Annotated in this window: 60 protein-coding genes (2 of these 60 running past the window's edge); 29 read left to right on the forward strand and 31 right to left on the reverse strand. The window is 63.2% G+C overall.

What is annotated here, in order from left to right:
* The 4 genes from AC0L15_RS09835 to AC0L15_RS09850 all read left to right on the forward strand — a co-directional run.
* A protein-coding gene (locus AC0L15_RS09835) for a type I secretion system permease/ATPase (RefSeq protein ID WP_473496287.1) crosses the window boundary here: on the forward strand, positions 1-135 show its end. 1626 nt of this gene lie to the left of the window's left edge; 135 of the gene's 1761 nt are visible here — the last part of the coding sequence; its start codon lies beyond the left edge, outside the window; its stop codon occupies positions 133-135.
* Between the two features lie 9 nt (positions 136-144).
* On the forward strand, positions 145-1581 hold the full coding sequence (locus AC0L15_RS09840; protein WP_287245971.1) for an HlyD family type I secretion periplasmic adaptor subunit: 1437 nt from the start codon (positions 145-147) through the stop codon (positions 1579-1581).
* A gap of 321 nt (positions 1582-1902) precedes the next feature.
* On the forward strand, positions 1903-2199 hold the full coding sequence (locus AC0L15_RS09845; RefSeq protein WP_287245970.1) for a hypothetical protein: 297 nt from the start codon (positions 1903-1905) through the stop codon (positions 2197-2199).
* Between the two features lie 128 nt (positions 2200-2327).
* Entirely contained in the window at positions 2328-2837 is a 510-nt protein-coding gene (locus AC0L15_RS09850; RefSeq protein WP_128173503.1) for an NUDIX hydrolase, read from the forward strand.
* On the opposite strand, the gene AC0L15_RS09855 is transcribed toward AC0L15_RS09850, so the two are convergent.
* From AC0L15_RS09855 to AC0L15_RS09875, 5 genes are all read right to left on the reverse strand, one after another.
* Positions 2813-3664, reverse strand: coding sequence for a citryl-CoA lyase (locus AC0L15_RS09855; protein ID WP_023797466.1), 852 nt, complete (start codon positions 3662-3664; stop codon positions 2813-2815). The two genes, AC0L15_RS09850 and AC0L15_RS09855, sit on opposite strands and share 25 nt — an antisense overlap.
* Positions 3665-3677: 13 nt before the next feature.
* The gene (locus AC0L15_RS09860; protein ID WP_128169899.1) at positions 3678-4862 is read right to left on the reverse strand and encodes a CaiB/BaiF CoA transferase family protein; all 1185 of its coding nucleotides are present in this window, start codon (positions 4860-4862) and stop codon (positions 3678-3680) included.
* A 15-nt stretch (positions 4863-4877) separates the two neighbouring features.
* Positions 4878-6401: a tripartite tricarboxylate transporter permease gene (locus AC0L15_RS09865; protein WP_128247366.1), complete on the reverse strand. Its 1524-nt coding sequence runs from the start codon at positions 6399-6401 to the stop codon at positions 4878-4880.
* A 4-nt stretch (positions 6402-6405) separates the two neighbouring features.
* Entirely contained in the window at positions 6406-6942 is a 537-nt protein-coding gene (locus AC0L15_RS09870) for a tripartite tricarboxylate transporter TctB family protein (RefSeq protein WP_077379464.1), read from the reverse strand.
* 129 nt (positions 6943-7071) lie between these two features.
* Positions 7072-8049, reverse strand: coding sequence for a Bug family tripartite tricarboxylate transporter substrate binding protein (locus AC0L15_RS09875; RefSeq protein WP_091595596.1), 978 nt, complete (start codon positions 8047-8049; stop codon positions 7072-7074).
* Between the two features lie 192 nt (positions 8050-8241).
* Between AC0L15_RS09875 and AC0L15_RS09880 the strand changes: the two genes are divergently transcribed.
* Positions 8242-9027 (forward strand): IclR family transcriptional regulator, encoded by a 786-nt coding sequence (locus AC0L15_RS09880; protein WP_128169896.1) that lies wholly within the window; start codon positions 8242-8244, stop codon positions 9025-9027.
* Between the two features lie 51 nt (positions 9028-9078).
* Here AC0L15_RS09880 and AC0L15_RS09885 read toward each other — a convergent pair whose 3' ends face one another.
* Both AC0L15_RS09885 and AC0L15_RS09890 read right to left on the reverse strand, forming a co-directional pair.
* A complete protein-coding gene (locus AC0L15_RS09885) occupies positions 9079-9618 on the reverse strand; it encodes a GNAT family N-acetyltransferase (protein WP_128169895.1) in 540 nt (179 codons plus the stop codon).
* Between the two features lie 201 nt (positions 9619-9819).
* Positions 9820-10050: a YdeI/OmpD-associated family protein gene (locus tag AC0L15_RS09890; protein ID WP_287319468.1), complete on the reverse strand. Its 231-nt coding sequence runs from the start codon at positions 10048-10050 to the stop codon at positions 9820-9822.
* 140 nt (positions 10051-10190) lie between these two features.
* Here AC0L15_RS09890 and AC0L15_RS09895 point away from each other — a divergent pair, with 140 nt between their 5' ends.
* Positions 10191-10736, forward strand: coding sequence for a DUF2214 family protein (locus AC0L15_RS09895; protein WP_287245969.1), 546 nt, complete (start codon positions 10191-10193; stop codon positions 10734-10736).
* Here AC0L15_RS09895 and nth read toward each other — a convergent pair.
* Positions 10639-11442, reverse strand: coding sequence for an endonuclease III (gene nth, locus AC0L15_RS09900; RefSeq protein ID WP_287245967.1), 804 nt, complete (start codon positions 11440-11442; stop codon positions 10639-10641). The two genes, AC0L15_RS09895 and nth, sit on opposite strands and share 98 nt — an antisense overlap.
* A gap of 22 nt (positions 11443-11464) precedes the next feature.
* Here nth and AC0L15_RS09905 point away from each other — a divergent pair, with 22 nt between their 5' ends.
* The 5 genes from AC0L15_RS09905 to AC0L15_RS09925 all read left to right on the forward strand — a co-directional run bounded on the left by AC0L15_RS09905 (position 11465) and on the right by AC0L15_RS09925 (position 16310).
* Positions 11465-11959 (forward strand): DUF2244 domain-containing protein, encoded by a 495-nt coding sequence (locus AC0L15_RS09905; protein WP_091595586.1) that lies wholly within the window; start codon positions 11465-11467, stop codon positions 11957-11959.
* Positions 11960-12194: 235 nt separating this feature from the next.
* On the forward strand, positions 12195-13073 hold the full coding sequence (locus AC0L15_RS09910) for a methylated-DNA--[protein]-cysteine S-methyltransferase (RefSeq protein WP_287064728.1): 879 nt from the start codon (positions 12195-12197) through the stop codon (positions 13071-13073).
* Between the two features lie 143 nt (positions 13074-13216).
* Positions 13217-14128 (forward strand): ribokinase, encoded by a 912-nt coding sequence (locus AC0L15_RS09915; protein ID WP_287245962.1) that lies wholly within the window; start codon positions 13217-13219, stop codon positions 14126-14128.
* Between the two features lie 5 nt (positions 14129-14133).
* On the forward strand, positions 14134-15582 hold the full coding sequence (locus AC0L15_RS09920; RefSeq protein ID WP_287245960.1) for an amidase: 1449 nt from the start codon (positions 14134-14136) through the stop codon (positions 15580-15582).
* 113 nt (positions 15583-15695) lie between these two features.
* Complete coding sequence (locus tag AC0L15_RS09925; RefSeq protein ID WP_023797453.1) at positions 15696-16310, forward strand: LysE family translocator; 615 nt, start codon at positions 15696-15698, stop codon at positions 16308-16310.
* 223 nt (positions 16311-16533) lie between these two features.
* Here the strand turns inward: AC0L15_RS09925 and AC0L15_RS09930 are convergent, their stop codons facing one another.
* Complete coding sequence (locus tag AC0L15_RS09930) at positions 16534-17475, reverse strand: nucleoside hydrolase (protein ID WP_027153059.1); 942 nt, start codon at positions 17473-17475, stop codon at positions 16534-16536.
* 143 nt (positions 17476-17618) lie between these two features.
* Here AC0L15_RS09930 and AC0L15_RS09935 point away from each other — a divergent pair, with 143 nt between their 5' ends.
* On the forward strand, positions 17619-18044 hold the full coding sequence (locus AC0L15_RS09935; protein ID WP_023797450.1) for an Hsp20 family protein: 426 nt from the start codon (positions 17619-17621) through the stop codon (positions 18042-18044).
* A gap of 63 nt (positions 18045-18107) precedes the next feature.
* On the forward strand, positions 18108-18365 hold the full coding sequence (locus tag AC0L15_RS09940) for a BQ00720 family protein (RefSeq protein ID WP_023797449.1): 258 nt from the start codon (positions 18108-18110) through the stop codon (positions 18363-18365).
* An 89-nt stretch (positions 18366-18454) separates the two neighbouring features.
* Here the strand turns inward: AC0L15_RS09940 and ptsN are convergent, their stop codons facing one another.
* The 6 genes from ptsN to lptC form a co-directional block, all read right to left on the reverse strand.
* Positions 18455-18919: a PTS IIA-like nitrogen regulatory protein PtsN gene (ptsN, locus tag AC0L15_RS09945; protein ID WP_023797448.1), complete on the reverse strand. Its 465-nt coding sequence runs from the start codon at positions 18917-18919 to the stop codon at positions 18455-18457.
* A gap of 106 nt (positions 18920-19025) precedes the next feature.
* Positions 19026-19610: a ribosome hibernation-promoting factor, HPF/YfiA family gene (gene hpf / locus AC0L15_RS09950; RefSeq protein WP_023797447.1), complete on the reverse strand. Its 585-nt coding sequence runs from the start codon at positions 19608-19610 to the stop codon at positions 19026-19028.
* A 268-nt stretch (positions 19611-19878) separates the two neighbouring features.
* Complete coding sequence (rpoN, locus tag AC0L15_RS09955; RefSeq protein WP_287245958.1) at positions 19879-21405, reverse strand: RNA polymerase factor sigma-54; 1527 nt, start codon at positions 21403-21405, stop codon at positions 19879-19881.
* Between the two features lie 189 nt (positions 21406-21594).
* Positions 21595-22413 (reverse strand): LPS export ABC transporter ATP-binding protein, encoded by an 819-nt coding sequence (gene lptB, locus AC0L15_RS09960; RefSeq protein ID WP_027153062.1) that lies wholly within the window; start codon positions 22411-22413, stop codon positions 21595-21597.
* Positions 22413-23027 carry an LptA/OstA family protein gene (locus AC0L15_RS09965; protein ID WP_128247355.1) on the reverse strand — a complete coding sequence of 205 codons (615 nt, stop codon included), beginning with the start codon at positions 23025-23027 and terminating at the stop codon, positions 22413-22415. The genes lptB and AC0L15_RS09965 overlap by 1 nt, the downstream gene beginning before the upstream one ends.
* A complete protein-coding gene (gene lptC / locus AC0L15_RS09970) occupies positions 23014-23727 on the reverse strand; it encodes an LPS export ABC transporter periplasmic protein LptC (protein WP_287245956.1) in 714 nt (237 codons plus the stop codon). The genes AC0L15_RS09965 and lptC overlap by 14 nt, the downstream gene beginning before the upstream one ends.
* A gap of 320 nt (positions 23728-24047) precedes the next feature.
* Here lptC and sppA point away from each other — a divergent pair, with 320 nt between their 5' ends.
* The 11 genes from sppA to olsB all read left to right on the forward strand — a co-directional run bounded on the left by sppA (position 24048) and on the right by olsB (position 34655).
* A complete protein-coding gene (gene sppA / locus AC0L15_RS09975; protein ID WP_287245954.1) occupies positions 24048-25001 on the forward strand; it encodes a signal peptide peptidase SppA in 954 nt (317 codons plus the stop codon).
* A 68-nt stretch (positions 25002-25069) separates the two neighbouring features.
* The gene (locus AC0L15_RS09980) at positions 25070-25354 is read left to right on the forward strand and encodes an integration host factor subunit beta (protein ID WP_023797441.1); all 285 of its coding nucleotides are present in this window, start codon (positions 25070-25072) and stop codon (positions 25352-25354) included.
* Positions 25355-25435: 81 nt separating this feature from the next.
* Entirely contained in the window at positions 25436-25768 is a 333-nt protein-coding gene (locus AC0L15_RS09985) for a LapA family protein (protein ID WP_027153064.1), read from the forward strand.
* 136 nt (positions 25769-25904) lie between these two features.
* Positions 25905-26879: a bifunctional Delta(1)-pyrroline-2-carboxylate/Delta(1)-piperideine-2-carboxylate reductase gene (lhpI, locus tag AC0L15_RS09990; RefSeq protein ID WP_287245952.1), complete on the forward strand. Its 975-nt coding sequence runs from the start codon at positions 25905-25907 to the stop codon at positions 26877-26879.
* 206 nt (positions 26880-27085) lie between these two features.
* Positions 27086-27571, forward strand: coding sequence for a DUF1772 domain-containing protein (locus AC0L15_RS09995; RefSeq protein ID WP_287245950.1), 486 nt, complete (start codon positions 27086-27088; stop codon positions 27569-27571).
* A gap of 89 nt (positions 27572-27660) precedes the next feature.
* Positions 27661-28698: an RsmD family RNA methyltransferase gene (locus AC0L15_RS10000; RefSeq protein WP_128171078.1), complete on the forward strand. Its 1038-nt coding sequence runs from the start codon at positions 27661-27663 to the stop codon at positions 28696-28698.
* Entirely contained in the window at positions 28699-29550 is an 852-nt protein-coding gene (locus AC0L15_RS10005; RefSeq protein ID WP_287245949.1) for a TrmH family RNA methyltransferase, read from the forward strand. It abuts the gene before it with no gap.
* Between the two features lie 2 nt (positions 29551-29552).
* Positions 29553-30065 (forward strand): signal peptidase II, encoded by a 513-nt coding sequence (gene lspA, locus AC0L15_RS10010; RefSeq protein ID WP_287245947.1) that lies wholly within the window; start codon positions 29553-29555, stop codon positions 30063-30065.
* Between the two features lie 53 nt (positions 30066-30118).
* Positions 30119-31108: an acrylyl-CoA reductase (NADPH) gene (gene acuI / locus AC0L15_RS10015; protein ID WP_027153069.1), complete on the forward strand. Its 990-nt coding sequence runs from the start codon at positions 30119-30121 to the stop codon at positions 31106-31108.
* Positions 31109-31313: 205 nt separating this feature from the next.
* A complete protein-coding gene (locus tag AC0L15_RS10020; RefSeq protein ID WP_287245946.1) occupies positions 31314-33602 on the forward strand; it encodes an ATP-binding protein in 2289 nt (762 codons plus the stop codon).
* A gap of 177 nt (positions 33603-33779) precedes the next feature.
* Positions 33780-34655 (forward strand): l-ornithine N(alpha)-acyltransferase, encoded by an 876-nt coding sequence (gene olsB, locus AC0L15_RS10025; RefSeq protein WP_167366477.1) that lies wholly within the window; start codon positions 33780-33782, stop codon positions 34653-34655.
* Positions 34656-34767: 112 nt separating this feature from the next.
* On the opposite strand, the gene AC0L15_RS10030 is transcribed toward olsB, so the two are convergent.
* Both AC0L15_RS10030 and grpE read right to left on the reverse strand, forming a co-directional pair.
* The gene (locus AC0L15_RS10030; RefSeq protein WP_287245945.1) at positions 34768-35400 is read right to left on the reverse strand and encodes a trimeric intracellular cation channel family protein; all 633 of its coding nucleotides are present in this window, start codon (positions 35398-35400) and stop codon (positions 34768-34770) included.
* A gap of 153 nt (positions 35401-35553) precedes the next feature.
* Positions 35554-36189: a nucleotide exchange factor GrpE gene (grpE, locus tag AC0L15_RS10035; RefSeq protein ID WP_287064740.1), complete on the reverse strand. Its 636-nt coding sequence runs from the start codon at positions 36187-36189 to the stop codon at positions 35554-35556.
* Positions 36190-36428: 239 nt separating this feature from the next.
* Between grpE and AC0L15_RS10040 the strand changes: the two genes are divergently transcribed.
* Together AC0L15_RS10040 and AC0L15_RS10045 are read left to right on the forward strand one after the other, a co-directional pair.
* Positions 36429-36662 (forward strand): hypothetical protein, encoded by a 234-nt coding sequence (locus tag AC0L15_RS10040; RefSeq protein WP_287064741.1) that lies wholly within the window; start codon positions 36429-36431, stop codon positions 36660-36662.
* Between the two features lie 134 nt (positions 36663-36796).
* A complete protein-coding gene (locus tag AC0L15_RS10045) occupies positions 36797-37819 on the forward strand; it encodes a fatty acid desaturase (RefSeq protein WP_077381075.1) in 1023 nt (340 codons plus the stop codon).
* Positions 37820-37895: 76 nt separating this feature from the next.
* Here AC0L15_RS10045 and AC0L15_RS10050 read toward each other — a convergent pair whose 3' ends face one another.
* The 6 genes from AC0L15_RS10050 to cysG all read right to left on the reverse strand — a co-directional run bounded on the left by AC0L15_RS10050 (position 37896) and on the right by cysG (position 43568).
* Positions 37896-38516: a DJ-1/PfpI family protein gene (locus AC0L15_RS10050; protein ID WP_027153074.1), complete on the reverse strand. Its 621-nt coding sequence runs from the start codon at positions 38514-38516 to the stop codon at positions 37896-37898.
* Between the two features lie 136 nt (positions 38517-38652).
* Positions 38653-39189, reverse strand: a complete 537-nt coding sequence (locus AC0L15_RS10055) for a DUF934 domain-containing protein (protein ID WP_287245943.1) — start codon at positions 39187-39189, stop codon at positions 38653-38655.
* Between the two features lie 168 nt (positions 39190-39357).
* Positions 39358-40122, reverse strand: coding sequence for a phosphoadenylyl-sulfate reductase (locus AC0L15_RS10060; RefSeq protein WP_287245941.1), 765 nt, complete (start codon positions 40120-40122; stop codon positions 39358-39360).
* On the reverse strand, positions 40097-41767 hold the full coding sequence (locus tag AC0L15_RS10065) for a nitrite/sulfite reductase (protein ID WP_287245939.1): 1671 nt from the start codon (positions 41765-41767) through the stop codon (positions 40097-40099). The genes AC0L15_RS10060 and AC0L15_RS10065 overlap by 26 nt, the downstream gene beginning before the upstream one ends.
* A 47-nt stretch (positions 41768-41814) precedes the next feature.
* Positions 41815-42120: a DUF2849 domain-containing protein gene (locus AC0L15_RS10070; protein ID WP_023797424.1), complete on the reverse strand. Its 306-nt coding sequence runs from the start codon at positions 42118-42120 to the stop codon at positions 41815-41817.
* Positions 42117-43568 carry a siroheme synthase CysG gene (gene cysG / locus AC0L15_RS10075; RefSeq protein ID WP_473496288.1) on the reverse strand — a complete coding sequence of 484 codons (1452 nt, stop codon included), beginning with the start codon at positions 43566-43568 and terminating at the stop codon, positions 42117-42119. Before cysG ends, AC0L15_RS10070 begins: the two co-directional genes overlap by 4 nt.
* A 439-nt stretch (positions 43569-44007) precedes the next feature.
* Here cysG and AC0L15_RS10080 point away from each other — a divergent pair, with 439 nt between their 5' ends.
* Both AC0L15_RS10080 and ybaL read left to right on the forward strand, forming a co-directional pair.
* Positions 44008-44457 carry a host attachment family protein gene (locus tag AC0L15_RS10080; protein WP_287064746.1) on the forward strand — a complete coding sequence of 150 codons (450 nt, stop codon included), beginning with the start codon at positions 44008-44010 and terminating at the stop codon, positions 44455-44457.
* 200 nt (positions 44458-44657) lie between these two features.
* Positions 44658-46430 (forward strand): YbaL family putative K(+) efflux transporter, encoded by a 1773-nt coding sequence (gene ybaL / locus AC0L15_RS10085; protein WP_473496289.1) that lies wholly within the window; start codon positions 44658-44660, stop codon positions 46428-46430.
* 66 nt (positions 46431-46496) lie between these two features.
* On the opposite strand, the gene AC0L15_RS10090 is transcribed toward ybaL, so the two are convergent.
* From AC0L15_RS10090 to AC0L15_RS10125, 8 genes are all read right to left on the reverse strand, one after another.
* Complete coding sequence (locus AC0L15_RS10090) at positions 46497-47249, reverse strand: SDR family NAD(P)-dependent oxidoreductase (protein WP_065010150.1); 753 nt, start codon at positions 47247-47249, stop codon at positions 46497-46499.
* Positions 47250-47353: 104 nt separating this feature from the next.
* Positions 47354-49606: a transglycosylase domain-containing protein gene (locus tag AC0L15_RS10095; RefSeq protein ID WP_287245936.1), complete on the reverse strand. Its 2253-nt coding sequence runs from the start codon at positions 49604-49606 to the stop codon at positions 47354-47356.
* Between the two features lie 452 nt (positions 49607-50058).
* A complete protein-coding gene (locus AC0L15_RS10100) occupies positions 50059-50448 on the reverse strand; it encodes a hypothetical protein (RefSeq protein ID WP_027153082.1) in 390 nt (129 codons plus the stop codon).
* Between the two features lie 203 nt (positions 50449-50651).
* Positions 50652-50798, reverse strand: coding sequence for a hypothetical protein (locus AC0L15_RS10105; RefSeq protein ID WP_027153083.1), 147 nt, complete (start codon positions 50796-50798; stop codon positions 50652-50654).
* Between the two features lie 27 nt (positions 50799-50825).
* A complete protein-coding gene (locus AC0L15_RS10110; RefSeq protein ID WP_128184716.1) occupies positions 50826-51080 on the reverse strand; it encodes a GlsB/YeaQ/YmgE family stress response membrane protein in 255 nt (84 codons plus the stop codon).
* A 105-nt stretch (positions 51081-51185) separates the two neighbouring features.
* Positions 51186-51434 carry a hypothetical protein gene (locus AC0L15_RS10115; protein WP_287285549.1) on the reverse strand — a complete coding sequence of 83 codons (249 nt, stop codon included), beginning with the start codon at positions 51432-51434 and terminating at the stop codon, positions 51186-51188.
* Between the two features lie 51 nt (positions 51435-51485).
* Complete coding sequence (locus AC0L15_RS10120; RefSeq protein ID WP_128184720.1) at positions 51486-52106, reverse strand: ribonuclease D; 621 nt, start codon at positions 52104-52106, stop codon at positions 51486-51488.
* Between the two features lie 110 nt (positions 52107-52216).
* Entirely contained in the window at positions 52217-53602 is a 1386-nt protein-coding gene (locus tag AC0L15_RS10125) for a M20/M25/M40 family metallo-hydrolase (protein WP_473496291.1), read from the reverse strand.
* A gap of 404 nt (positions 53603-54006) precedes the next feature.
* Between AC0L15_RS10125 and polA the strand changes: the two genes are divergently transcribed.
* A protein-coding gene (polA, locus tag AC0L15_RS10130; RefSeq protein WP_287245931.1) for a DNA polymerase I crosses the window boundary here: on the forward strand, positions 54007-55316 show its 5' end (the start). The gene runs 1657 nt beyond the window's last position; the window shows 1310 of its 2967 coding nt (coding positions 1-1310); the start codon lies at positions 54007-54009; its stop codon lies off the right edge, out of view.

The following is a 55316-nucleotide window of genomic DNA, read 5'->3' on the forward strand; positions in this document are numbered from 1 at the left end:
GACCTTTTACTTGTTCTCGACTCCGGCCGTCAGCACGCATTTGGGGCGAGGGATCTGGTCGTCCGGGGCACGACGCGGAGTGCCTCCGTGGGAACGCTTCAAGCAGTTGCCCCGGAGGCAAAGGCATCAGGATGACGTTATTTCATGATCGATCGTTCTTTGGCGCGCGTAACGGCGTATATGATTCCGCATATTCGTGCCGGAGCGAGCCATCTGGCCGGCGTGAAGGGCAAAATCGGCGGGCTGCTGTTCGTTCGGGCTAACCTCCCTACCGATGTGCGATCGCAGCCGACGCAGAACGACTTATCCCTTCGCCGGTATATGCTTCTTGGCGCCGCAACCGTGGCGCTGCTTGTCGGCGGCCTTGGTGCATGGGCCGCAACGACGGAATTGTCAGGCGCCGTCATCGCTACCGGCCATATCGCAGTGGAATCCAACGTCAAGGCGGTTCAGCATCCAAGCGGCGGCGTTGTGGGTGAGATCAACGTGCGCAACGGCGATGAAGTCAGAGCAGGCGATATTTTGCTCCGTCTCGACGACACGCTTACACGCGCCAATCTCGCCGTCATAACCAATACCCTGGACGAACTCTCGGCGCGGGAGGCACGCCTCACAGCGGAGCGTGAGGATGCCGAGGCGATAGCCTTTTCCGAGGATCTCACCAGCCGCTCCTCTGTTGGACATGTGGCGCGTGTGATCGGCGGGGAGCAGAAACTTTTCGCTTTGCGACGGGGAGCTTACCGTGCCCAAATCGAGCAACGCAGGCAACGGGTGAGCCAGCTCAAGGAGGAGATAGCGGGCCTCGAGGCACAAAGGGCGGCCAAGGAGCACGAGATTGCGTTGGTCCGCGACGAGATCAAGGGCGTCAGGGGCCTTTGGGAAAAGAAACTCGTCCAGCGGTCGCGACTCCTGGACCTGGAGCGGGGCGAGGCTCAGATCGAGGGAGGGCGCGGCCAACTCGTCGCTGCGATAGCCGAAGCGAACGGCAGAATCAGCGAAACAGAAATGGCCATCATCCAGATCCAGCAGGATTGGCGCAGCGAGGTCGCGAAAGAATTACGCGAAACGGAGGCTCGAACCACAGAATTGGCAGAGCGAAAGATCGCCGCGGAGGAATTGCTTAGACAGACCGATATTCGTTCACCCCAGAACAGACGGGTGCATCAGCTTGCGATCCATACGGTCGGCGGCGTCGTCACGACCGGCGAGCCAATTATGATGATTGTCCCGACCGCTGACGAATTGACTGTGGACGCACGCATCGCGCCTCAAGACATCGATCAGGTCCAGCCCGGCCAGCTTGTCCATCTGCGGCTGTCGGCGTTCAGCCAGCAGGTCACGCCGGAAATCGAAGGACATGTAGCAACGGTTTCTCCCGACCTCGTCGAAGACGAGCGGAACGGACTATCCTACTACAGCGTGCGGATCAGGCTTGACGAAGGCAAGCTTGGCTCGTTGGATCCGGAAAGCCTCAAGCCGGGCATGCCGGTGGAGGCGTTCATGCGCACGACCGATCGCACCGTCATCTCGTTTCTGATGAAGCCATTGACCGACCAGATCAGCCGCGCATTCCGCGAATAGTCGCGCAGCTGGGCTATCGCCGTGCCGTGGCCAAAGGCTCCGGGGAACGCAGCGCCGCCCGTGCCGCGATTTTCAACTGTGCGACGTTGCGGTTCAAATTATCCAATCCAGGCCTGAAAGGCATGGAACTGCAGGATGCCCTCCAGCTTCTTGTCGTCGGCCTCGTATTGGTGCCCTTTGCCAGCACACATCGGTCGACGGGCTTTGCGCCCTGACTGGCTAGTCAGCCAATTCCGCTCCGGCGTGGGGTTTTAATCCATGGCATCATCAGACAAACGCCCTATATAATCGCAAGGTTCTGTTTCGTAAGGGAATGGATGGATGTCGCCGCTTCGCCTTTCGACGATCTTGATGTGGGCAACCCTGGCAACAGCGATGCTGTCGGGCGCGGCTGTCTCCGCGCAGAACGTCGCTCCCGCCAATCGCAATACCGTGGTCCTGCAAGGCGAATTGCAGATGCTGGAGAACAGGCTGCGACGGCAGCAATTTCAGCAGCAGCAACAGCAGTTCCGTGCCCAGGATCGCGTGGTCGTGCCGCAACGGCCAGATGTGCCGCAGATGGCGCCTACTTGCCAGTTGCGGCGATCGGGCAGCCGCTTCATCAGCGTCTGCCGCTGATGGCCCGGCGTTTTCATTTATTTAGCTGATATGCTTGAACGCCGCTCTACTTAAAGTAGCAGCAAAGGCGGTTTTGATTTCGCAACGTGCCTTTGCGCTTGGGCACTGCCCTGATTGGATCGTCGGCAATGGCAGCCACCAAGAAGAAGGTCGTGCGCAAGGCGAGGAAGGGCGAGCGGATCCGCCAGGTCGCGGCAATTCCCTTTCGGCTGGGCAGACATGGCGGCGTCGAGGTGATGCTGGTCACCTCGATATCGACAAGGCGCTTTATCGTGCCCAAGGGCTGGCCGATGAAGGGCAAGAGTGGGCGCAAGGCAGCCACCATCGAAGCGCGGGAGGAAGCCGGCGTCCTCGGCAAGACGCTGAAGCAGCCGGCCGGCACCTATTCCTACTGGAAGCGGCTGACGAACCGCTTCGTCCGCGTCGACGTCACCGTCTACCTGCTGGCGGTGACGGAGGAACTGGCCAACTGGCAGGAAGCCAAAAGGCGGCAGCGGGCATGGCTGGCGCCGGAAGACGCAGCCGTGCTTATCGACGAGCCCGAACTTTCAACGCTGCTGAAGAACTTGAAAATTCCCCAGCCAGCGCCCGCTGGCGAACTTGAACCAAGGTCTCATTTGGCGTCGTCCTCTCCCTGAGGGAAAGACCGGACCGGCGTGCCGGTATAGGCCCACAACCATTCGCGCGGCAGTGGTCCTTTGTTGCGGTCGCTCTGTTGCGACTGTTCCCACGCATGCGCCAAGATGCCGACCGAGCGCGACAGCACGAAAAGGCCACGTGTCAGCGGCGGCGGAAAGCCGAGCTCGCCATAGATGACGGCGGTGGCGCCGTCGATGTTGAGCGGGATCTTCTTGCCCTTGCGCCGCGCGACCTCGGCCTCAACAGCCTCGGCGATGTCGGCGAAACGTCCGCTGACGACGCCGCGCGCGGCAAAATCGCGGGTCAGCTCGATGAGACGCGGCGCCCGCGGATCGACCGGGTGGAAGCGATGGCCGAGCCCCGGCACATAGGATTTTTCCTCGGCGAAGAAGCGATCGAGCCGCGACGCGACGGCATCGGCAAGCGTCACGCCTGCGTCCAGTGCCGCGGCGATGTCGCCGTAGAAGGCAAGCGCCTGCTCGCCGGCGCCGCCATGCACGTCGCCAAGCACATTGATGGCTGAAGCCATGGCGCTGTTGATGCCGACGCCGCAGGTGGCCGCCATGCGGGCAATGGCGATCGACGGCGCCTGCGGCCCGTGGTCGACGGCCGCCCCCAGCGCGATACCGAGCAGCGCCGCCTGCTCCTCGCCAGGCAGTTCGCCGCGCAGCATCAGCCAGATCATCGCCGGAAAGCTGACGCGGCCGATCAGGTCCTGGATCTCATAGCCACGCAGCCGGATCACGCCAGGGCGCATTTCGATGATATCGGTCTGCCACCATTCCTCACCGCGCTCGCGGCCGGTTTTTTTCTCAACGTTGCTCATGTTCTCGCGTCGCTCATGCCTGCGCCCTTTTCTTGACGCGCGGCGGCAGACTGGCAAACACCTCGTCCATATGCTCGCCCAGCGCCGGCGGCGGCTTGGTCGGCAATGGTGCTGCACCATCGACCATGAACCCGCCGCGCACGACGGTCAGCGGTCGGTCGATGTTCGGCATGCTATCGAAACGGGTGGTCATGTCGCGCTCGATCACTTGCTGCTCGGCCAGCACCTGCGGGATCGTCAGCACCCTGCCCGCCGGCACGCCTGCGCGATTGAGCGTCTCCTCCCAGGCCGCGGCCGAGCTGTTCGCCAGGGCATCCTCGATCAGCGCCTTCAAGGCGATGCGGTTGCGCTTGCGCGTCTCGCGCTCGGCAAAGCGCGGGTCCGACGCCAGCTCCGGCAGCCCGACCAGCCGGCAGAGCGTGACGAACTGCTCCTGCTTGTTGGCGGCGATGTTGAGCAGACCGTCGCCGGTGCGAAACGTGCCGGAAGGTGCCGCCGTCATGTTCTCGTTGCCCATCGGCTGCGGCTCGACGCCAGCCGTCAGATAGTTGGAGACCGGCCAGCCCAGCGCGGAAAGCGTGCATTCGAGCATCGACACGTCGAGGAAAGCGCCCTCGCCTGTCGTCTTCTGCTTCACAAGTGCCGCCGTGATGGCGAACGCCCCGACCAGCCCACCCAGCGTGTCGGCGACGGGGTATCCGACACGCAGCGGCGCGGTCTGCGCTGTGCCGGTGATGCTCATGATGCCCGAAAGACCCTGGATGATCTGGTCGTAGGCCGGATTATCGCGCATCGGCCCGGTCTGGCCGAAGCCCGAAATCGCGCAATAGGCAAGACTGGGGCGGACCTCTTTCAGCCTGGCATAGCCGAGCCCCAGCCGATCCATCACGCCGGGGCGGAAATTCTCGACCAGCGCGTCGGCGGAGGCGACCAGATCGAGGAACCGTTCGCGATCGGCCTCTTTCTTGAGATCGAGCACCACCGATCGTTTGCCGGCGTTCTGCGCCAAGAACGAAGCGCCCATGCCGGTGCTGTTGAGTTCCGGCGAGCCGCCGAGCTGGCGCGCCAGATCGCCGCCTTGCGGCGCCTCGACCTTGATCACATCGGCCCCGAGCAGCGCCAGCTGATAGGCACAGTAGGGGCCAGCCAGAACGTTGGTCAGGTCGAGGACGCGGATGCCGGACAGCAGATCGGTCATGATGTCACAAACAGGTCAGGCATCGCCCGGCACGTGTTCCGGTCCACGCATGCGCCGGCGTTCGATGTAAGCGTAGATATGCGGCCCAATCAGCCCGATGAACGCCAGCGTCAGCAGCGTCAGCGACAGCGGATGTTTGTAGAACACCGACCAGTCGCCGTTCGAGATGGTCATCGCGCGGCGGAACTGTGTTTCGGCAAGCGGCCACAGGATCATGCCGATGATGACCGGCGCCGTAGGGAAATCGAAGCGCCGCATCAGGAACCCGGCCGCGCCGAGCAAATAGAGGATGACGAGATCGGTCGGCGACTGAGAAATACCGTAGGTGCCGACCGTGGCGAACACCAGGATGCCGGCATAGAGCTGCGGCGCCGGGATTTTCAGCAGCCGCACCCACAACCCGATCAGCGGCAGGTTGAGGATGACGAGAATGATGTTGGCGATGAACAGGCTGGCGATCAGCCCCCAGACCAGATTGGCCTGCGTCATGAACAGCATCGGCCCGGGATTGATGCCATAGCTTTGGAAGGCCGACAGCATGATCGCGGCCGTCGCCGAGGTCGGCAACCCAAGCGTCAGCATCGGCACCAGCACGCCGGCGGCCGATGCGTTGTTGGCGGCTTCCGGCCCGGCAACGCCTTCGATGGCGCCGACCGTGCCGAACTCCTCCTTGTGTTTGGAGAGCTTTTTCTCGATTGCATAGGACAGAAAGGTCGGGATTTCGGCGCCGCCGGCCGGCAGCGCGCCGATCGGGAAGCCGAGCAGGGCGCCGCGCAGCCAAGCCTTCCACGAGCGTGCCCATTCGGCCGCCGTCATGTAGAGCGAGCCCTTCAGCGGCACGATCTCGTCCTTGCCGGCATAGCGGCGCGAGGCCATGTAGAACGTCTCGCCGACCGCAAAGAGGCCGACCGCGACGACGATCACGTCGACGCCATCGAGCAATTGGCTCATGCCGAAGGTGAAGCGCGGTTGCCCGGTCTGCAGGTCGACGCCGATCATGCCGATGACGAAACCGATGAACAGGCTGGTCAGGCCACGCACCGACGACGAGCCGAGCACCGCCGAAACCGTGATGAAGGCCAGCACCATCAGCGAGAAATATTCGGCCGGGCCGAAGGACAGCGCGAATTTGACGACGACCGGGGCCAGGAAGGCGACCCCCAGCGTGCCGAGTGTGCCGGCGACAAAGGAGCCGATCGCCGAGGTGGCAAGTGCAGCGCCGCCGCGGCCGGAACGGGCCATCCTGTTGCCTTCCAGCGCAGTGACGATGGTCGCGCTTTCACCCGGAGTGTTGAGCAGGATCGATGTCGTCGAACCGCCATACATGGCGCCGTAATAGATGCCGGCAAACAGGATGAAGGACGCTTCCGGCGCCACCTGGTAGGTGATCGGCAAAAGCAGGGCGATGGTCAGCGCAGGTCCGAGGCCTGGCAGCACGCCGATCGCTGTCCCCAGTGTCGTGCCGAGCAGGCACCACATGAGATTGACCGGCGTAAAGGCGACCGAAAATCCGTGCGCGAGATGGCCAAGCGTTTCCATGGCTTCAGCCTCTCAACATACGGATAATGGAATCGAGGCCCGTGTTCAGCTGGTTCTCGATGAAGCCGGCGCCGATGTTGACGCCGAGCGCCCTGGCGAAGCCGAAATAGGCGGCAAGCGCCAGGATCAGGCCAAGCAGCACGTCACGCAGCGGATGTCTGCTGCCGAATCCGTGGCAGATGAGAACGAACATGATCACCGAGGCTGCGGTGAAGCCAAGCGGCTGGATCAGAACAAGATTCGCGACCAGTCCGACGGCGACGATGCCCATCGCCTTCCAGTCGGTCGGGGTTTCCTTTTCTTCCTCCGGCTGCCAGCCGCCCCGCAGAGCGGCGACGATCAGCAGCAGGGAAAGGACCGTCATGCCGACCATGGTGATGTAGGGGAAGACGGTCGGGCCGACCTTGGAGTAGAGCGGCGACACCGGAATCGACAGAGTCTGCCAGGCCACTGCGCCGGCGCAGGCAAGAAGCCCGATGCCGATCAGCAATTCGGGCACGGCAAGGCGCGGCCGCGCCGCCTGCTGGTCGCTGGTGCTCATGATCGTCCTCCCTGGATAGCCGGTCTCCCACGGCCGACCTCATCGCAGTTTCACTCGCGCCGGATCGTATGTCCATGCGGCTGGCGAACATCGGAAAGGGGCAGTGCAGACCGCCCCTCTCCGGGGACATCAGGCAAGGCCGAGGTCCTTGAGGATGGCTGCGATCCTAGCCGTGTCTTCGGTGAGAAATTTCGCGTAGTCGTCGCCGGTGAGCAGGATCTGCGTCCAGTTGCGGTTTTTGCATTCGGTGGCCCAGGCTTCACTTTTGGCCATCGTCTCGACCAGCGTGATCATCGCCGCCTTGTCGGCGTCGGAAACGCCCGGCGGTGCGAAGACGCCGCGCCAGTTGAACAGTTCAACATCGATGCCGGCTTCCTTCATCGTCGGTGCGTCGATGCCTTCCTGGCGCTTGTCCGCGGAAATGGCAAGCAGCCGAAGCGCGCCTGCCTTGACCTGTTCGGAGAACTCGCCGTAGCCGGAGATGCCGGCCGCGACCTGGTTGCCGAGAAGCGCCGACAATGCCTCGCCGCCGCCGGCGAACGGCACGTAGGAGAGGTTGGCTGCCGGAACACCGGCCGTCTTGGCGATAAGGCCGAACAATATGTGGTCCGAGCCGCCGGCCGAACCGCCAGCCACCGGCACTTTGGTCGGATCGGCCTTGAGGGCGGCGACGAAATCCGCTGCTGTCTTGAACGGCGAAGCCGCCGGCACCACCAGCGCCTCGAATTCGCCGGTGAGGCGGGCGATCGGCGTGACCTCGGTGAGATTATTGGCCGATTTGTTGGCGATGATGGCGCCAACCATGACCATGCCGGCAACCATCAGCGAATTGCCCTTGCCGTTCCACTGGCTGATGAATTGCGGCAGGCCGACTGTGCCGCCGGCGCCGCCGACATTGGTGATCTGCGAACCGGAGATCAGCTTCTCACTGCGCAGCACCTGGTCCATCGTGCGCGCCGTCTGGTCCCAGCCGCCGCCGGGCGCTGCCGGCACAAAGATCTGGATCTGCGGTGCGTCCTGCGCGAAAGCGGGCGAGAGATGCAACGCTGCGAAACCGGCGGCGCCGGCAGCGGCGGTGCTCGTTAAAAATCTGCGTCTGTTCAGCATGGGGTTCCTCCAATCACGACACCTCCTCCGGTGCCTGCCAGCAACGTAGCCTGAATTCAGACCCGCTCGACAAAAATTCATGCAGTCTTTGCATCGTTCTGTCAACCGGAATGGCATTCTGCTAGACAGAACTGCCCGGATGCGGCACAATTGTTCCGATCGGCCCTTCTGTCCAACTGGGAACGGAACGACGTGGTCAAGCGGACAACCGTAACACAATCCAAGCCTGCGTCGACCAACGGCGTTGCCGCGCTCGATCGTGCGATCGCCATCCTCGACGCTTTCGCTGCTGCCGAGCACTCGCTCAGCCTGGCCGAAATCGCGGCGCGCACCGGCCTCTACAAGAGCACGATCCTGAGGCTGGCGAACTCGTTGCTGCGCGGGCAATTGCTGGAGCGCCTCGACGACGGCCGCTACCGTGTCGGCCCTGCCACCTTTCGGCTGGGTGCCCTATACCAGCGTTCGGTGGTGGCGATCGACATCCTGCTGCCGATCATGCGCGATCTGGCCGAGCGAAGCTGGGAAAGCGTCGCTTTCTATGTCCGTTCGGGCGACGTGCGCACCTGTCTTTACCGCGTCGAGTCCAAGCATCCCATCCGCTACACCATCCGGGAAGGCGACGTGCTGCCCCTGCTGGCCGGCACAGGCGGCCGCGTGCTTGCGGCGTTTTCCGGTCAGCAGGGCGAACCATACGAGACGATCCGCAAAACCTACCATTGTTTGTCGGTCGGCGATCGCGACCCCGAGACGGCGGGCGTCTCGGCACCAGTGTTCGGGCCGGGGCACATCCTGCTCGGTGCGTTGACGCTGTCCGGCCCGAGCACGCGCGTCGACGCGGCCTTTCTGCAGCGCATGAAAAATCCGCTGATCGAGGCGGCCGCGCGCGCCACCCGCGCTTTCGGCGAAGACGCCTCGATGCTCGAACAGGCGGCCCTAAAGGCCGAAGCGGAAGGCCCGGTGCTGAAGCGGCAGGCCTAGAAAGCCTCGATTCGGCCCGATCAGAACCACCGGATGACAGGCCGCAACCCCCTAGGGCTGCCGTTCCAGCAGGATCGTCGCGTCGTCGTGATAGGTGGTCCGCAACACTTCGCTGTAGCCGCATTTGGCCGCGACGCTCAGCGAAGCGGAATTTTCCGGATCGATGATGCAGACAGTCCTTGCACGCCCGAATGCCTCGTCGCCCCAGGCGAGAGCCCGTCCGACGACTTCGCTGGCGAACCCTTGGCCATGTGCGCTCGGGGCCAGCGCCCAACCGGCTTCAGGAACGCCTTCGATCGACGGCACCATGTCGCGCTTCAGATCGTGGAAACCGGCCTCGCCGATGAAACGGCCGGATGCCTTGTCCTCGATCGCCCAGAAGCCGTAGCCCAGCAGCGACCACAGGCCGGCATGACGCAGGAAGCGCATCCAGCTTTCCTCGCGCGTGCGCGGCTTGCCGCCGATGAAGCGGGTGACGTCCGGATCGGCCCACATGGCAACATAGGCATCGAAATCATCGAGCTGGTGTGGCCGCAAGATGGTTCGCTTCGTCTCGATGACCGGTGCACTGGCTGCTCCTGGATTTCCCATAACTCTGCCTCGCGGCGCATGATCGCCGAAAAACCGCCTCCGAAACGATCATGCGCAAATTCAAAGTGTTTCTTTGCCGGTGCCTCATGCATGTCGCCCAAATGTCCAACAAGAGCCAGGACAGGGCAGATCATCTTCCAGCGCGAGAAACGAGGTCGAGGCGCTTCGACCGCGGGAAACTGTGACCTGACAAGCGCGATTTCAGCCGCGCCACGGCATGTTCATGTAGACGCCGCCACGCTTCAATTCGTCCAGCATCTGGTCGAGCCGCTTGTGTCTTGTCTCGGGGCGTTTGGCACGAGCGATCCAGCCGAGATAGTCGTTCTTCTGATAATCCGGTCTGTCATCATAAGCCGCCATCAAACCCTGCTTTGTCAAAGCGGTTCGGATGTCGTCCGGCATTGGGTTCAAGGCGCGTTTCAGTCTGGACATGGTCAAAATTTAGGCTGTCAGGATTTGGCGTCAACGTAGTCGCGAACTCCAGCTCCGGCATGGGAATCTTGCCGAACGATGCTACCCTTCGCATGAATTGATTCAGCGTCCGCTGTGCCGTCCGACGGAGGGAAAAGGGCATGGATACCACCGATCTTCTGCTTGCCATCTTTCATCATCTGCTGGTGTTTTCACTGGCCGGCATCATCGGCGCCGAATTTGTCCTGATCCGCGGCGATCTGCCCGCCGCGACGCTTCGGCGGCTTGTCGGCATCGATCGCCATTATGGCATCATCGCCATGCTGATCATCGTTGTCGGCATCGGACGCGTCATGTACGGCCTGAAGGGTTGGGAATTCTACGTCTACAACTGGGCGTTCTGGGCAAAGATGGTGGCCTTCGTCACCGTCGGCCTGCTGTCGATCGTCCCGACGGTCAGCTTTGCGTCCTGGAGCAGGCAGGCCTCGGCCAGTCCCGGCTTTCAAGTGCCGGCGGCACAACTTGCATCCGTTCGAACTTATGTCCGCGCCGAAGCCTTGATCTTCCTGCTGATCCCGGTCTTCGCCGCGGCGATGGCGCGCGGCTACGCTACTGAATTTCGCTTACCGGTTCGAGCGGCGCAATTTCGACCAGCGGCGCCGGAACATCATTCGTCTTCTCCTCGGCCTTGCAGATGTCGGCGATGACACAGATCGGGCAATCCGGTTTGCGCGCCTTGCAGACATAGCGGCCATGCAGGATCAGCCAGTGATGCGCATGGCGCATGTATTCGTCCGGAATGATCCTCAACAGCCCCTGCTCGACCTGTTCCGGCGTCTTGCCGGGCGCCAGCCGCAGCCGGTTGCCGATGCGAAAGATATGCGTGTCGACCGCCATGGTGTGCTGGCCGAAGGCCATGTTGAGCACGACATTGGCGGTCTTGCGCCCGACGCCCGGCAGCTTGACCAATTGATCGCGGTCGTCGGGCACCTCGCCACCATGATCGCGGATCAGCGCCTCCGACAGCGCGATGACGTTCTTGGCCTTGTTGCGCCAGAGCCCAACGGTGCGGATATAGTCGCCGACCTTGGTTTCGCCGAGAGCCAGCATCTTTTGCGGCGTGTCGGCGACCTTGAACAGCGCCCGCGTCGCCTTGTTGACCCCGACATCGGTCGCCTGTGCCGAAAGCACCACCGCCACCAGCAGCGTGAAGGCGTTGATGTGTTCGAGCTCGCCCTTCGGCTCGGGCCGCTGAACGGAAAAGCGTCGGAAAATCTCGTGCACTTCGGCCGGGCTGTAGCGCGAATCGGACCGCACCGGCCGGGCACGCGGTTTGGCGTTCGCGCCGTCGCGTCGGCCGGGGAGCAGTTCATTTTTGGGTGTAGAGGAATTTTTGGACTTGGGGCTCGTCATCCCCTTCCTATAATATCCCCGCATGAGCGACACAAACGCCTCATTTCAGGCCGACGAGCCATTCTTCCAGGCGTTGCTGATACCGCATCGCTCGCTGGGCAAAACCGGCTTTGCCATCCTGATGGGCGCCCTGCTGTTCGGCTCGTTGGTCACCGGAGCGTTTTTCCTGTCGCGCGGCGCCTGGCCGGTGTTCGGCTTCCTCGGTCTCGACGTCATCGCCGTCTACATCGCCTTTCGCGCCAATTATCGTGCCGCCCGCGCCCGCGAGGAAGTGTCGGTCTCGCGCACCAGCCTCGACATCCGCAAGACCGCGCCATCAGGCAAATCGGAAGCACATCGCTTCAACCCGTTCTGGGCGCGTTTTTCGGTCGCCCGCCACGCCGAAATCGGCATCACCAGGATGGCGGTGGAAGCACAAGGCCAGAATGTGCCGATCGGCGGCTTCCTCAATCCCGACGACCGCGAGAGCTTTGCGTCAGCCTTTTCGCGCGCCCTGGCGACCGCGAAAGCGCGCTGAATGTGAGCGCACCGCCTCGTTCGCGAACCGGTTCTGCAGTGCCTCATAAACGGATAATCGGCCATAAACGGTAATCGGCAGCGTTACTTCTCCCTGCTGGAATGCACCTTTTTGCCACCCCTCGTCGGCTCCTTCCTCGAAGCCAGATCTATCTGGATGCACATGACGAGAAGGCAAGTTTCGGGTGGTGATCGGAGCAGCGAAGGACGATATTCACGATCAAGGAGATGGCCCGATGAACGCACAGACAGCTATTCTGAAGACAGACATCACACCCGAAGGCGGTGACTACGAAGTTGTTCGGCGCGCGATCGAGAAGATCAGCCTTGACTATCGTGACCAGCCGTCGCTCGAGATATTGGCGGAGGAAGTCGGCGAGACACCGACCGGGTTGCAGAAGCTCTTCACCCGCTGGGCCGGCCTGTCGCCCAAGGCGTTTCTGCAGGCGGTCACGCTCGACCACGCGCGCAAACTGCTCGATTCCGGCATGCCGCTCCTCGAAGCCTCTTTCGAGGTCGGCATGTCAGGCCCCGGCCGGCTGCACGACCTTTTCGTCACCCACGAAGCGATGTCGCCGGGCGACTACAAGACGCGCGGCGCCGGGCTGACGATCCGCTACGGCTATCATATCTCGCCTTTCGGCATCGCCCTGATCATGGTCACAGACCGTGGGCTTGCCGGCCTCGCCTTCAGCGATGTCGGCGACGAGCGTGCGGCCTTCGCCGACATGTCCGGCCGCTGGCCGAACGCAAACTATATCGAGGACATGGCCGCGACGGCGCCCTATGCGGCGCGCATCTTCGACCCGGCACTGTGGCGCGCCGACCAGCCGTTGCGCGTCGTCTTGATCGGCACCGACTTTCAGGTCCGCGTCTGGGAAGCCCTGCTGCGCATCCCGATGGGCAAGGCCTGCACCTATTCCTCGATCGCCGCCGGCATCGGCGCACCGAGCGCCAGCCGGGCGGTGGGCGCCGCGGTCGGCGCCAATCCGATGTCCTTCGTGGTGCCGTGTCACCGGGCTCTCGGCAAGTCCGGCGCGCTCACGGGCTACCACTGGGGCCTGACGCGCAAACGCGCCATCCTTGGCTGGGAAGCGGGACAGGTCGGATCCTGAAATCGCGCGCCAATTGTCGATGTCGGCGCCGACGCCTGGAGTTGCGCTGAGAAGCGCGTTCAGACCTGACGCGAATAGATCGCGCGGTCTGGCAAGCGGCGGCCTTACGGAGTAGCTTCCCGCAGTCAGCAGGGAGGCACCACTTGATAATCGTTGTCGGCTCGATCAACCTCGACCTTATCGCCAATGTCGACCGCTTGCCCGCACCGGGCGAGACGGTTCGGGGTTCTGGCTTCAGCACCGCACCCGGCGGCAAGGGCGCCAACCAGGCGCTGGCCGCCGCGCGCGCCGGCGCCAAGGTGCGCATGGTCGGCGCGGTCGGCAAGGACAATTTCGCCAACGAAGCGCTGGCGCTGTTGCGGGACCGCAAGATCGACCTGTCCGGTGTCGGTGAAACCTTCGCTTCGACCGGCACGGCATTGATCATGGTCGCCGACGACGGTGAGAACATCATTGCCGTGGTGCCGGGCGCCAATGATTCGGTCGTCACAGGCGACCTCTCCAAGGCTTTCATGAAGAAGGGCGATGTCGTGCTCCTGCAGCAGGAGATCCCGCTGCAGACTGTCGATGCAGCACTGGACGCAGCACGGGCGGCAGGCGCGGTTACCGTGCTCAACACGGCACCGTTCCGCGCAGAGGCGGCCGCCTTCCTCGGCAAGGCCGACTATGTCGTCGCCAACGAAACCGAATTCGACCTCTATGGCGAGGCGCTGTCGCTGAGCGGCCGCGATCGCCCGGCGCGGATGCGCGATTTCGCCGGGACGACCGGTCGCACAATCGTCGTCACGCTCGGCGGTGACGGCGTTCTGGCCGCCACGCCAGCCGATCTCCTGATGGTTCCGGCGTTGAACATCACTCCGGTCGATACGGTCGGCGCCGGCGACACGTTCTGCGGCTATTTCGCCGCCGGGCTGTCATCGGGCCTGCCGCTCGATCAGGCGCTCGCCCGTGCTGCAGCCGCTGGTTCGCTCGCTTGCCTGAAGCCCGGCGCCCAGCCGGCGATCCCGCTAGCGAAGGACGTCGAGGCGGCGCTCCAAAACCCGCTAACCAGGTGAGAGCCATGCGTCCGGCCACAAAACACGCCGTGCCGCCCGCCGGCGATCTCTGCCGCCTGTCCGCCGTGGATCTTGCCGAGGCGATCCGGCGCCGGCAGTTGTCGGTGAGCGAGGTGGCGACAGCATTCCTCGACCGGATCGACGCGGTAAACCCGCTGGTCAATGCCATCGTCTCGCTGCGCGACCGTGCCGACATCTTGCGCGAGGCGGACAGGGCAGACGCCCATCTGGCGCATGCTGGGCATGCCGGACCGCTGTTCGGCCTGCCGATCGCCATCAAGGATCTCGCGCAGACCAAGGGCCTCAGGACCAGCTTCGGCTCGCCGATCTTTGCCGATTTCGTGCCGCAGGAAGACGATTATTTCGTCGAGCGCATCCGCAAGGCCGGCGCCATCATCATCGGCAAGACCAATGTTCCCGAATTCGGCCTGGGCTCCAATACCTACAACACCGTATTCGGCCCGACACGCAATGCTTTCGACCCGGCCTTGACCGCCGGCGGTTCGAGCGGCGGCGCAGCGGTCGCGCTGGCGCTCGACATGGTGCCTGTCGCCGACGGCAGCGACTTTGGCGGCTCGCTGCGCAACCCGGCCGCCTACAACAACGTCTATGGCTTCCGTCCGTCGCAGGGGCTTGTCCCGGCCGGCCCCGAGCTTGACGTCTTCCACGCCCAGATGGGCGTCGAAGGGCCGATGGGCCGCAACGTGCGCGACATGGCGTTGCTGCTCGACGAGCAGGCTGGCTACGACCCTCGCGCGCCGCTCTCGCATCATAAGCCTGGGTCGTTCCTCGAAGGGCTGCAAACGCCCACGGCCGGCGGCCGCATCGCCTGGTTCGGCGACCTCGGTGGTCATCTGCCGGTCGAACCCGGCATCCCTAGTCTTTGCGAGGCCGCTCTCGGCCGGTTCGCCGCGGCATCCTTTCAGACCGAAGCGCTGGTGCCGGATGTCGATTTCGAAGCGCTGTGGCAGGCCTTCGTGACGCTGCGCCAGGCGAGCAGCGGTTGTGCGCTCAAGGCGCATTACGACGATCCCATGAAACGCACTCTTCTGAAGCCGGAGGCCGTGTGGGAGGTGGAACAGGCGCTGCAACTCACGGCGCCGCAGATCCACGCCGCCACGGTGAGGCGCTCGTCCTGGCATCGAACGTTGCTGTCGCTCTTCGACCGCTTCGACCTGATCGCGCTGCCAACCGCCCAGGTTTTTCCCTTCGATGTGCTCACCCACTGGCCGACCCAAGTGGCCGGGCGTGCCATGGACAGCTATCACCGCTGGATGCAGGTGTCAGCGCTCGCCACGCTGGGCGGCTGCCCGGCGGTCAGTGTACCGGCCGGCTTCGATGGCAGCGGCAGGCCGATGGGCATGCAATTGATCGGGCGGCCGCGCGGCGACATGGCCGTGCTGAGAGCGGCGGCAGCCTACGAGACGACGCTGCCGTGGCTGGCTGGAGCCTAAAATAATCCAGGTCAATGTTGCCGGCGACATCTCCTGCCGGCTTGCAGCCGCGTTACTGTCATGCATTGATCGCGGTCAGCCGTGTCGCAACGCCGCATACTGTTGAGGAAACCATGTCGCTGGAACTCTATGCCACCTATCTCGTCGCCTGCCTCGTCATCATCCTGGTACCCGGACCGACGGTCACGCTGATCATCGCCAACAGCATCCGCCATGGCTCTCGCGCCGGCCTCGCCAACGTCGCCGGCACACAGGCCGGACTGGCGATCATGATCGCCATTGTCGGCATCGGATTGACCTCGCTGATCGCCGGAATGGGCCATTGGTTCGAATGGGTCAGGCTGATCGGTGCCGCCTATCTGATCTGGATGGGTGTGCAGATGTTCCGCTCCAAGGGCAAGCTGAACGCCGACGGATCGGCGAAGACACCGCGCGGCGGCTTCTTCCTGCAGGGCCTGCTGGTGGCGATCAGCAATCCCAAGACGCTGGTGTTCTTCGGCGCCTTCTTTCCGCAGTTCATCGCCCCTGACGGCAACCATGGGTTGCAGATCGGCGTCATGGGCCTCACCGCTATGATCTTCGCCGCCGTATCGGATTCGACCTACGCGCTGGCCGCCGGCCGCGCCGGACGCCTGCTTTCGGCCGGCCGCGTCAAGCTGCTGTCGCGGATAAGCGGCAGTTTTCTTGTCGGCGGCGGCCTGTGGCTGGCATTTTCAAAGGCGAAGTGAGCGGCACTCTTTTCCTTTTCCCCTCGTGGGAGAAGGTGGCCGCCCACGGGTCTTGCCTCCGGCAAGCCCGAGAACAGGCTCCGCGGCCGGATGAGGGTGTTCCAGCTTGGCACCAACAGCTCTCCGGCCAACACCCTGCACGCAGATCCCCCGCCCGCGGCGAGTCACGGGCCTCGCCCGCCCTTCGGGCCACAAGGCCCCACAAGAGGAGAAGGAAGCAGCCCTAAAGCCGGCCCAGCCTTTCCAGCAGCAGCGCGAACAACGCATCGTGGTCGATGTCGCGCATCACCATGGCGTTGCTCGGCCGTTTGGTCACGCCCCACCAGTCGATCACGGTCATGCCCATGGTGAGTTCCGAGGCGGTTTCCACAGCGACGTTGCAGTTGCGGCCCCTGAACAGCTCGGGTTTCAACAGATAGGCGATGACGCAAGGGTCGTGCAGCGGACCGCCGTCGGTGCCGTATTTCTCTTCGTCGAATCGCTCGAAGAATTCCAGCATCTCCGCCGTGGCCGTGCCGACCCTGGTGCCGAGCTTGCGGTAGGCTTGGGTGCGCTTGGCGGTGGTCAGCGCCTTGTGGGTGACGTCGAGCGGCATCATGACGATCGGAATGCCGGATTTGAATACGACATCGGCGGCATGCGGGTCGACATAGATGTTGAATTCGGAGGTCGGGGTAACGTTGCCGCCTTCGAAGAAGCCGCCGCCCATCAGCACGATTTCCTTGATGCGCGGCGCGATCTTCGGCTCGCGGATCAGCGCCAGCGCTATGTTGGTGAGCGGGCCGAGCGCGCACAGGGTGATCGTGCCGCTCTCTTCCTTCATCAGCGTCTCGACGATGAAATCGACTGCGTACTGGTCCTGCAGCTCCATTGTCGGTTCGGGCAATTGCGGTCCGTTGAGCCCGGTCTCGCCATGCACCTCCTCGGCGGTTACCAGTTCGCGCGCCAGCGGCCGGATGGCGCCGGCATAGACCTTGATGTCAGGCCGGCCGGCCAGTTCGCAGATCTTGCGTGCATTCTTTTCGGTGAGTCTCAGCGGCACGTTGCCGGCGACGGCGGTCATGCCGACGATCTCCAGCTCGGCGCTGCCGAGCGCCAGCAATATGGCGACGGCATCATCCTGGCCGGGATCCGTGTCGATGATGATCTTGCGGGATTGGGGCATTTCAATTCCTTGTTTAGGGAGTCTTTTTGGGCGGGGCTTTTGACGGCTTGAACTCGACCGCCGGGCGGACCATATCAAGACCATCGGGAAAAATGCCATCCGGGTTTTTCCGCTTTATGTCGCTCTTGAGAGGACAGTGTAACATGAGTCGAATGACGCCTTTTTCCAGCCCGCTTCTCCTGGGTTTCGACGCCATGGAAAAGACCCTGGAGCGTCTGGCGAAGTCAGGTGACAGCTACCCTCCCTACAACATCGAGCGCCTCAGCGGTGCCGACGGCAAGGCCGAAAGGCTGCGTATCACACTCGCTGTCGCCGGTTTCGCCGAAAACGATCTCGATGTGACCACGGAGGAGAACCAGTTGGTCGTGCGCGGCCGTCAGAACGATGACACCGAGCGCGAATTTCTGCACCGCGGCATTGCCGCGCGCCAGTTCCAGCGCTGTTTCGTGCTGGCCGACGGCATGCGGGTGATCGCGGCGGAGCTGAAGAACGGTCTTTTGTCGATCGATCTCGATCGGCCCGAGTCCGAACGGCTGGTACGGAAAATAAACATATCGGTGAAAGACTGATTTTTATCGATTGCTCTCATGCGAGGCGGCCTTGAACGGGGTCCTCGCTGCACGGAGGCTTAAATGACCAGAACTGACGAAAACCTTATCATGACCAGCGGCGAGTTCGCCCATCTCGGCGAAGGCTCGGTCGCCTATCTCAGGAAAATCTCGAGCGACGATCTGCGCGGCCGTTTCCCGGGCCTCGGCGAAATCGCGCCCGGGCTGGAACTTTGGGCCCTGTTTGCCGCCAACGGCCAGCCGATCCTTCTTTCGGACGCTCGCGAGCGGGCGCTGGCCGGCGCCCTGGAAAACGATCTGACCCCCGTCGCAATCCACTAAGTCGCCATCCACTAACAATAGGCGCAGCGATCTGGTTAGAACGGACAGGGCCGCTCGCGGCGGCCCTTTTACCGAACTGATCGAAAAAATCAGGCCGCGTGCGAGGCTTGTGTATCCGATAAAAGCGCATGGATCGCGGCGGCGTCGCGGGTGCCCCTGATCTTGGCCACCGTGTCGGCGTCGCGCAGCACCCGCGCGATGCGCGACAGCGCCTTGAGATGGTCGGCGCCGGCGCCTTCGGGCGCCAAAAGCAGGAACACCAGATCGACCGGCTGGTCGTCCAGCGCCTCGAAATCGACCGGCGTCTCCAGCCGGGCGAAAACCCCCGCGATCCGCTTCACCCCGGCCAGCTTGCCATGCGGAATGGCAATGCCGTTGCCGACACCGGTCGAGCCCAGGCGTTCACGCTGCAGGATGGTGTCGAACACCTCCCGTTCCGGAATGCCGGCAATTGCCGCCGCCCGTTCGGACAGCATTTGCAGCAGTTGCTTCTTGGAGTTCGCCTTCAACGCCGGCAAGATTGCCGGAACGTTGATAAGATCGCTCAGGTCCATACTTGAAATCCCTTGTTCGCCTGCCGTCGCCAGCCCTCACTCTCGCGTGCGGCTGGTGCCTTATCCCAGTGCGGCCTTGGCCGTCAGCCCAGTGCGGCCTTGGCCGTCAGCCCTGCGCGACCTTGGTCGTAGACGGGTCGATCCAGCCGATGTTTCCGTCCGGCCGACGATAGACGATATTGAGATGCTCGTTTCCGGCGTTGCGGAAGACGAGGACCGGGCTGTCCTTGGTGTCGAGTTCGATCACGGCTGACGCCACCGACATGGTCCGCAGCGTCATGGTTGATTCGGCGACGATGGCTGGCGCGAAATTCTCCGGCATTTCCTCGTCATCGTCGGCAAGCGGCGCCATCACCGTATAGGCAACGTCGGTGGGTTCGCCATTGGCGTTGCCTGAATTATGTGACTTCAGCCGACGCTTGTAGCGGCGAAGGCGGGTCTCGAGGCGATCCGCCGCCGCCTCGAAAGCGAGCGTCGGGTCCTGCGCTTCACCGGTGGCCTGCAGCGAAGCGCCGGAATCCAGCCGGATCATGCAATCGGCCGTGTAGCGCGACCCCGATTTGACGACTACAATTTGCCCTGAAAAGCCCCGATCGAAATATTTCCCGATCACTTCTCCGACACGGTCGTTGATGCGCGTACGGAACGCATCGCCGATATCCATGTGTTTTCCTGATATGCGCAGCGTCATCTGAATACTGACCTTCCTTGCTCAGGCTTCAAACTGTCACGAGTTTATACCCGTGGTCTGAGCGCACAAGCTTTGCGGCGTCACTTGCGCCGATTTTAAATCCGAACTTTTCCGATTGATCACAAGCCGCCTTCTTGACCGTCCCGTGGCCAACGTCGTGACGGACCATCCGCATGCGGGCAGTAGCCCGTCCCATGCGGGCGGGCTTCTAGCCACTTCATTGCGGCTTGTCAATGAAGTGCGAAAGCTGAGGAAATTCCGTCGGAGATCAACGTCCGGCGCTGGCCAAAGCGCGTTTTTCACGCCGCCGCTGCACCGACGAGGGAATATTCATGCCCTCCCGATACTTGGCGACCGTGCGCCTGGCGATATCGACGCCGCTTTCCCGCAACATATCCACAATGGCGTCGTCGGAAAGCACGTCGGCAGGTTTCTCCTCGTCGATCAACTGCTTGATGCGGTCGCGCACCGCTTCAGACGAATGCGCGTCACCGCCACCCGACGAGGCGATCGAGGCGGTGAAGAAATAGCGCAGTTCGAACACGCCGCGCGGCGTCAGCATGTATTTGTTGGCGGTGACCCGGCTGACGGTCGATTCGTGCATGCCGATGGCGTCGGCCACCGTGCGCAGGTTGAGCGGCCTCAGGTGACGCACGCCATGGACGAGGAAGGCGTCCTGCTGGCGCACGATTTCTGAGGCAACCTTGAGGATAGTCTTCGCCCGCTGATCGAGGCTGCGCGTCAGCCAATTGGCGTTTTGCAGGCATTCCGCCAGGAAATCCTTTTCCGTCTGATTTTTCGCATGCGGCGAAACCCGGGCGAAATAGATATGGTCGACCAGCACGCGCGGCAGCGTTTCGGGGTTGAGTTCGATCACCCAGCTCCCGTCATTGGCCGCACGCACTTCGACATCGGCGATGATCGCGTCGCTGGCGCCGCCCGAAAACGCCATCCCCGGGCGCGGATCGAGCGCACGTATCTCGGCCAGCATGTCGAGCAGATCCTCCTCATCGACCCCACAAATCCGTTTCAGGGTCTGGAAATCGCGCCGGGCCAAGAGTTCGAGATTGGCAATCAAAGTCTTCATCGCAGGGTCGAGACGGTCGCGGACGGCAAGCTGCAGCGACAGGCATTCGGCAAGGTCGCGGGCAAAGAGGCCGGTGGGCTCGAATGTCTGGCAGACCGCGAGCGAATTCGCCACCGCCGCTCTGTCGGTGCCGAGACGGGTGGCGATCTCAGCCATGTCGGCGCGCATGTAGCCGGCCTCGTCAAGGCCGTCGGCCAGTTCGCTGGCGATCAGGCGTGCTGCCGGGTCGGCGAAGGCAAGCGCAACCTGCTCGGCGACATGCTCGCGCAGCGTGATGGCTCCGGCCGCCATGTCTCCGACGTCAAAACCGTCGGAAGAGGATGCGGAACCGTTGCCGGATGCCGATTTCCACTGGGCCGTCAGGTCGGGACCGAGTCGCTCGCTGGTGCCGGGGTCGTCGGGAAACAGGTTTTCCAGCGAAGTATCGAGCTTTTCCGAGATCGCCTCGGCGGTCCACGCCGTTTCCTTCTCGAACCAGTCGCCGGCGGTGGCCGTTTCCGGCGCGGCATCGATCTTCTGCGCCTGGTCGCTGACGGCATCGTCCTGCGGCTCGGCGCGCTCGAGCAAAGGATTGCGCTCGATCTCGTCGTCGATGAAGCGTTCCAGCTCGATGTGGGTGAACTGCAGCAGCCGTATCGACTGCATGAGTTGCGGCGTCATCACCAGCGACTGGGACTGTCGTAGCTGTAGTTTTGCCGCCAACGCCATGGTTCGGTTTCAAATGCCCTGTCTACGCATCCGGACTGCCGGAAGGAGTTCGGCATAGAAACTGGCCCGGCTTTTGCTTGTCAAGGCGACGGCGATCAAAACTCGCCTGTCCGTGCGTATTCCGACGAGAAATCGAAGAAAAAGCTCTGTCTCGCGTCAAAAACCGCGTCTGGACAGAAATTTTCACGCTTAGAGTGTAAACCCCTCACCGAGATAAAGCCGCCGCACATCCGGGTTTGCGACCACTTCGTCGGCCCGGCCATGAGTCAACACCTGGCCGGCATGGATGATGTAGGCGCGGTCGATCAGGCCGAGCGTCTCGCGGACATTGTGATCGGTGATGAGCACGCCGATGCCACGCGCCGTCAGATGGCGCACCAGTTGCTGGATGTCGGCGACGGCGATCGGATCGATGCCAGCGAAAGGCTCGTCGAGCAGCATGTATGCGGGGCGGGTCGCCAGGGCGCGCGCGATTTCAAGGCGCCGCCGCTCGCCGCCGGAAAGCGACAGCGACGGGGCCTTGCGCAGATGGCTGATATGAAACTCCTCGAGCAGTTCGTCGAGAATGCGTTCGCGCTCCTTGCGGCTCTTTTCGACCACTTCGAGCACGGCACGGATGTTTTGCTCGACGCTCAAGCCGCGAAAGATCGACGCCTCCTGAGGAAGGTAGCCGATGCCAAGGCGGGCGCGGCGGTACATCGGCATGGAGGTGACATCGAAGCCGTCGATTTCGATCGTGCCTTCGTCGACCGGCACCAGGCCCGTGACCATGTAGAAGCAGGTGGTCTTGCCGGCGCCGTTGGGGCCGAGCAGTCCGACCGCCTCACCGGCGCGCACGCCGATCGTCACGCCGCTGACGACTTTGCGGCCCTTGTAGCTCTTGGTCAGCCCTTTGGCGATCAGGGTTCCCTTGAATTTTACCTGATCGAGGTTAACCGCGGCCGGTGCCGCAAGTTTGCTGGCGGCGCGTCCTGGAAGACGCGCCAACAGCGATGCTACGTCGACCATCAGGGGTTCGCCGCTCCCGACTTCGGCGGCGTGATCGACATCATGACGCGTCCACCGCCGCAGGGGTCGACCTGGGCCAGACCGCTCTTCATCTGCACGGTCAGCTTGCAGCCGACCAGTACATTGTCGCCTTGCGAGAGCACGACCTTGCTGCCTGAAAGCACCAGCACTTCCGTCTTCATGTCGAAGGTGCCGCTGTCGCCCGTGGCGACCTGGTCGTCCGATTTGATATAGACCTTGTTGGCGACCTCCAGACGGTCGATGTCGGCCGAGCCCGTCATCGCGGCACCCGAGGCCTGCTCACCCTTGGCGGCAGCGTCCGGGTCCTTGACGTAATAGACCGTCATCTTGCCGGCCTTGAGCAAGGTCGGACCCTGGACCACGTTTACATTGCCGGTGAACACGGCGACGCTGTCCGCCTGGCGGACCTCGAGCTTGTCGCTTTCGATCTGGATGGGCTTGTCGCCGGACAGTTTGAGGCCCGACAGCTGGCTGGTGGTCCTGGACTGCGCCAGAGCCGGCGTCGCCGCCAAAGCCAGCCCCAGGGCGGCCAGCCCTACGGCCGGCAACGCCGAAGCCGCGGCCACGAGCCGTGTCGAACTACTGAACCGCATTGGATTCTCCGCTCATTGCATCTGCCGCCTTCAAGCTGGCCGGATCGATGTTGACACGCACTCTGTTCTCGAAAACCACGATCTTGCCGTTGTCCTGGACAGACATCGAATCCGCGGTAATCCGCGACCCGCCACGGCTGACGTCGACCGGATCGTTCGTCTTCATAGTGCCTTTGCCCATGTCGAGAAAGACCGATTTGAACTTTGCCGCCAGGCCATCTGTGGTGGTTATGGTGACATCGCTGGTCAGGCTCATCGTGTTGCCATCGCGATTGAAGCTACCGTGCGGGGCATTGATGGCCGCCACATTGTCGGTTGATATCGGCAGCTTGGCGTCGATGCCCTCCAGATTGATGATGCCTTGCTGGCTCACGTCCTGTATGGCGCGCAAAGCCGTCATGGAATAGGGCAGTTTCTGCTTGGTGAACCCGTTGAGCTTGGGGTTGGCCATCACCAGTTTGCCGTTGGCGAACGCGCTGGCATCGGCCTGGACCTGGATCGAGCCAGGCGCCACGAGATAGGAATAGACTGGGACGGCGACCGCGATCGCGGCAGCGGCCAGCGGCACCGTCAGCTTCAAGATACGCACGCGGCGCGAGTGGCGCTGGGCGATGCCGAAGGCGTCGACTCGCGCCGGGCCTACGTCCGGGGGAGCCAACCCCGTCTCGGTGTTGGTCGGTTCGATCGGTCGCGCTAACATAACTGCTTTCTTCTAAACCCCTGCCGCCAAGCACCCCTATAGGTGGGATGCCGGCGCCCTCAAGCAAGCACAAGCGGAGGAAAACCGCAAAAGTGTGACGGTTGCTGTTGCACAAACGAAAATGAAACCGGCACAACTTGCACGTCATACCAGATACGGGCGGACAGCGTTAGGGGCTGTGGATTGTCTTTTACGTTCTCTCGAAACGCCGTCTCGCCAACGTCGAGACCTTGTCTTTGGCGCAAGCTCGTCAGGAATCGGTAGCCGGGCGCGGGCGGTTGCTTTAAAAGCATCTGCTCCCACCGACTATGAGGCTGACCATGGTACTGAGAGCCGACGACCTGATCGACCGCCGCCGCTTGCGCCGCAAGCTGACATTCTGGCGCGTTGCAGCGCTTGTTGTCGCAGCAGCCGGGCTGATTGCCTTTTCGACTTGGATTTACGGCGATGACTTCACTGGCGCGGCGATCGACCATATCGCCAAGGTCAAGATCGAGGGCACCATCACCGAAGACGAAGACCTGATCAAGCAACTGGACGCCATCCGTCAATCCTCGAGGGTGAAAGCCGTAATCCTGTCGATCGATTCACCGGGCGGCACCACCGTCGGCGGCGAATCGATCTACGAGGCAGTGCGCAAGGTGGCCGCCGAGAAGCCGGTGGTGGCCCAGGTCGGCACGCTGGCCGCATCGGCGGGCTATATGATCGCCACCGCGACCGATCATATCGTCGCGCGCAAATCGTCGATTGTCGGCTCGATAGGCGTGCTGATCCAGTATCCGGACGTCAGCGGCCTTATGAACAAACTCGGCGTCAAGCTCGAGGAAGTGAAATCCTCGCCGTTGAAAGCTTCGCCATCGCCTTTCAAGCCGACCAATGACGACGAGCGCACCATGGTCCGCAAGCTCATCCTCGACAGCTACGACTGGTTCGTCGGCATCGTCGCCGAACGCCGCAAGATGACCAAACCGGAGGCGCTGGCGCTGGCCGACGGATCGATCTTCACCGGACGGCAGGCCGTTGCCAACAAATTGGTCGACGCGGTCGGCGGCGAGACCGAAGCGATCGACTGGCTCGCAACCAAGGGCATCGACGCCAAGCTCAAGGTGGTGGAGTGGAAGGACGCGGAAAGCGGTGGCTTCCTGTTCTCGAAGGCGATGGCGCGAACCATCGGCAGTGCGCTCGGCCTGCCTGACTATGGCGGCGACATCATTCACGAACTTGGTGCCGATCGCTTGTTTCTTGACGGTCTGGTTTCCGTCTGGCACCCTTGAGACGAGTGAAAAAGCAAATAAAATCATCCTCATAATTTGACCGCAGTGTTTTCACGGGGAGCCTTCTCATGATCAAATCCGAACTTGTGCAGATCATCGCCACACGCAACCCGCACCTTTTCCTGCGTGACGTCGAAAACATTGTCGGCGCGATTTTCGACGAGATCACCGACGCGCTTGCCGAAGGCAACCGGGTCGAACTGCGCGGTTTCGGCGCTTTCTCGGTGAAAAACCGCCCCGCCCGCACCGGCCGCAATCCGCGTACCGGGGAATCCGTCGAGGTCGAGGAGAAATGGGTGCCGTTCTTCAAGACCGGCAAGGAATTGCGTGAAAGGCTGAACAGCGGCAAATAAGCGCCGCGCGGGCTCATGCGCCATGCCAGCCTTTTCAGTAGGCCCGGCCTTTGGTAGAGCCCGCCTTCGACAGGAAATTCTATGTTCAATCGTTTCATGCTCATCGTGGTCTTCGTGCCGCTGGCCGTCATTCTGATTGCGTTGGCGGTCGCCAACCGCGATCCGGTTGCCTTCACCCTGGACCCATTCAACCCCGGCAATCCGGCGCTGACGATGACGCTGCCGCTTTTCATCTTCCTGTTCCTGGCCCTCGCCATCGGCATGATCGTCGGCAGCCTGGCGACCTGGATCAAGCAGGGCCGCTATCGCAAGCTGGCGCGTCAGCGCGGCGTCGAGGCCGAGAACTTGCGCCAGGCGGTCAGCCGGGCACCGGCCGCGCAACAAGGCCCCTCCTTGCCGAAACCGACGGGCTGAACCGGAACCGCCGCGCGTCCTTTTTGGACGCGCAAAAGACGCTCTACCAAATTTTTGAATGCGCATGGTCTTAGCGGAAAATCGCTTCTGATTTCGCGGTCATGCGTCAGGCGAATTTCTCTCGACGGAGTTTCCTATGCTGAGCATTTCGGCGGCCGAGGTCGATCAGGCGCTGACCTTTCCCGGCCTGGTCGAAACGCTACGCGCGGCTTTTCGCGATGGCGCGGTACAGCCGATCAGGCACCACCATACGGTCGAACGGCCCGACGGCGCGGCCTCGACCCTGCTCCTGATGCCGGCCTGGACCGACTTCAATGCGACCGGCTCGTCGGCAGGCGGCCATATCGGCGTCAAGATCGTCACCGTGTCGCCCGACAACAACGCCGTGGGGAAACCCGCGGTGATGGGGCTTTACCTCCTGCTCGACGGTGCGACCGGCGAGCCTGAAGCCATGATCGACGGCCAGCGGCTGACGCAGTGGCGCACGGCCTGCGCCTCGGCGCTGGCAGCCTCCTATCTAGCCCGCGAGGACGCTTCGCGGCTGCTGGTGGTCGGCGCCGGCGCGCTGTCGCCGTTCCTCGCCAGGGCGCATTGCGCGGTGCGGCCGATCACCGTCATCCGCATCTGGAACCGCACGCCGGCCAATGCAGAAAAGGTTGCGGCGGAATTGCGCGCCGAGGGCTTTGCGGCTACCGCCGCGAGCGATCTCGACGCCGAACTCGGCCAGGCCGACATCGTTTCGTCGGCGACGATCACGACCACGCCGCTGATCAGGGGCGCGCTGTTGAAGCCGGGGACCCATGTCGATCTGGTCGGCGGCTTCACGCCGGCCATGCGCGAAAGCGACGACGATGCGATTGCGCGCGCCCGCGTCTACGTCGACACCCAGGCCGGCGCCACCAAGGAAGCGGGCGACATCGTCCAGCCGCTGGCCTCGGGCGTGCTGAAGGCGCAAGCCATCGTCGCCGACCTGCATGAATTGGCGCGCGGCCAGAAGAAGGGCCGGCAGAGCCCCGGTGAGATCACGCTGTTCAAATCGGTCGGCGCAGCCCTCGAAGACCTCGCTACCGGCATTGCGGTGTACAAGGCGATGGGGAAGTTAGGGCAGTAGGGCAGTAGGGCAGTAGGGCAGTAGGGCAGTAGGGCAGTAGGGCAGTAGGGCAGTAGGGCAGTAGGGAGCCGTACCAATCGAGCGGGTTCGTGCAAGACATACTTTCCCTGTTCACTTACTGCCTTATCCCCTACTGCCCTACTGCCTTATTTCCTACTCCCTTCCGACGGGGAACGTCTCCGGCGTCACCCCGTTATTCGGGCGTTATGGAGATACGCGGGTTCCTGTTGTTCTGGTCCATCTTGGCCGCCGTTGTCGCGGCGCTCAGCCTTGGACCATCCTTCGCCCATGTCCTGGAATCAGCTCCTCGGCTGACGAAATGGTCGCCTTCTCTCTGGCGCGAGACGACTGTCTTCAACACCCAGTTCCAGCTGTTTGCCGTCATTGGCGCGCCACTGGACCTGGCCGCGATCGGCTGTCCGGGACTGCTCGCTTGGATGCTGCGCAATGACCGTCCAGCGTTCTGGTATGCGTTGGCCGCTGCCGTGATCTATGCGGTGTCTCTTGCGATGTGGTTTGCTCTCGTCAAGCCGGCGAACGATATTCTGGCCACCTGGGTGCCTGGGCCGATTCCGGAGAATTTCGAAGCGATCCGGCTGCGCTGGGAAACCGGCCATCTGATCGTCGCCGGCTTCAAGGCCGTCGGTTTCGTATCGCTGGTTGCCGCCCTGCTTTTCATCAAGCGCGGCTGACCGTTTCGGGAATGTCCAGCGACTGCGTTTATTGCGCCGGTGAATGTGCTGTGGCAGAAGCGGGCCACGTCGGCCCGGAGATGCTCTTCTTGAAACCTTTTCGCGACAAACGCCGCGACAGCCGCTCGCATCAGCTCGCAAAGGGCGGGGCGGAACCGCGCGGAACCGGCGCATCGGGCAACCGCACCGAGCCGATAGCCGCGCCGCGCGTCCTTTCCCGCCGCGACGGCGCCCTGCCCGCCGAACACCTGCCGTTGATCCTCGAAGTCGCGCCCAACGCCGACTACGCGTTGCTCGACAGCGGTGCCGGACAGAAGCTCGAGCAGTACGGCCCCTATCGCATCGTTCGGCCTGAAGGCCAGGCGATCTGGCAAAAAGCGTTGCCGGCCAAAGACTGGGACCGCGCCGACGCCATTTTCACCGGCGACACCGACGAGGAAGGCATCGGCCGCTGGCGTTTCCCCAGGACGCCGCTCGGCGAAACCTGGCCAATGAAGCATGACGGCATCGATTATCTCGGCCGCTTCACCTCGTTTCGCCATGTCGGCGTGTTCCCCGAGCAGGCCTCGCACTGGGATCACATGGCCGGGCTGATCGCGGCGGCGAAGCGGCCGGTCAAAGTGCTGAATCTGTTCGGCTATACCGGCCTTGCCTCGCTGGTGGCGGCGCGCGCCGGCGCCGAGGTCACCCATGTCGATGCTTCCAAGAAGGCGATCGGCTGGGCCAGGGAGAACCAGGAGATTGCGGGCCTGTCGCAAAAGCCGATCCGTTGGATCGTCGACGACGCCCTAAAATTCGCCGAGCGCGAGGAGCGCCGTGGCAGCCGTTACGACATCGTCCTGTTCGATCCGCCCGCCTATGGCCGTGGCCCCAGGGGCGAGGTCTGGCAATTGTTCGAGGATCTGCCTGCTCTGACCGACCTCTGCCGCTCGGTCCTGACGCCGAAGCCGCTCGCTGTCGTGCTGACCGCCTATTCGATCCGCGCTTCCTTCTTCGCCATCCATGCCTTGATGCGCGACACTTTTGCCGGCATGGGCGGCACGGTCGAATCCGGCGAACTGATTATCCGCGAGAAATCCGCCGGCCGGGCGCTGTCCACCTCGCTGTTTTCGCGCTGGGTGGCCTGAATGAGCGAGCGGCACGCCGGCGCGCCAGGGCAGGTGAAGGAAGTCACCAGCCTTGCCAATCCGTTGATCAAGGACATCAAGGCGCTCTCGCTGAAGAAATACCGCGACCAGCAGAACGCATTCATGGCCGAGGGGCTGAAGCTGGTCATCGACGCGCTCGACCTCGGGTGGTCGATCCGGACGCTGGTCTTCGCCAAAGCCGGACGCGGCAACGCGGCGGTCGAAAAGGTCGCGGCACGCACGGTTGCCGCCGGCGGCACCGTGCTCGAAGTTTCGGAAAAAGTGCTCGTCGCCATCACCCGCCGCGACAACCCGCAAATGGTGGTCGGCGTTTTTTCGCAAAAGTTCCTGCCGCTGAAGGACATCCGCGCTCAAGACGGCGATGTCTGGGTGGCGCTGGACCGCGTGCGCGATCCCGGCAATCTCGGTACCGTCATCCGCACCGTCGATGCCGTTGGCGCCAAGGGCATCATCCTGGTCGGCGAGACCACCGATCCTTTTTCCGTCGAGACCGTGCGCGCGACGATGGGCTCGATCTTCGCCGTGCCGGTCACCAAGGCGACGCCGGAGGCCTTCCTTGCGTGGCGAAAAAGCTTTCCTGGCCTTGTTGCCGGCACACATCTGAAGGGTGCGGTCGATTACCGTTCGGTCGACTTTTCCAAAGGCCCGGTGCTGCTGATGATGGGCAACGAACAGCAGGGCCTGCCCGAAAGCCTGGCCGAAAGCTGCGACAGATTGCTGCGGATTCCACAGTCCGGTCGGGCCGATTCGCTCAATCTCGCGGTGGCCACCGGCATCATGCTGTTCGAGATCCGGCGCGGCGCGCTGAAACTTGCCCCGGAGGGCGCCTGACCGTGACATCCCGAACGGTGAAATCCCCAACGACAAAATCCTGGTTGCCCTACGTCGTGCTGGTCGCCGCCGCGGTGACGCTCGACCAGTGGGTGAAATATCTGGTCGAGACCGGCCTCCCTTTTCAGGAAAAGGTCGATCTTGTCCCGTTCCTGGCATTGTATCGCACCTACAACACCGGCATCGCCTTCTCGATGTTTTCGTCCTTCGGTGACACGGGCCTGGTGGTCATCGCCGCTTTCGTCGTCGCTTTCGTGCTCTATCTCGCGGCCCGCACTCCGCCCAGCCACGTGCTTACCCGCATCGGCTTTGCGCTGATCGTCGGCGGCGCGCTCGGCAATCTGTTCGACCGCGTTACCTATGGTCACGTGATCGACTACATCCTGTTTCACACCCCAATATGGTCCTTCGCCATCTTCAACCTCGCCGACGCCTTCATCGCGGTCGGCGCGGTGGTGGTCGTCCTCGACGAACTCATTGGTTGGCGGCGTGAGGCCAAGCCCTCAAGCGATTGACCTGGCCTTCTGCCGCCATACAGTGCCCCATTCAAGAAGCCCGAGGAGAAGACATGCCCGAAACCTTCAAAGCCATCCTCGTTTCGCGCGACGCCGAGAAGAAGCAGTCGGTCGCGATCACCGACCTTACTGAAGCCGACCTAATGGAAGGCGATGTCACCGTCGCCGTCGAGGCGACGACGGTGAACTACAAGGACGGCCTCGCCATATCCGGCAAGGCGCCGGTGATCCGCCGCTGGCCGCTGGTGCCGGGCATTGATTTCGCCGGCACCGTCATCTCGTCCTCCCATGCCGACTGGCGCACGGGGGACAAGGTCATATTGAACGGCTGGGGCGTCGGCGAGACGCATTTTGGCGCCTATGCTGAGCGCGCCCGTGTCAAGGGCGACTGGCTGGTGCCGCTGCCCCAGGGCATGAGCCCGCATGATGCGATGGCGGTCGGCACGGCAGGTTACACCGCCATGCTTTGCGTTATCGCGCTGGAACGGCACGGCATCGTGCCGGAACGCGGCCCCGTCGTGGTGACGGGCGCGGCCGGCGGCGTCGGCTCGGTCGCGGTTTCGATTCTGTCCAGCCTCGGCTATCACGTCGTCGCCTCGACCGGCCGCAGCGCTGAAAGTTCCTACCTGACCGACCTGGGTGCTTCGGAGGTGATTTCACGCGACGAGCTTGCCCAGCCGGCAAAGCCGCTCGCCAAGGAACGCTGGGCCGGCGGCGTCGACGCGGTCGGCAGTCACACCCTGGCCAATGTCCTTTCGATGACCTCCTATGGCGGCGCCGTCGCCGCCTGCGGCCTGGCCGGCGGCATGGATCTGCCGACGAGCGTCGCCCCGTTCATCCTGCGCGGCGTTTGTCTGCTCGGCATCGATTCGGTGATGGCGCCAAAAACGGTCCGCATGGAGGCGTGGCGCCGCATCGGCACGGACCTCGACCTCCAGAAGCTCGCCAACCTGTCCACGACCATTGGCTTCGATGGCATCATCGACGCCGCGCACGATATCGTCGAGGGCAAGGTCCGCGGTCGCGTGGTGGTGGACATGTGAGCTCTTCCTTCTCCGATTTTTAAATGCATGTCGAGCAAAAGCATGCCCGCGGGCCTGACCCAGGGTGTGCAGCGGTGAAGCGCCTCGCATGAGGCCGGCCAAACGCGACGCGCTTCAGGAGCGGAGAGGAAAAAACCGCGCGACCGCTAAAATTCGAACGAACCGCGGTAATTTTCCATAATCTCTGTCTGGCAAGGGTTTCCGCATGGTCACGGAATCCGGCATCAGAGAAACAGAGAGCGCCGAAAACGTCGACGGGATCGGCCCGGAGACGCCAAGCCGGCAGCATATCGCGGCGCCGCCACTGGCGCCTGAATTGCCCGCCGCCAATCGCGAAGGCCTGCCGTTCCTGATGCTCGTCGCCATCGTCGTGCTGGCGGGCCTGTCGCATCTGACCGGCGCGCCGATCTTCATCACCGTCGGGCTTTTGTCGACTGGCATGGCAGGCCTTGCCGTGCATCTGCGTGCCAGGCGCACGGCGCGCCGCACGGTTGCGCTGCTTGGCGAGACCGCAGCGCGCAGCCGCGCCGAGGTTGAGAGCCTGGCCGACCGCGTGTGGGAGATGCAGGAGAGCGAGGAACGCTTTCGCGGGCTGATCGACGCGCTTGGCGATCTCGTCGTCCATCGCGACCGTGACGCCCACATCGTCTATGCCAACAAGGTTTTCGCCGAGCTTGTCGGAGCCGACCAGCGCGACCTTGCCGGCAAGGCCCTGGCCGACCTCGGCATCGACGTCGGCATAGTTCCCGATGCCGCTTTTTTCGACCATGAATGCCTGAGCTCCACCGACGTCGCCATTAGAACACCGAGCGGCCCGCGCTGGTTCTCATGGATCGAACTGTCCGTGCGCGACAAGGAGAGCGGCGCTGTCTCGCATCGCGCCATCGCCCGCGACATTACCGCCCGCAAGCACGCCGAAACGTCGCTGATCACCGCCCGCGAGCGAGCCGAATATGCAAGCCAGGCCAAATCGCGCTTCCTCGCCACCGTCAGCCACGAGATCCGCACGCCGATGAACGGCATCATGGGCATGGCCAAGCTGCTGGCGGACACCGGGCTCTCGCCGCAACAACGGACCTATGTCGGCGCCATCTCGACCTCGGCCAGCGCGCTGCTGGCGCTGATCGAGGACCTGCTCGACTATTCCAAGATCGAGGCCGGCCGCTTCGATCCCGAACCGCAGCCAATGTCGGTGCGCGAGATCGCCGACAACATCGTAGAACTCCTGGCGGCGCGTGCCTTCGCCAAGAACATCGGCCTTGGCTGCCATGTCGAACCCGACGTGCCGCAGATGATATCAGCCGATCCTGGAAGGGTCAGGCAGGTGCTGCTCAACCTCATCGGCAACGCCATCAAGTTCACCGACAGCGGCGGCGTGTTGGTGAGCATCGCTCGTGCCCGCACCGAAACCACCGACCGCATATGCTTCACCGTCACCGACACCGGTCCCGGCCTGCACGAGGACGACCTGGAGCGCATCTTCGAGGAATTCGAACAGGCTGACGGCACGTCGACCCGCGCGCATGGCGGCGCCGGGCTCGGTCTTGCCATCTCCAGGCGCCTGGTGATCGCCATGGGCGGCACGATCTCGGTGTCGAGCCAGCTCGGCCAGGGTTCGGAATTCGTCTTCGAAATCCCTGCAATATCGGCCACCGAGCCGCCGCAGAGCCGCCGGGATGCGCTGTTAGGGCGGCGCGCCGTGATCCTGTCGAAGAACACCATCGAGGCCGACGCCATCGCCCGCACCATCCGCGCCAATGGCGGCAAGGTCGATCTGGCCACCACCGCCGCCCAGGCAGCGTCCTTCGCCGAAGGCTGCGACGCGCTTTTGGTCGATGCGGCCATGGAGGAAGGCGACGGCAGGTTGCTCAAGCGCCTTCGCCAGAGCGGCTTTGCCGATTGCGAGGCGATCACACTGATCGCGCCAACCGACCGCGGCATGCTGGGCGAGTTCCGCGCCAGCGGCTACGCCACCTTTCTGGCAAGGCCGGTGCGTGGCGAAACGTTGCTTCGCGTGCTTTTGACCAGCAGCGTGCCTGCCCTCACCCAGCCGCAGCCGGAAAAGCGCGGCGCACCAACCGCCCGCGCCATTGGCGGCCGGCGGCGGGGCCTGTCCGTGCTGATCGCCGAGGATAACGACATCAACGCCATGCTTGCCCGTGCCACGCTGCTAAAGGCCGGGCATCGCGTGAAACTGGTCGGCAACGGCAAGGCCGCCGTCGAGGCCATCACCGGCACCGACCACAAGTACCGCTTCGACGTGGTGCTGATGGACCTGCACATGCCTGTCATGGACGGGCTGGACGCGATCGCCGCCATCCGCCGGCACGAGGAGGAAACCGCCGTGTCGCCGGTTCCGATCATGGTGCTGTCGGCGGACAGTCAGGAAACGACCCGCCACGCAGTGCTCGCCCATGGCGCCAGCGGCTTCGTCACCAAGCCGCTCGACCCCGACGCGCTTGTCCATGCGGTCGAGGGTCACGTGGCCGCTTGATCCGCCGGCTGTCCTTGCCTGGCTTACCTGCAGAACATAGCCGGTTGAAGGGTTGCCCAGCCGACGAAGTATTGCCGGCAGGGCCGTATCACGGTACTGTCACAATCCTGTTGCACCTACGCCGTATCCCCGTGCCAAGAGGGATGGCTCGAAGGAGAATCACTCGTGCATACAGTTATGCCGGAATGTGACGCTCGGCCGAACGCCAGGGGTGCTTTGCTCACCGGGCGCAACGTCGATGCTGTCATAAAAGGCGAAGCGCTTGGCCGTATCGGCAACCTCGAAGTGCGGCTCGCACGCAACGAGGCCGAGATCGCCGCCGCGCAGGAAGTGCGCTACCGGGTGTTCTATGACGAGCTCGGCGCCAGGAAAACCCTGTTTCAGGTGCAGGACCGCCGCGACGCCGACCATTTTGATCCGCTCTGTGATCATCTGCTCGTCTTCGACACCTCGCTGTCCGGTCCCGAGCATCGCCGCATTGTCGGCACCTACCGCCTGTTGCGGCAGGAGATCGCGGCAGCGGCCGGCGGCTTCTATTCCGAGGGCGAGTTTGAGCTGACCAATCTTATCGCCCGCCATCCCGGCCAGCGTTTCCTCGAGCTCGGCCGCTCCTGCGTCTTGCCGGAATACCGCTCGAAGCGCACCATCGAGGCGCTCTGGCAAGGTATCTGGGCCTATATCAACCATTATGGGATCGGCGTGATGACCGGTTGCGCCTCGTTCCCCGGCACCGTGCCGGCGGCACACGCCGAAGCGCTGACCTATCTCGCCCATCACTGCCGGACGAATTCGGCCTGGGACGTGCGCGCCGTCGCCGGCCGCTACTGTTCCATGGATTTGATGCCGATCGAGGCGGTCAACGCCAAGGCCGCGATCGCGGCGATGCCACCGCTGGTCAAGGGCTATCTGCGCGTCGGCGCGCGCATCGGCGACGGCTGCGTCATCGACCGCGAATTCTCGACGGTCGACGTGTTCGTGGTGATGCCGGTCAAGGAGATCGGCGCCCGCTACGTCAGCTATTATGGCGGGGAAGCCCAGCGCTTCGCCGCATGAGATTCCAATGAGTAGCGAATAGGGAGTAGCGAGTAGCGAGTAGCGGGAGTTCCGCCAATTCGCTGCGGATCGTTGTCCCTATTCGCTACCCACTATTGCTACTCCTTCTCATTCACGGAATATCTTCCGGCCGCCGACCAGGCCTGCTCTTGTAGGACGGAAAAGCCCAGCCGAATTTGAGCGCGCCGCAACGCACGCAGAAAGCAGCCATGAAGCCTGCCAGGCCCGAGGCGAGCGGGGGCAGCCCGGCGAAATCGCCAAGCGTGTAGAGAGCGGCGCCCGCAAGTGCTGCGGTAACGTAGATCTCCGGTCTCAACAGCACTGAAGGCTCCCCGGTCAACAGATCGCGAAGAATGCCGCCAAGGGTGGCGGTGAGCATGCCGGTAACGATCGAAACCGCCGGCGAGCCGGTGATCGCCAGCCCCTTGGCCGCGCCCATCACCGAAAAGGCGGCAAGGCCGATGGCGTCGAGCCAGAGCAGCAATTTGTAGCGGGATTCGACACGGTGTGCGCTGAAGAAGACCAAGACCGCCACCGCCGCACAGATCAGCACGTAGTCGCGGTTTCCGACCCAGAACACCGGCACGTTGAGGATAACGTCGCGAAACGTGCCGCCACCGATGCCGGCGACGCTCGCCAGGAACAGGTAACCGATAATGTCGAGCTGCTTGCGCGAGGCGGCCAGCGCACCGGTCGCCGCGAAGACGGCGACACCGGCATAGTCGAGAAGCTCAATCGGGTTCATGGGGAATTGCTTGGCTGAGGACTATGGCAAGCGCTGCACGGCAAAAGTGACGGCGGACTGATTGATCGTCCCCCGAAATCGGATAGATTTCGAAGGACGATCACACCTCAAGTTTTGATGGCGGTTGCTACCGAATGGGGCACTACTCCTTATTCAGGCATCCTTCTCAGCTTGCTCATTCACCGGCCCTGGCTCGACCGGCGCTTCACCAGCTACATGCTTGGGACCGCCCTTGGCAACGCCGACCATGGCCGGCCGCAGCACCCGCTCGCCGATCGAATAGCCTGGCTGCACGACCTGGACCACCGTGTTGGCCGGCACCTCCGGATTGGGCACCTCGAACATCGCCTGGTGGAAATTCGGGTCGAATTTCTCGCCTTCCGGCTCGAGCTTCTTCACTCCGTGCCGCTCGAGCGCCGATAGCATGGCGCGCTCGGTAAGCTCGACGCCCTCGATCAGTGACTTCAAACCGGCATCACCCGACTCCTTGGACTCAGCCGGGATCGCATCCAGCGCGCGGCGCAGATTGTCGGATACCGACAGCATGTCACGGGCGAAATTGGCAACCGCATAGGCACGTGCATCGTGCACGTCACGGGCGGTACGGCGGCGCAGATTCTCCATCTCGGCTGCGACGCGGAGCGCGCGGTCCTTCAACTCGTCGTTTTCCTTCAGCAGCCGCACAAGCGCTTCATAGTCGCCGTCGGCGCTGCCTTCCGTGCGTTCGGTGGCAGCCCCGGTCGTCTCGGCTTCATCGGGCGCGCGTTCGTCTTTTGCCTGGTCGCTCATCGCCATTTCCCGTCATTTCGAATGATGTGGATTTTGTGCCCGATATCGAGGTTTGGCGGCCAAAAATCAAGGGGGCAAGCGATACTGGAGCGGCCGCTCACGCTTTGACAACGCATCATGAAGACCTTTCGATATTAATTCAAATTTTACTGTAACCGCCAGCTTTGCTTGCCAAGATGCTGCGATGGGGGAACCATTCGTCTGCTGGAAGAGTTTCGAACCCGACACAGGATTTTGAGATGGCGACCCGCAACGACGACGACCGTAAGATTGTCGCCCGCAACAATGACGAAAGACGTGAAAGGCTGGCGGCCGGCATCAGGCGCCAGTTCGGCACGGAGGCAACGATGCACTTTCTGCGCGCGTTGCCGGCGTTCCGGACGGAGAACGACATTCCCGATCGTTTCAAGGAGTTGCTTGACCGCCTGGACGGCATCGAAAGCAGCGTAGCCGCCGGTGGCAGCCGGCGATAGACAACACACACGTCTGTCGCTGCGCGCCATTGGCATGCCTTTTGCTGCAGCTTGCGCGTCGCGCGACAATTACCCGCAGTAACTTTGCGTGATGCCTGGCTTGCGGCGACGAAATGGTCCGTCTATGCTTCCTGATGAACATGATTTCCCCCGAAGCTGTAGCGAACAGCAAGCGTGCCTGGTTGAAGATCCTGGCGCGCTACAAGAAACCTGACAGGCGGCGCAGCGCCGTCGAACTTGCCATCACTCTCATCCCCTTTGCCACGCTGTGGGCACTGTCCTCGGCTGCCTATGCCTATGGCCATTGGTGGGGTCTGATCCTCATCCTTCCGGCCGCCGGCTTTCTGGTGCGAATCTTCATGATCCAGCACGATTGCGGCCACGGTTCCTTCTTCGCCAACCGCACCGCCGACGACTGGATCGGCCGCGGCCTGGGCATCCTGACTTTGACGCCTTACGATTGCTGGCGACGTGCCCACGCAACCCATCATGCCAGCGCCGGCAATCTCGATGAGCGCGGCACGGGCGACATCAAGACGCTGACTGTCGCGGAATATCGGCAAATGTCCTGGCGGGGCCGCCTTGCCTATCGCCTCTACCGCCATCCGCTCGTCATGTTCGGCCTCGGCCCCATTTGGCTTTTCATCTTTGAACAGAGACTGCCGGTCGGCATGATGCGAGGCGGCCTCACACCCTGGGTGTCGTCGATGGCCACCAACGCGGCCATCGCGGTCGCCGCCGCCGCCCTTGTCTGGTTCGTCGGTCTCGAAGCGTTCCTGGTCGTCCATTTGCCGATCGTGGTTCTCGCCGGTTCTGCCGGCATCTGGCTGTTCTATGTCCAGCACCAGTTCGAAGAGACAGAGTGGGCAAAGGACTCCGAATGGGAGTTCCAGCATGCGGCCCTGCACGGCTCGTCCTATTACGACCTGCCGCCGGTACTGAACTGGTTCACCGGCAATATCGGCGTCCATCACGTGCACCACCTCTCCGCCAAGGTGCCGTGCTATCGTCTGCAGGAGGTCCTGAGGGACTATCCGGAACTGCGCGAAATTGGCCGCGTCACGCTTCTCGACAGCCTGCGCTGCGTCAAGCTGGCGCTGTGGGATGAGAGCCGCAGCAAGCTGGTGTCGTTTCGCGAAGCGCGGATGACTGCATAAAGCACATCCCAAAAACGAACGCGCGGCGTTATAAAGCCGCCGCACCACAGGTGCGGCGGCTTTTATAACGTGTGGCTCAAGCCGCCTGGCGTTCGTCGCGCATCAGGATCTCGCCGTGGCGAATCTCGGTGCCGAGCACTTTCAGGCATTCGCGCATGAAGGCGGCCAGCCCCGGCCAGCCCTTGGCCGACACCAGATTGCCGTCGACATGGGCGCCGGTCGGCGCGACATCGATGTAGGTGCCGCCGGCGAGCGTGACTTCCGGCTCGCAATACTGCAGCGCCGCGACCTCCCTGCCACGCAGCACGCCGTCGACCGCCATCAGGATCTGGGCGCCGTGGCAGATGGTGAAGATCGGCTTGCCGGTCTCGTGGAAATGCCGCACCAGCGCCTGCACGCGCTTGTCGATACGGATATATTCCGGCCCGCGCCCGCCTGCCGCATAGACGGCATCGTATTCAGCCGGATTGACCTCGGAAAACGTCTTGTTGAGGATATAGTCGTGGCCAAGCTTTTCCGTATAGGTCTGATGACCCTCGAAGTCGTGCAGCGACGTCTTCAGGATATCGCCCGCCTTCTTGTCGGGACACACGACATGGACCGTGTGGCCGACCGCATGCATGGCCTGTTCAAAGACGAAAATCTCGTATTCCTCGCTGAACTCGCCAACGAGCATCAATATCTTCTTACCAGCCATTCCCGGTTCCTCCCTTGGTGGCGAATTTATTTCGGATCGCGAAATAATAGGCCTTATCTTAAGGTGCGGATGCCGAAAATAAAAGATTGAATCGGCAAAGTGGTCCGACCAGATGCGACCTGCTCCGTCGGGAAGATCAGCCGGCGCGCACCCGCCGCCAGGAATATCTGGGGCCTTTGGCCTCCGGCTTCACGGTCGGCTGGTAGGAGAGCGGCAGACCGCCGGTGCGGCCTTCCTCGAGCCGTTTCAGCAACACTGGATTTGCTACTTCGAACTCGTCGAAGCCGAGGCGCAGCATATGCGGAAGCTGGTCGACCAGAACCTGTCCGGTGGCGCGGACCGCGCCCTCGAAACGATAGCGGCTTCGCAGCAGTTCGCCCTTGGAGAAGGAGCGGCCGTCACTGAAAGCCGGGAAGGCCAGCGCCACCAGCGATATCTGGTCGAGCAGGTCCGCGATCTTTTCGAGCTGATCGCCGGGCTGAAGCAGTACGCCGAGGCGCTCCTTCGCCGACCGGCGCACCGCCGGATCGAGGTCGAGAAACGCCTGCAGCGGCAGGATGAAGCGGCCATTGCCCGACAGTGCGTCGGCGCTCTCGGCATGGCTCCACTCGTCCTCGCTAAAACCTGTCGGGGTCCAGAGGCGGGTGGCGTTTTCCGCTATCGATTCACTCATCGAGAAATTCCCAAGTCCACAAAATTCTAAAGTTCAAAACGCTCGAGGGTGTGTTGAGATTCAGGTAAGGCCGAGCCGAGAATGGTGGCTTCCGAGAACCGGAGCGGAGCGTACTTTGGGTACGTGCCGCCATTCGCAGGCCAGCCTCACCTGAATTATCGACATACCCTAAAGCGATGCGTCGGTCAGCGACTTCTCCAGCCCCGACAAATGGATGCCGCACTCGGTCTTGGCGTGCCCCACCCAGCGGCCGCTGCGTGCATCCTCGCCCGGCTGCACCGGCTGCGTGCACGGGAAGCAGCCTATCGAGAGATAGCCATAGGCGACCAGCGGATTCTCACGCAGCGCATGCGCGCGCATATAGTTAGCCTGGTCTGATGTCGTCCAATGCGCCAGCGGATTGATGCGAATGCGCGAGCCGACCGCCTCGAACACCGGCAGAGATGCCCGCGTGGTCCCCTGAAAACGCTTGCGGCCGGTGAACCAGGCGCGGAACGGCTCGACGCCGCGCGCCAGCGGCTCGACCTTGCGGACCTCGCAGCAGGCGTCGGTGTCGGTTTCGTTCAGATTACCGGCCGGATCGATCCGTTCGAGCGCCGCTTCTTCGGGCGTGATCACCCTGATATCGGTCAGCCCGAAATCGGCAACCAGCGCGTCGCGATAGCCGAGCGTCTCCTCGAAGTGCTTGCCGGTGTCGAGGAAGATGACCGGCAGCGTCCGGTCGATCTTGGCGATCATGTGCAGAAGCACTGCAGAATCCGCCCCGAACGACGAAACTGCGGCGATTTCACCGTGAAAGAATTCCCGGGCCGACCGCTCGATGATCTCCAGCGGCTTCAGATGACCATAGAGCGCATCGAGCCCCGCCGCTTCGGCGGCGATGCCGGCCTCGACGTCGACGATACGATCAAGCGGCCTTGGCTTCGCCAGCATAGAGCGCCTCCTTGAACGGCGCGGGACCGACACGGCGGTAGGCGTCGATGAATTTTTCGTTTCTGTCGAGCCGGAGGCCGAGATAGGTCTCGACGATCTGCTCGATGGCATCGGTGATCTCTGCCGAGCTGAAGCCGCGGCCGATGATCTCGCCGACCGAGGTGTTCTCGTCGGCCGAGCCGCCGAGCGTGACCTGGTAGAGTTCGGCGCCCTTCTTCTCGACGCCGAGGATGCCGATGTGGCCGACATGGTGATGGCCGCAGGCATTGATGCAGCCGGAAATCTTCAGCTTCAATTCGCCGATCTCGCGCTGACGCTCGAGCGAAGCGAAACGACGCGAGATTTCCTGCGCCACCGGAATCGAGCGCGCCGTGGCCAGCGCGCAATAGTCGAGGCCCGGGCACGAGATGATGTCTGATATCAGGTTGGAATTGGCGGTCGCCAGTCCGATGTCGACCAGCGCGTCATAGACCGCCTTGAGGTCGGCCCGCGCGACATGCGGCAGGATCAGGTTCTGCTCATGGCTGACGCGCAGCTCGTCGAAAGCATATTTTTCGGCAAGGTCGGCGACCGCTTCCATCTGGCTGTCGGAGGCATCGCCCGGCGCTTCGCCAATGCCCTTGAGCGAGATGGTCACGGCGGCATAATCGGGGTGACGGTGGGTCACCACGTTCTGGTCGAGCCATTCCGGAAAGCCCTTCGAATCGAGGCGGGCGAGCTTGACGGCCTCGTCGCCTTCCGGCCGTTCGACCAGCGCCGGCGGCGCGAAATAGGCATCGATGGCGCGGATGTCGGCTTCCGGCAGTTTTAGATCCGCATCCTTCAGTTCCAGCCATTCGGCCTCGACCTGGCGGGTGATCTCCTCGACGCCGGTCTCGTGGACGAGGATCTTGATGCGCGCCTTGTATTTGTTGTCGCGGCGGCCGTAGAGGTTGTAAACGCGCAGGATCGCGGTGCAATAGGACAGAAGGTCGGCCTCGGGCAGGAAGTCGCGGATCTTCTTGGCGATCATCGGCGTACGGCCCTGGCCGCCGCCGACATAGACGGCGAAACCGAGTTCGCCGGCAGCGTTCTTCTTCAAATGCAGGCCGATGTCATGCGTCTGGATGGCGGCGCGGTCGCGCTCCGCGCCGGTCACCGCGATCTTGAATTTTCTCGGCAGGAACGAGAATTCCGGATGCACCGACGACCATTGGCGCAGGATTTCCGCATAGGGACGCGGATCGGCCACCTCGTCGGCGGCGGCACCGGCAAAGTGGTCGGCGGTGACGTTGCGGATGCAGTTGCCGCTGGTCTGGATGGCGTGCATCTCGACGATCGCCAGATCGGCCAGGATCGCCGGAATGTCCGACAGCGCCGGCCAGTTGAACTGGATGTTCTGGCGCGTCGTGAAATGGCCGTAGCCCTTGTCGTATTTGCGGGCGATGTGGCCAAGCATGCGCAACTGCTTGCTGTTCAGCGTGCCGTAAGGCACCGCGATGCGCAGCATGTAGGCGTGCAACTGCAGGTAGACGCCATTCATCAGCCGCAGCGGCCGGAACTGATCCTCGGTGATCTCGCCGGCAAGCCGCCGCGCGACCTGATCGCTGAACTCGGCGACGCGGGCCTGGACGAAATCGTGATCGAACTCATCGTAACGGTACATGTCTGGTCTTTCCGGGCGCGTCCGCCCGTTGTCTTCAATGTGGTCGTTTACGCCGCCCGGGCGGCTACCGGGCGGGCCTGCTTGCCCAGGTCGTTGCGGTTGGTCGGGCCGGCGGCGCGGATCTTTTCGCGCAGCCGGACCGGCTCGACGACACCATTGGCGACGGTCACGTCGATCAGATTGACGTCGACCACTTCATTATTGGCAGAGGCCGTGGCGCCGATCGCCTCCAGCCGGTCTTCAGCCGCCTTGTCATAGGCGACATCGGCATTGTCGATGGTCTCGGCCCAGCCGCCATTGGCGTACCAGACGGCTTCGCCGTCGGCGAGGCGGTTTGCAGTCAGGACTTTCATCGTTCAGCTCCTTCGGCGGCTGTTTGGGCCGCGCCTTCATGCCTGTGTGCCGCCAGCGGCTCGGAACGTTCAAAATTGGCGCCGGCAACCGCATCGCCGATGATGGTCATGACCGGACCGGTAAGGTCGGCGCGGGTCTCCAGCGACGGCAGGTCGGCGAGCGTGCCGTGGAAACGGCGGCGGTTGGCAAGGCTGGCATTCTCGACCACGGCGACCGCCGTATCCGGCGACAGGCCGGCCTCGATCAGCCGGCCGGCAACCTCGGCGGCGACCGAGCGGCCCATATAGACGGCGACCGTGGCGCCGGAAATGGCGAGCTTGGCCCAATCGGGCAGCGAATTTCCCTTGAGGTCGTGGCCGGTGGTGAACACCATCGACGACGACACGCCGCGCAGCGTCAGCGGCAGCTCGAAATCGGCGGCGGCGGCGAAGGCCGCGGTGACGCCCGGAACCACCTCATAGGCGATGCCGGCATCGCGCAGCGCTGCCATTTCCTCGCCCGCCCGGCCGAACACCAGCGGATCGCCGGATTTCAGCCGCACGACGCGCTTGCCGTCGCGGCCGAGCTCGATCAGCAGCGCATTGATCTCGGCCTGGCTCTTGGTGTGGCAGCCCTTGCGTTTGCCTACCGGCAGACGCTCGGCGTCGCGACGGCCCATGGCGACGATCGCCTCCGGCACCAGCGCATCATGGACGATGACATCGGCTTCCATCAGCAGCCGGTGGGCGCGCAGCGTCAGCAGGTCTTCGGCGCCGGGACCCGCGCCTACCAGGGCAATGTGACCCGATGCCGGCGCGTTCGAAAGCAACAGGTCGACGGCGGCACCGTGCGCCTGCGAAAGCTGGCCAGCCTCCATGGCGCGGGCCGGCGCGCCGCCGAAAAACTCGCTCCAGAAGCGGCGGCGGGCATTGCCTTTCGGCAGCAATCTCTCAACAGTGCCGCGCAACGAGGCAGCAAGCGAAGCAAGCGGCCCGAGCGACGGCGACAGCATGCGGTCGATGCGGCTGCGCAGCATCTGGGCAAGCACCGGTCCGGCCCCTTCCGTGCCGATGGCAATGGCGACCGGCGCGCGGTTGACCAGCGCCGGGGTGAAGAAATCGCACAGCTCCGGCCGGTCGACGGCATTGACCGGAATGCCCAGCCGGCGCGCATCCTCGGCAACGCGGCGGTCAAGCGCCTCGTTGCCGCTGGCAGCAAACACCATCACCGCGCCTTCGAGATGCGCGGCCTCATAGGCGGCAGCGATGTGGACGGCGCCATTCGCGGCGATGAAGGCCAGCAAATCATGCTCGGGGGCATCGGCTATGATGCGCAAGACGGCGCGCGACTGGCCGATCAGCCGCGCCTTGGCCAGAGCCTCCTCGCCGCCGCCGACGATGGCCACGGCTTCGCCAGCGACCCGCATAAAGACGGGAAAGGCGTTGAGCTTGGCGGGGGCCTGCGGCATAGCGAGCGGAATCCTGAATACGCTGTCGGTTTTACGCGCGGGCGCGAAAAAGCAGAAGGAACGCACTCGCGCATCGCTTCGTGTGAAGCAATCGCTTTTCCGCAAGCACCAGAGGCAGGAGAAAAAAATTCCACACCCAAGAGTGGAGCGGATCCAAGCCGCTGTTGCGAGCCTTGATCTGCGGCCGTTCTAGCGACAAGCGAGATATATTACAAAACACTTTTTTCTAAATTCTACCAATCTAGTAGATTAAAGCCGACATGCTCTGAGCACCGTCATCCCCGCTGGTTGGCTTGCTCGCCGTGCTTGTCGTCACCGGAACATTCCTGCCTCAGCGCGCGTTTGCTCCTCTGCGAATCCGAGCCTGGCTGTCCAGCTGCGGCAATGGCTCCAGAGACGGGCCTGGAAAACCATGAAAAACAGAAAAAGGAGCGCTCCGGTGAACAACCTCAAGCTGAAACGCGGACTGTGGGTCGTGGTCGCCGACGGCGAGAAGGCACTGTTCCTTGAGAACCGCGGCGACACCCAATATCCCGACCTTCAGGTCGTGCAGGAGATGGAACAGGAAAATCCGGCGACGCGAGAGCAAGGTTCGGACCGCCCTGGCCGCTACAGCGACGGCCCATCCGCCCACCGCAGCGCAGTCGAGGACACTGACTGGCATCGCCTCGGCAAGGAGCGTTTCGCCGACGAAGTTGCCGAGCGCCTATACAAGCTCGCGCATCGCGGCGCCTTCAAGGAGATGGTGCTGATCGCACCGCCGCAGGTACTGGGTGACATGCGTCGAAAACTGCACAAGGAAGTTGCCGAGAAAATCACAGCGGAAATTCCCAAGACGCTGACCAACCACACCATCGTCGACATCGAAAACCTGCTGCAGGCCGCCTGATCGGGCATCAGGCGCGCAGGCCATCTCTTTTTAGCAGCAACCATTGCCAGCCCGAGGCGACCCGCCTTCTGCCACCCTTGTCGTCGATCCATGGCATTTTTGCGGGTTGCCTCGCGGCCATCCGGGCCGCCATATTGCAAGGCGGCTGCTTCGGGCGGTGCATATCCGACATCGTAATTTTGAAAGGCGCTTCATAGACAATGCCGCATGACACGCCGCTTATCGCCACCATCGTCGCCGGTTTGGGGCTGGCTTTCGTCTTCGGCGCAATTGCCAATCGCTTCCGCATCCCGCCGCTGGTCGGTTACCTCGTCGCCGGCGTCCTGGTCGGGCCGAACACGCCGGGCTTCGTCGCCGATACCGGCCTCGCCAATGAACTGGCCGAAATCGGCGTGATCCTGTTGATGTTCGGCGTCGGCCTGCATTTCTCGCTGAAGGACTTGTTGTCGGTCCGCGCCATCGCTGTGCCCGGCGCCATCGTGCAGATCGGCTTCGCGACGGCGCTCGGCGCCGGCCTTGCCTGGATGCTGGGCTGGTCGATGGGCGCGGGGCTGGTGTTCGGGCTGGCGCTTTCCGTCGCCTCGACCGTTGTGCTGCTGCGTGCCTTGCAGGAGCGGCGGCTGATCGAGACCGAGCGCGGCCGCATCGCCGTCGGCTGGCTGATTGTCGAGGATCTGGCCATGGTGCTGGCGCTGGTATTGGTGCCGGCGCTGGCCGGCGTACTGGGCGGTCAGGAGCCTGTGGAGGCCCACAGCAGCGGCCTGCTGTCGCTGCCGGCGAGCTACGGCGTTTGGAGTGTCGTCGGCATCACGCTGGCCAAGGTCGCGGCCTTTGTCGTTGTCATGCTGGTGGTCGGCCGCCGGGTCATCCCCTGGGTCCTGCACTACGTCGCCCATACCGGGTCGCGTGAATTGTTCCGGCTGGCGGTCCTGGCCATCGCGCTCGGGGTCGCTTTCGGCGCGGCCAAGCTATTCGGCGTCTCGCTGGCGCTGGGCGCATTCTTTGCCGGCATGATCATGAGCGAATCCGAACTCAGCCATCGGGCGGCCGAGGAATCGCTGCCGCTCCGCGACGCCTTTTCCGTGCTGTTCTTCGTTTCGGTCGGCATGCTGTTCGACCCGTTCAGCCTGGTCAGCAATGGCTGGCCGATCTTGGCTACGCTGGCCATCATCGTCATCGGCAAATCGCTGGCGGCCTTCGTCATCGTCGTCGCCTTCCGTTATCCGATCGCGACCGCCCTGATGATTTCGGCAAGCCTGGCCCAGATCGGCGAATTCTCCTTCATTCTGGCCGAGCTCGGCGTCGGGCTGAAGCTGCTGCCCGAACAAGGACGCGACCTCATCCTCGCCGGTGCCATCCTGTCGATCGTCCTCAACCCGCTGATGTTCCTTGCCGTCGACTGGATGAAACCATGGCTGGAGAGGCGCGCCGGCAAGGCGGCGTCGCTCGACGAGGCAAAGCCGATCGGCCCCGCCACGGAGCCAGGCCAGTTGGCTTCGGTTGCGGCACCGGTGAAAGAGGACGGTCCGCCGCCCAGGACAGCGCTTACGGGCCATTCCATCCTAGTCGGCTATGGCCGCGTCGGCAGCCTCGTCGGCGCGTCATTGAAGGAGGCCGCCCTACCCTTCCTCGTCATCGAGGATGCCAACAAGACGCTGGCGACGCTCAGGGACGACGGCATCGAAACCGTGTCCGGCAATGCCGCGAGCAGCAAGGTATTCTCCGCAGCCAATCCGGAGGGCGCGAGCCGGCTGATCCTCGCCATCCCCAACGCCTTCGAGGCGGGACAGATCGTGCTGCGCGCCCGCGCCGCCAACCCGAAGATCAACGTCATCGCCCGCGCCCACTCCGATGCCGAGGTCGAGCATCTCAAGGGGCTCGGAGCCGACACGGTCATCATGGGCGAGCGCGAGATCGCCCGTGGGATCGTGGAAGAGGTTTTGGCAGCATCGAAAGCGCCTTCAGCAGCCTAAGCCGGCGCCGCCCCTCACCCTTACCCTCTCCCCGGGAAGAACTAGAGAGGGTAAGGGTGAAAAAGCTCACACGTGCTGGCCGCCATTGATGTGGATTTCCGAGCCCGTCACATAGGAAGCCTGCTGCGAGCACAGGAAGAATATGATGTCGGCGACTTCGGCCGTGGTTCCCAGCCGCCGCAGCGGAATCGTCTCGACGATCTTTTCCGTGCCCGGTGACAGGATCGCCGTGTCGATCTCGCCGGGTGCGATGGCGTTGACGCGGATGCCGTGCGGGCCGAAATCATGCGCCATTTCGCGCGTCAGCGAGCCGAGCGCGGCCTTCGACGTCGCATAGGCGGTGCCGGCGAAGGGGTGCACGCGGGTACCGGCGATCGAGGTGACGTTGACGATCGAGCCTTTGGCCGACGCCAATTCCCTGAACAATCCCCGCGCCAGCATGATCGGTGCGAAGAAGTTGACCTGGAACACGTCGCGCCAGACATGCATCGGCGTGTCGATCGAATTCATGCGGCTGTTGCCGTCCTTGAGCTTCGGCGAGATGCCGGCATTGTTGACCAGCGCATGGAGCTGGCCGCCATGCGCCTCCAGCCGATGGCGGATCTCCGAGATAGCGATGCCGACATCCTCCTGGTCGGCGAGATCGACCTTGATATGGTCCTCCGGACCGGCCGGCCACGGGCAGTCGTCGGCAAAGGCCTGGCGCGAGCAGGTGATGACGCGCCAGCCTTCGCGCGAAAAGCGCTTGACCGTGGCGTGGCCGATGCCGCGGCTGGCGCCGGTCAACACGATGGTCTTTCTGGTGTCGGTCTCAGCCATTCGCGATCTCTCTAGGGCGACGTGCGTCCCTTTGGACGCACAAAGTACGCTCTAGCACTTTTAAACCGCAGATGTAGCGGAACACGGCAGCGATGACGAGGGGGTCAGCCGCCGGTGAGGATGTCGATGATCGAGGTCTGCCGCTTCTTGACCGGGCCGCCGACGTCGGCGGGCGGCACCGGGCGCTTGATCGATGCGGTGGTGCCGCCACCGCCCGGCATGCCGAAGCCGCCGGCATCGACCGTTTCGGCGGGACGCACGGCGCGAGGCGGCGACGCTTTTTGAGCGGACGGCGCGGATTGGCTGACCGAAGCGGACGGCACCGGCGCCGGTTGCGCCGTGTTGGGCGGTAATTCGTCCTGCACGATCGTATCGGCAGGCGTCGACCTCCATGTTCCAGGCAGCGGCCGCACCGGCACGCCTTCGTGCGCGGCGACCATGAACTCATGCCAGGCCTGCGCCGGCAGCGCGCCGCCGGTAACCTTCTTCATCGGACCGCCATCGTCATTGCCGAACCAGACTCCGGTGGTGAGATTGGCGGTATAGCCGATGAACCAGGCGTCGCGCGAATTCTGGCTGGTGCCGGTCTTGCCGGCGGCCGGCCAGGCAAAGGCCGCCTTCCTGGCAGTGCCGATTTCAACTGTGCCCATCATCATAGAGTTCATCATGCCGACGATCTCGGGCTTGATGACGCGCGGGGCGCCGCCATTGTTGTCGTAGAGCACCTTGCCGCCGGCTGTCGTCACCCGGCGGATGAAATGGACATCCGGCCGGTAGCCGCCATTGGCGAAGGGGACATAGGCCGACGTCAGTTCCAGCGGTGTCACTTCGGAGGTGCCGAGCGCGATCGAGGTGTTGGCCGTGAGGTCGGACTGGACACCCATGCGATGCGCCGCCTCGACGACCGCGTCAGGCCCGACTTCCATGGTCAACTGGGCGGCCACCGAGTTCAGCGACTTCGCCAGCGCCGTCGCCAGCGTCACCTTGCCGAAATACTTGCCGCCGTAGTTGGTGGGCGTCCATTTGCCAATTTTGATCGGCGCGTCATTGCGCACGCTGTCGGGCGTGCGGCCGGCTTCCAGCGCCGCCATGTAAACAAAGGGCTTGAACGCCGAGCCGGGCTGGCGGCGCGCCTCCGAGGCGCGATCGAACTGGCTCGTCGAATAATCATAGCCGCCGACCATGGCGCGTACCGCGCCGGAATTGTCGATCGACACCAGCACGCCCTGGCTGGCATTGAGCTTTTTGCCGCTGCCGTCGATCAGTCGGCGGATCGATTGTTCGGCGAGCTTCTGCAGCGTCAGGTCGACGGTGGTGTCGACGATGATGTCGCCGCGCACGTCGCCGATCAGGTCGGGCAGTTCTTCCACGATGGCGTCGGCGACGTAGTTTTCCGAGCCCGTCCAGTAGGATGCCACCCGCGACGCCGGCGCGCTCATCGCCGTGGTCAGTTCCTTGGCGCTGATCTTGCCTTCGTCGCGCATGGCGGTGAGAACAAGCTGCGAGCGCCGCTCGGCGGCCTTCGGGTCACGCGCCGGAGACAGTCGCGACGGCGCTTTCAACAGGCCGGCGAGGAGTGCGGCTTCGGGCAGCGTGACGTCGCGCGCGCTCTTGCCGAAATAGCGGCGCGAAGCCGCCTCGACACCATAGGCGCCAGAGCCGAAATAGACCCGGTTGAGATACATCTCGAGGATCTGGTCCTTGGTGTGCTTGTGCTCGAGCCACAGCGCCAGAAGCACTTCCTGCACCTTGCGTTCCAGCGTGCGGTCGGGCGCCAGGAACAGGTTTTTCGCCAATTGCTGGGTCAGTGTCGAGCCGCCCTGCGAAAAACGCCCGCCGACAACGTTGGCCACCATGGCTCTGGACAGACCGATCGGGTCGATGCCCAAATGCGAATAGAAGCGGCGATCTTCGATGGCGATGACGGCCTCGGGAATATAGGTCGACATTTCATGCAGGCCGACGGCTTCGCCGCCGCTCATGCCGCGATTGGCGAGCAGTTTTCCGTCGACCGAGACGATCCTGATATTGGGCGCGCGGTCGGGGATGGCCCAGGTTGTGGCCGCCGGCATTTTCGCGCCGTAATAGACGACGATGCCGGCGGCGGCGATGCCGCCCCAGATGGCCAGCACGAAGCACCAGTAGGCCAGCCGGCCGAGCACGCCGAACAGGCCGCGCCGGCTTTTGCCGCGCCCGCGACGCGACGCTTTTGTCCTGGCCGATTGGCGCTTTGCAGAGGTGTTGCGGTTGCTCGGCACGACGCGATCCTCCTCGCTCACCGAAAAACCGGCCGAGGATTTCGCCCGCGGCGGTCCCTCGAAGCTCGGTTCGATGCGGCTGTCTCTGCGGTTCGCCATGCGCTGTGCTGTCTGTCCCGATGCCTGTCGCATCGGCCTGAAAATCGGAATCGATTTTCGGAAAAAGCCGATGCGAAGCTTCAAAGTCTTAGAGCGTGCGTCCGAACGGACGCACGTCGCTCCATGGCGTTCCGGGTGAAGAGTAGATGCGGCGATTTAAGGGCGGGTTAAATGGTTCAAAGTTAATTCAATGCGTTACGGCACGTCACCGCTCCGTTCCCTGCTCCTGGCGGTCGGCAACAATGGCGTCTATCGCGAGACGGCGGGCGTTCTCGCATTTCGGCATCAACTGCCCAGCCGCAGTCGTTCGGCGCGGACCGCCCATAGCAAGGTTGCCGCAATCTATGCTCGTCATTAGAGCGCGATCGGTAAAGTGCGTTCGATCGCGCTCTAAACCATTGAATCTACGCATGACCTTGTCACCAAAGTCACGCGCACTGGGGGATCATGCGTTAGCCAATCGCAGCACGAACGGAAAGCGCTGCCCAGGATGATTGCATCGTCTCGCCCACATGGCAGTAGCAGACAATTTCGTGGAGCTCATTGTCGGTCAATTCGAAGAAACGCTTTGCTTCGCCATAAGTATCGTCTTTCAGCCCCTCATCGCGCAGGATCGAATCCTCGAAGGCAACCGATATTGGCGAGCCTTCGCTACGCATAATTTCGCGCTCGGGTGACGAACGATATTCGGTCCCGATAAGTGCGGTGAGGAGTCGGTTGGGCTGCCGTTCAAGAAGTTTTGACCAACGTTCGAGACGCTGGGTTCGGTCCATTGCAGGAGGCGTTGGGTCTCTGTGTACCTTTGCCACCGTATGCAGTTGGTCCAGTGTTTGGTGCCTCATGGCAACCTCCTAATAGTAGGCGGGTTGGCCCCAAACTCCCTGTACCAAGATCATACCGCGAATGTGTCGATACGTCACTCTCATTCCATATCCAGCTTGGCTTCTCTTTGGGTGCATCGAAGGATGGAGCGGCCCCTGCCTTATCGTCAATTTTCGGCCTGATGGGGGTCATCGGCTCCTTTGGCGCGCCAACCCACACCCGCTCAATTCCGCTGGATCGATATTCCCTTGTCGTCGATCTTGAGTTCCACGCCCTCCGGCCTGGTTTGCTCGCGATAGACATAGATGCCGAGCGCGATGACCACGACGACGAGCGCGCCGATGACGAGATAGAGCATGTTCTGTTTCATGGCGCGCCCTTGATGTGCTTCGCAGGATCAGGCCTGCTTCACCAGCTTGATCAGCACGAGCAGGATCACCGCGCCGATCGTGGCGTGGATAATGGAGGCAAATATGCCACCGCCTATGGCGAATCCCAGCCTTGGGAAGAGCAAGCCGGCTATCAAGGCGCCGACGATGCCGACGACGATATTGCCGATCAGGCCGAGGCCGAAACCCTTGACGATCAAGCCGGCGAGCCAGCCGGCAATGGCGCCGATGATGATGAAGACAAGCAGGCTCTCAGTACCCATTGCAGATCCCTCCCGCGCGAATGGTCGCGGAGCAGAAAGCTCCGAATCGACCTCCGATTGCAACAGGTCCAACCTATTGGAAAGAAACCGGCGCCGCCAGCGGCGTCATTCGCCGTCGTCATCCCCGGATGAAGGCCGCCAGCTGATCGGCTCGATCTTTCTTTGCGTATGACCGTCCGTATAGGCCCACCAGCCGGTGTCGTTCTCGTCCCAGTCGCCGCCGGCCGCTTTCAGCCGGTCGAGCGACCTGTACTGCGCGATGGATTCGTTCATCACCCCGTCGCTGTCCTTCCAGTAGACGGTGACCTTGGAGCCATCCCTGGGTGCTGTTTCGATTGGTTTTCTGGCAGCCATTTCATCCCCTCTATCGATCGAAAGAACGTCGAGGCGAACACCTGGTTCCACTTAGCTGTGGGCGAAGATGTCTGCCTCATCCCAGCCCATCAGGTCGAGTTTCGCACGCGTCGGCAGGAAGCGGAAGCAGGCCTCGGCCTCCTTGCTCCGGTTGTCGCGCGCCAGCCGCATCGTCAGCACATCGCGCAGCTGGTGCAGGTAAAGCACGTCGGAGGCTGCGTATTCGAGTTGTTCGGGCGACAGCGTCTCCGCCGCCCAGTCCGACGATTGCTGCGCCTTCGACAGGCTGACGCCGAGAAGCTCAAAACAAATGTCCTTCAGCCCGTGCCGGTCGGTGTAGGTTCGGGTCAGCCGCGAGGCGATCTTGGTGCAAAACACCGGCTCTGGCATGACGCCGAAGGCGTTGTAGAGGACGGCGAGATCGAAACGGCCGAAATGGAACAGCTTGGTTATGCTGCGGTTCCTGAGCAGGCTGACGAGGTTTGGCGCCTTCTTCTGGCCGGGCGCGATCTGGATGACGTCGGCGGAACCGTCGCCCGGCGAGATCTGCACCACGCAAAGCCGGTCGCGATGCGGATTGAGCCCCAGCGTCTCCGTGTCGATGGCGACCGCCCCGACGTCGTAGTGCAAGAGCCCGGGCAGGTCGTTCTTGTGGAAGCGGATATCGCTCATCGTCTTCTCCGGTCGCGGCCCATTCGTGCGTCCAACTGGGCGCGCGTCGCTCTATCCCGTCCTCGCCGCGATCCGATGAAAAATCAACAGAAAGTTGCAGTCTGGCCCTCTCAGCGTGTCAGCGCGTCGAGAATGCGCGCCCACGAGCGCTGGCCCTTGTGGAAGGAACTCATCTCGTATTTCTCGTTCGGCGAATGGATGCGGTCATCGTCGAGCCCGAAACCGACAAGCAAGGATTCGATGCCGAGATAAGTCTGGAAATCGCCGACCACCGGGATCGAGCCGCCGCTTCCCGTGGTCACCGCCGGCTTCGGCCACTCGTCGGACAGCGCGTCCTTCGCCTTGGCGAGAAATGGCGAGTCGTAGGAAAGCTGGATCGCCGGCGAGCCGCCATGCGGGTGGAAATCGACTGAGCAGTCGGCCGGGATGCGCTCCCTGACGAAGGCCTGGAAAGCGGCGCGGATCTTTTCCGGGTTCTGCTTGTGGACGAGGCGGAAAGACACTTTTGCCGAGGCTTCCGCCGCGATCACCGTCTTGAACCCTTTGCCGGTATAGCCACCTATAATGCCGTTGAACTCGGCAGTCGGCCGCGCCCAGGTGAGTTCGAGCACCGAGCGGCCGTGTTCGCCGGGAGGGATCGACAGGCCGACGGGCCCAAGGAACGTCTCAGCGGTCTCGCCGAGCGCCTCCCACGACTTCAGGATCTGCGAAGGCGTCTCCTCGACACCGTCATAGAAACCGGGAATGGTGACGCGGCCGTCCTTGTCGTGGATGTCGGCCAGGATCTTGGCCAGGATGCGAATCGGATTGGCGGCAGCACCGCCGTAGAGACCGGAATGCAGGTCGCGGTCGGCGGCTTTCACCGTGATCTCCTCGCCCACCAACCCGCGCAGCGCGACGCAGATGGACGGTGTTTCGCGGTCCCACATGCCGGTGTCGCAGACAAGCGCGAAGTCGGCCTTGAGTTCGGCCGCATTTGCCTCGAGGAACGGCTTCAGCGATGGCGAGCCGGACTCCTCCTCGCCCTCGAACAGAATTGTGATGCGGCACGGCAGCCCGCCATGCACCTGCTTCCAGGCGCGGCAAGCCTCGACGAAGGTCATCAACTGCCCCTTGTCGTCGGCCGAACCACGTCCCGCGATCACCTGGCGGCCGGGCTCGATCTGCTTTACCGAAGGCGCGAACGGATCGCTTTCCCAAAGCTCGATCGGGTCGACCGGCTGCACGTCGTAATGGCCATAGAACAGGACATGCGGCGCGCCCGCCGGCCCGTCATGGTGCGCCACCACCATCGGATGGCCTGGCGTGTCACGCACGCTGGCGTCGAAGCCGATCAGTCTGAGCTCGGCCACCAGCCATTCTGCCGCCTTGCGGCAGTCTGCGGCATAGGATGGATCGGTGGAGATCGACTTGATCCTGAGCAGGCCAAACAGGCGCTCCAGGCTCTCGTCGAGATTTTTGTCGAGGCGGTCGAGGACGGGAGAAATTCTGGACATTTTTATAAAGCCTTTCGATTCTGAGCGGCAACCCTAAAGCTGCGCGGCAGAAACGAAAAGCCGGCGGTCGTTGGACCACGGGCACCGAAAGGCAAAAAAATGCCGCCGTGGTGGAGGGGGAACCACGGCGGCCTTTACTCGAAACGATGCGGCAGCCCGGAGAGGGGGGATAGGCTGCCGCAAGTGTCCGGGATAGGCGGGGGACGGGCCTTGCTCCGGACCTCGGCGAAAAATGCCGATGGCATTTATCTGTGTCTCCGAACGTGGCGATTCAAGGGCACGAAGATTACACTTTCGTAACATAGCCGTGATCGGATCGACGTGTCAGGGATGTTGCCGGAACCGGTGGTTGAGGCCGCCTTTGGCATGGACCACGACGCCGCGCCGCGCTATCCCTTCGTCCCATGAAAAAAGGCGATCATCTCTTCCTTGTCGACGGCTCCGGCTACATCTTCCGTGCCTATCACGCGCTACCGCCACTGACCCGCAAATCCGATGGGCTGCCGACCAGTGCCGTGCTCGGCTTCTGCAACATGGTGTGGAAGCTGACGCAGGACGCCCGCAACACCGATGTCGGCATCGTGCCGACGCATTTCGCCGTCATCTTCGACTATTCGTCGAAAACCTTCCGCAACGATCTCTACCCCGAATACAAGGCCAACCGCTCGGCACCGCCGGAAGATCTGATCCCGCAGTTCGGCCTGATCCGCCAGGCGACCAGGGCCTTCAACCTGCCCTGCCTCGAGACGGAAGGCTACGAGGCCGACGACCTGATCGCCACCTATTGCCGGCTTGCCTGCGAAGCCGGCGCCGACACCACCATCATCTCCTCCGACAAGGATCTGATGCAGCTGGTCGGCCCTTCGGTCGCCATGTACGACCCGATGAAGGACCGCCAGATCGGCGTTCCCGAGGTAATCGAGAAATGGGGCGTGCCGCCGGAAAAAATGATCGACCTGCAGGCGCTGACCGGCGATTCGGTCGATAATGTGCCGGGCGTGCCCGGCATCGGGCCGAAGACGGCGGCGCAATTGCTGGAACAGTTCGGCGATCTTGATACGCTGCTCGCCCGTGCCACCGAGATCAAGCAGGACAAGCGCCGCGAATCGATCATCGCCAATGCCGACAAGGCGCGCATCTCGCGTGAACTGGTGACGCTGAAGAACGACGTGCCGGGGATCAGCGGGCTCGATGATTTCGTGTTGCACCCGCCCGACGGACCAAGGCTGATCGGCTTCCTCAAGACGATGGAATTCTCCTCGCTGACCCGCCGCGTGGCGGAAGCGACCGGAACAGAAGCGGCTGACGTCAAACCCGTTCCCATCATTATCGAGCGCGCCGACACCGCGCATGGACCCGATATGGGGTTTGGCGTGCCGGGCGCCGCCGAAAGCGCGGCAGGCGCAGTGACAGACGAAGCCGGGGAAGCGGTGCCGGCCACCATCAAGGTGGAACCCAAGCAAGGCGACACCCCATCGCTTCTCTCGGCGCTTCGCTTCGAGGACGCCACCGCCAGCAAGATCGACACCAGCGCCTACGTCTCCATCCGCGACACTGAAGTGTTGAAGGCATGGGTGGCCGTGGCGATGGAGGCCGGCATCGTCGGCTTCGACACGGAGACCAATTCAGCCGATCCGATGCAGGCCGAGTTGATCGGCCTGTCCATAGCCACTGCACCCGGTCGCGCCGCCTATGTGCCGCTCGCCCACAAACG

The organism is Mesorhizobium sp. WSM4846 (assembly GCF_055811415.1).

Bases quoted from the DNA above. Each gene is read 5' to 3' on its own strand.
- AC0L15_RS10110 (WP_128184716.1), bottom strand. From the start codon at position 51,080: ATGGGTACTGAGAGCCTGCTTGTCTTCATCATCATCGGCGCCATTGCC.
- cysG (WP_473496288.1), bottom strand. From the start codon at position 43,568: ATGCCGCAGGCCCCCGCCAAGCTCAACGCCTTTCCCGTCTTTATGCGG.
- AC0L15_RS09845 (WP_287245970.1), top strand. From the start codon at position 1,903: ATGTCGCCGCTTCGCCTTTCGACGATCTTGATGTGGGCAACCCTGGCA.
- AC0L15_RS10020 (WP_287245946.1), top strand. From the start codon at position 31,314: ATGGTCACGGAATCCGGCATCAGAGAAACAGAGAGCGCCGAAAACGTC.
- AC0L15_RS10125 (WP_473496291.1), bottom strand. From the start codon at position 53,602: ATGTCCAGAATTTCTCCCGTCCTCGACCGCCTCGACAAAAATCTCGAC.
- AC0L15_RS09920 (WP_287245960.1), top strand. From the start codon at position 14,134: ATGCGTCCGGCCACAAAACACGCCGTGCCGCCCGCCGGCGATCTCTGC.
- nth (WP_287245967.1), bottom strand. From the start codon at position 11,442: ATGACGAGCCCCAAGTCCAAAAATTCCTCTACACCCAAAAATGAACTG.
- AC0L15_RS09905 (WP_091595586.1), top strand. From the start codon at position 11,465: ATGAGCGACACAAACGCCTCATTTCAGGCCGACGAGCCATTCTTCCAG.
- AC0L15_RS09870 (WP_077379464.1), bottom strand. From the start codon at position 6,942: ATGAGCACCAGCGACCAGCAGGCGGCGCGGCCGCGCCTTGCCGTGCCC.
- AC0L15_RS10105 (WP_027153083.1), bottom strand. From the start codon at position 50,798: ATGAAACAGAACATGCTCTATCTCGTCATCGGCGCGCTCGTCGTCGTG.
- AC0L15_RS09985 (WP_027153064.1), top strand. From the start codon at position 25,436: ATGTTCAATCGTTTCATGCTCATCGTGGTCTTCGTGCCGCTGGCCGTC.
- AC0L15_RS09895 (WP_287245969.1), top strand. From the start codon at position 10,191: ATGGATACCACCGATCTTCTGCTTGCCATCTTTCATCATCTGCTGGTG.
- ptsN (WP_023797448.1), bottom strand. From the start codon at position 18,919: ATGGACCTGAGCGATCTTATCAACGTTCCGGCAATCTTGCCGGCGTTG.
- AC0L15_RS10100 (WP_027153082.1), bottom strand. From the start codon at position 50,448: ATGAGGCACCAAACACTGGACCAACTGCATACGGTGGCAAAGGTACAC.
- AC0L15_RS10055 (WP_287245943.1), bottom strand. From the start codon at position 39,189: ATGAGTGAATCGATAGCGGAAAACGCCACCCGCCTCTGGACCCCGACA.
- AC0L15_RS10005 (WP_287245949.1), top strand. From the start codon at position 28,699: ATGAGCGAGCGGCACGCCGGCGCGCCAGGGCAGGTGAAGGAAGTCACC.
- AC0L15_RS09940 (WP_023797449.1), top strand. From the start codon at position 18,108: ATGACCAGAACTGACGAAAACCTTATCATGACCAGCGGCGAGTTCGCC.
- olsB (WP_167366477.1), top strand. From the start codon at position 33,780: ATGCCGGAATGTGACGCTCGGCCGAACGCCAGGGGTGCTTTGCTCACC.
- lptC (WP_287245956.1), bottom strand. From the start codon at position 23,727: ATGTTAGCGCGACCGATCGAACCGACCAACACCGAGACGGGGTTGGCT.
- AC0L15_RS10040 (WP_287064741.1), top strand. From the start codon at position 36,429: ATGGCGACCCGCAACGACGACGACCGTAAGATTGTCGCCCGCAACAAT.
- acuI (WP_027153069.1), top strand. From the start codon at position 30,119: ATGCCCGAAACCTTCAAAGCCATCCTCGTTTCGCGCGACGCCGAGAAG.
- AC0L15_RS09855 (WP_023797466.1), bottom strand. From the start codon at position 3,664: ATGAGCAACGTTGAGAAAAAAACCGGCCGCGAGCGCGGTGAGGAATGG.
- rpoN (WP_287245958.1), bottom strand. From the start codon at position 21,405: ATGGCGTTGGCGGCAAAACTACAGCTACGACAGTCCCAGTCGCTGGTG.
- AC0L15_RS10060 (WP_287245941.1), bottom strand. From the start codon at position 40,122: ATGCTGGCGAAGCCAAGGCCGCTTGATCGTATCGTCGACGTCGAGGCC.
- hpf (WP_023797447.1), bottom strand. From the start codon at position 19,610: ATGACGCTGCGCATATCAGGAAAACACATGGATATCGGCGATGCGTTC.
- AC0L15_RS09865 (WP_128247366.1), bottom strand. From the start codon at position 6,401: ATGGAAACGCTTGGCCATCTCGCGCACGGATTTTCGGTCGCCTTTACG.
- AC0L15_RS09890 (WP_287319468.1), bottom strand. From the start codon at position 10,050: ATGTCCAGACTGAAACGCGCCTTGAACCCAATGCCGGACGACATCCGA.
- AC0L15_RS09930 (WP_027153059.1), bottom strand. From the start codon at position 17,475: ATGCCCCAATCCCGCAAGATCATCATCGACACGGATCCCGGCCAGGAT.
- AC0L15_RS10030 (WP_287245945.1), bottom strand. From the start codon at position 35,400: ATGAACCCGATTGAGCTTCTCGACTATGCCGGTGTCGCCGTCTTCGCG.
- lptB (WP_027153062.1), bottom strand. From the start codon at position 22,413: ATGGTCGACGTAGCATCGCTGTTGGCGCGTCTTCCAGGACGCGCCGCC.
- AC0L15_RS10050 (WP_027153074.1), bottom strand. From the start codon at position 38,516: ATGGCTGGTAAGAAGATATTGATGCTCGTTGGCGAGTTCAGCGAGGAA.
- AC0L15_RS09885 (WP_128169895.1), bottom strand. From the start codon at position 9,618: ATGGGAAATCCAGGAGCAGCCAGTGCACCGGTCATCGAGACGAAGCGA.
- AC0L15_RS09875 (WP_091595596.1), bottom strand. From the start codon at position 8,049: ATGCTGAACAGACGCAGATTTTTAACGAGCACCGCCGCTGCCGGCGCC.
- AC0L15_RS10045 (WP_077381075.1), top strand. From the start codon at position 36,797: ATGAACATGATTTCCCCCGAAGCTGTAGCGAACAGCAAGCGTGCCTGG.
- AC0L15_RS09995 (WP_287245950.1), top strand. From the start codon at position 27,086: ATGGAGATACGCGGGTTCCTGTTGTTCTGGTCCATCTTGGCCGCCGTT.
- ybaL (WP_473496289.1), top strand. From the start codon at position 44,658: ATGCCGCATGACACGCCGCTTATCGCCACCATCGTCGCCGGTTTGGGG.
- AC0L15_RS10115 (WP_287285549.1), bottom strand. From the start codon at position 51,434: ATGGCTGCCAGAAAACCAATCGAAACAGCACCCAGGGATGGCTCCAAG.
- AC0L15_RS09850 (WP_128173503.1), top strand. From the start codon at position 2,328: ATGGCAGCCACCAAGAAGAAGGTCGTGCGCAAGGCGAGGAAGGGCGAG.
- AC0L15_RS09840 (WP_287245971.1), top strand. From the start codon at position 145: ATGATCGATCGTTCTTTGGCGCGCGTAACGGCGTATATGATTCCGCAT.
- sppA (WP_287245954.1), top strand. From the start codon at position 24,048: ATGGTACTGAGAGCCGACGACCTGATCGACCGCCGCCGCTTGCGCCGC.
- AC0L15_RS09965 (WP_128247355.1), bottom strand. From the start codon at position 23,027: ATGCGGTTCAGTAGTTCGACACGGCTCGTGGCCGCGGCTTCGGCGTTG.
- AC0L15_RS10070 (WP_023797424.1), bottom strand. From the start codon at position 42,120: ATGAAAGTCCTGACTGCAAACCGCCTCGCCGACGGCGAAGCCGTCTGG.
- AC0L15_RS10065 (WP_287245939.1), bottom strand. From the start codon at position 41,767: ATGTACCGTTACGATGAGTTCGATCACGATTTCGTCCAGGCCCGCGTC.
- grpE (WP_287064740.1), bottom strand. From the start codon at position 36,189: ATGAGCGACCAGGCAAAAGACGAACGCGCGCCCGATGAAGCCGAGACG.
- AC0L15_RS09910 (WP_287064728.1), top strand. From the start codon at position 12,195: ATGAACGCACAGACAGCTATTCTGAAGACAGACATCACACCCGAAGGC.
- AC0L15_RS09980 (WP_023797441.1), top strand. From the start codon at position 25,070: ATGATCAAATCCGAACTTGTGCAGATCATCGCCACACGCAACCCGCAC.
- AC0L15_RS09935 (WP_023797450.1), top strand. From the start codon at position 17,619: ATGAGTCGAATGACGCCTTTTTCCAGCCCGCTTCTCCTGGGTTTCGAC.
- AC0L15_RS10090 (WP_065010150.1), bottom strand. From the start codon at position 47,249: ATGGCTGAGACCGACACCAGAAAGACCATCGTGTTGACCGGCGCCAGC.
- lhpI (WP_287245952.1), top strand. From the start codon at position 25,905: ATGCTGAGCATTTCGGCGGCCGAGGTCGATCAGGCGCTGACCTTTCCC.
- AC0L15_RS09860 (WP_128169899.1), bottom strand. From the start codon at position 4,862: ATGACCGATCTGCTGTCCGGCATCCGCGTCCTCGACCTGACCAACGTT.
- AC0L15_RS10095 (WP_287245936.1), bottom strand. From the start codon at position 49,606: ATGGCGAACCGCAGAGACAGCCGCATCGAACCGAGCTTCGAGGGACCG.
- AC0L15_RS10120 (WP_128184720.1), bottom strand. From the start codon at position 52,106: ATGAGCGATATCCGCTTCCACAAGAACGACCTGCCCGGGCTCTTGCAC.
- AC0L15_RS09925 (WP_023797453.1), top strand. From the start codon at position 15,696: ATGTCGCTGGAACTCTATGCCACCTATCTCGTCGCCTGCCTCGTCATC.